Below are 57,400 nucleotides of genomic sequence, written 5' to 3' on the forward strand. Positions count from 1 at the left end.
TTTTAGTGTTTAAGGTGGTATGCGGTGACATCGGTATTGCGTTGCTCACACCTTAACAGGGCGTTAGTCGCCAGAAAAAGCTGGTAATAACAATCATGTTTCTAAGCTCAAAATTTGGCTGCTGATTGTTCGGCTCACAGGTTCATCGTCGTTGGTCCAAACTCATTTTCAGCTGTTTTAAGTCCAAAGTTTTGCAAGTGTCCTCGCGGTTGTTTTGTTCTTTGGTGCTGACATAGCAGGGCAATCGAGAGTTTGTTTTTGGTTGCAACTCCGCTCGTTGAATTTGTTGTTACAAAAGCAGATTTACTCGCTGAAATGACGTTTTCTCTGGTGTGGTAAGTTCCACGTGGTTTCAGTGACTTTGTTGAAAGTCCGCATTGTGAGATTGGCTTTCCAAAAGCGCTTTTTGGTGTTGTCAGTTCGTTTTCTGCGGCGTTGTTTGTTCCAAGTGGTTTCATTGAATAGCCGCTTTGAGACTACGCCTGACTAAAGTGCATCAAAGCACATAAAGTTTGTTGTTCGCAAAGTTTGGTTCGGCTTAAAATTGTCGCTCGGTGCCTCGCGACTAACAAACTGCTCAAGAGGGATTCGCAACGCGTGGCATTTTTACTATGCGTTGATTTTAGTGATTAAGGTGGTATGCAGCGGCATCGGTATTGCGTTGCTCACCCCTTAGCAGGGCGTTATGTGTCTTGGTCAGGATTACGTCGATCCAGTTACTTAAAATGAGATAATATCCGCTTTTAAATGAATTACAGGGAGTGTAAATGAAAAAAGTCGAGCGATTTGAGTCACTAATCAGAATCATGGATGTGGTTGTAACATGTCTAGCAGTACTATTAGTGGCAATTGGTATCTTTTCCACTGTCTTGCATGGAATTCAACTAGGTATTGGAGCTCTCGTATCTGGGATAATGCTATGGATAGCCAAATTTTTCATATGTGGCATATCATATACATTGATTCAGATAGCAAAGAACACTGCTCCAAAAGCTTCGGATGAAAACACATAACAAACTGCTCAAGAGGGATTCGCAACGCGTGGCATTTTCACTATGCATTGAATTTAGTGATTGAGGTGGTTTGCAGCGGCCTCGGTATTGCGTTGCTCACCCCTTAGCAGGGCGTTAGGCTTTTGGAGGAAACATGGATATTTCCCTTAGACGGGCGAGCGAGGCAGATATTCCTTTCTTGCTGTCATTGCGTGATAAAACGATGAGGCAGTACCTAGAAGAAGTAGGTATGCCAACTAGTGCTGAAGATTATGAAAAGCGAATACGTTTTGAGTTTCCTCATGCGCAAATCGTTGAATTGGATGGTAAGCCTATTGGGCTGTTCAAAGCCACATACACCGAAGAACTTAACTATTGGTATTTGGTTCAAATTCAGCTCTCTCCTGAGTTTCAAGGTTTGAAAATAGGCAGTAAGCTAATTCTTGACCTAATTACTAAAGCGGAAACAACGAAATCTAAGGTTGGGTTAAGCGTGATTAAAACGAATCCAGCTAAGCAACTGTATTTGAAATTGGGCTTTGAAATCGTGAAAAGCTCTGGGGCTGAGCTTTTGTTGGAACTACAAGCCTAACAAACTGTTTAAGAGTGATTCGCAACGCGTGGCATTTTTACCATGCGTTGGTTTTAGTGTTTAAGGTGGTATGCGGGAGCATCGGTATTGCGTTGCTCACCCCTTAACAGGGCGTTATGCCACCTATTTGATAATGGGATTAAAGTTAGGTAATTTAGACCATCATTTGCCGTGATCAAGCAGGAGCTATTGATGAAATTTGTGTTTGTAGACGCAGAGAATGTTGGAGTGAAAGGAGTTGAACGAGTCAAAGCTACTCTAGCTGATAAAGTCTTTGTTTTTTCCAAATCAAACGGAATTAAGCAATATTGTGAAAAAGAGCTATTTCATCACCTTTCTGATTATCCAAGTGGCCAGAACCAAGCTGATTTCTATATCATTTCGTATCTATCGCGTGTACTTTCAACGTTAGAACAGCAAGCTCTTGCTTCTGCTCACTTTGAACTATTTAGCAATGATGAAAGCTTAATTTCAGCTTTTGATTTTCAATGTAAAAAGTTGGGCGCTAAGTTCAGAATTGCTAGGACAAAAGACGAAGTTGTTGTTCCTATTGTCCCTAATGTAAAACCTAACTCTGTGTCAGCAGAACAAAAAATATATGCAGCGTTAGAGTCGCCAAAAAATCTAGATCCTAGTTTTCAAGAGCAGTTAGGTTTATCACGCCAAGTATTTACTAAAGCGGTAAATACCCTTTCTAGTAGCAACAAAATCAGACGCTCTGAGACAGATAAGAAAAAATGGGTTCAGTGTTAGCGCTAGCATAACAAAGCATTTAAGAGTGATTCGCAACGCTTGGCGTTTTCGCTTCGCTCAAGTATAGCCAAGCGTCGCTCACACCTTAATGCGGCGTTATGTTTTTAATCAACTCCAAGGATTTAGGAGGGTAAAGTGATAAGTCTATTTGAAATGGAACCTGGTTGTTTTGAGCTGTTTCGTGAAAACTTTATACGAGAATACGCTGGTTCTATCAGCTCCAATTATGGCTACTCTGAAAGGAAATCTTTTGAGTTCGCTTCCCTAGACTTCGAGATGAGACTACCCAATAAGCTTGATACTGACGGTAACTATGTCTGTTCGATTAAATTGGGGGAGCTATCTATAGGTCATCTTTGGTACATAGAGAGCGTAGAAGACTCAACCGCTTTTATTTGTGACTTCTTCATAGAGCAAAAGTATCGCAACTCAGGTTATGGCAAATTAGTAATAAAAAACCTTGAATCCCGCCTCAAACAAAGTGGTATTACAAGGTTGAAGCTCCATGTTGCAAATGGCAATAATGGTGCTTTAAGGCTGTACACTCGTCTTGGGTATGGGATCACAGGGCATAATCTATTCAAAAAGTTTGATTAGCTTGATGAACACCAAAACATAACAAACAATTTAAGAGCGATTCGGCACGCGTGGCATTTTTACTATGCGGTGGTTTTAGTGATTAAGGTGGCATGCGGGAGCGTCGGTATGGCGTGCCTCACACCTTAATTGGGCGTTAGCACTACTTGATTAAGATTAGGATTTAATTAGCAGTATGAATTATCGGGACAAAATAAATAAAGTTAAAGGCGCAATATTAAGTGCCAGTGACGATTCATCTTTGCAAGAGATTATAGATAGTGAAAAAGAGGCATTTGAGGGTATTAGGATGCTTTTCTCTACTGATGCAGCGGGTGCTGAACTTCAAGTTCCTCTTTCGCATCAGGACTTGTTCTCTGGCGTGTTTGCAAAAACTAAAGTTTTAGCATATTCAAATGAAATCGCTTCAGAAATGAAGGTTCGAGAGTCAGTAATTTGTTACCAGCGTAGAGCTTTGTTTGATACTAATTTACTGTCGGACTTGCCAAAATATTTTCGAGGTGAAGATTTTACAACAAAGTCAAAGGTAGAAAAAATACTAGACGTAGTTGAGCATGACTATTGCGGTGGGTTTGATTTTTCTTTCCCTATGCTTGAAAACTTAAGGGAATTTACGTCAGTAAATAACCCTTATCCAGTAAGCAAAGTATCGGCAGCATTTTATTTTGATGCTAAGTTACAAGGTAATATATTAGAAAGTGAATCTGAGAATATTTTTGAACCATATTTAGAGAAATCAGAAGAACTTTGGAAAGATTATCGTGCAAGTAAAGAAATGTGGCATACGATTGACCGTCGAGATTTAGTGTATGTCGTAATGCTTAAAACTTATCATTTGTGTTGGTCATCAGATAAAATTACGATTGAAGATGGTCTTCGGAAGTTAGTTGATTTTTGCTTAGATGAACTTGGTGTATTACCTTTAAAAGAACTTTATTTTGCCTGGAAAGTAATCATTGGGTTCAGTGTGGGTTATTTCACTCCTGTTTTTGATGAAAAGCTACTAAAGAAGCCTAAGAAAAAGAAATCAGTTGAACGAATTGGTGCTTTGGCATGGGATCTGTTTATCTTTAGATTTACAGAACTATTACTGACTCAAGGTAAATACAACAGTTTTTATATACCAACAATTACTACTCTAGATAGTGGATTACTAGATACTGTACATAGTTGTAAGGTAAAGGCAATGATCTCGTTTCCAGAAATAAATTTTGTTGAAACAATATTTGATGATGAGCTACATTTCCAGTACTGTCTTGACGCAGCAATGACTAACAAGCAAAAGAATACTCTTTCTGATTCCGAGCGAAATATTAAGGGTAATCAGAAATCAAGAAAAAATATATCTAAAGCAACTAATGATCTTGAAAAATTAATTAATCAATTAACGTAGTGCTAACAAGCAATTTAAGAGGGATTCACAACGCTTGGCACTTTTGCTTCTACTTCAGTTTTAGTGTTTATGGCACAATGCCTTAGGTTTGGGTGGAGGCGTTGTTCACCCCTTAATTGGGCGTTATGTGCTTTGGGAGAAAATGGACATGGATATTCCCGATAGATTCAAAAATGTAAGATACGTTTCATCCCGCATTCCAGGTTGCAAAGATGATTCCGACTTAACGCTTGGAGCTAACTGTCAGGTCTTTGCGTATAATCTGCTCAGAGACTTCGGTCTAAATCCACCTAACTACCGTTCTAGTGAACTGTGGAATGACTCAGAGTTCAGTGAGGTAGTCACTGAGTTTAAGCCGCTAGATATCATGTTGTACAACGACTCTGCTGACTCATACGGAGCACACGTTGGAGTGTACGCCGGTAATGGACTCGTCTACCATCTGTCTTTGTCCAATGGCTTACCCAAGTTTGAGCGCCATTTAGAATTACTTCAACAAAGTAAGTATCGGTTTTTTATTGGTGCCAAGCGTATAAAGCAGTTTGGTGCATAACGTAAGCACGCACATAACAAACTGTTCAAGAGGGATTCGCAACGCGTGGCATTTTTACTATGCGTTGATTTTAGTGTTTAAGGTGGTTTGCGGCGGCTTCGGTATTGCGTTACTCACCCCTTAACAGGGCGTTAGTGCGCAAAGATAAAAATTACAATTAGCAGGATTTAAAATGAGTGAAATTGCTCGTTTCATATCTGGTAAAGCTCCAGATAAATTTGGTCGCAATGTAGAGCAGTTGTTAGCTTACAACCACTTCTGGTTAGAGCATGATCATAAGTATATTCAAGTTCTTTTCCCGAACGATGAGGGTACTAAGTTCAATCAACATGCTCCTTTGGTAACTCAAGCAGATCGAGAGGCTTTTGCTAACTCAGAAGAATTGCGCATTGCTCACTTAAAAGCACTCGACCTTTTACTCGATTTTTGGGGATTGCAGCGAGATGGGTGTGAAATTACTTCATTACTGGAACTAAGTCCTGCTAATCACGTCTGGCTTAAAAGTCATGACCACAACCAACTCCGCCTGACCCGAGCAATTCGTAGTTTGTATTTACTCGGTAATGAGCAGATAGCAGCTAACTTGTGTGGCTTTCTAGTGGCTGCAGCCAGAGAAACTGGCATGGTTTCAAATAAAACGGTCGAGTATTGGCGTAACGCGCTCAGAGGTTAGGTGATCGCTGAAAAAGCGCACTAACAAACTGTTCAAGAGGGATTCGCAACGCGTGGCATTTTCACTATGCGTTGGTTTTGGTGATTAAGGTAGTTTGCAGCGGCTTTGGTATTGCGTTGCTCACCCCTTAACAGGGCGTTAACTTGCTCGTGGATTATTTAACTTAAGGAGTATTTCAATGACGGAGAAGTCAGTAGAGTTGTTTTGGAGTGCTGCCGATATTGTCAGATTACTAGAAGTGGTTGCATGGCCGATAGCAAGCATCACAATAGCAATATTGCTTCGTGGGAAAATTTCTCAAGTTTTCCAAAGCTTGTTTAATAACAGGAGTGTAACCGAAGTTTCAGCCGCTGGTTTTAGTGCTAAATTCTCTGATTCGAAACAGGCTTCAACTGCACCTGAAAACATTAAAGAAAACGCTGTAGCTCCTGCACCTGTAGGTAACGATGCCGCTGAAATTCTTGAGCGTCAAAAGCTAAACGAAACAAAGTTTAGTCGCAGTTTACTTAATAACTTAAAAAATCATAGAGAGTCACTTAAGCTAACATCTGAGCAAACCATTGAGCTGGTAGAAAAAGAGCTTTCGCTCGCACAAGCTCGTGCATACTTTGTTGATTTAAATAGGGTGCTCTATCGCTCTCAGTTCGACCTTTTCAATCAGATGAAAATCAATAATGGTTCTATGTCGGCTGCTGAAGTATTAGCTTATTTTAGCGGCATCAAAGCTGGAAATCCAAGTGTGTATTCGAACACTGATTTACATAGTTATTTAGCATACCCGATGCGGGTTGGATTAGTAGAAAAGAATCATGAAGAATACAGTCTCACTGAGTATGGCGATTCATACGTAGAATTCATGGACAAAAATACGCACTTGATTGGCGAACTGGCTCAAAATTAGTTCGCAAGTTAACAAACTGTTTAAGAGTGATTCGCAACGCGTGGCATTTTTATTATGCGTTGGTTTTAGTGTTTAAGGTGGTATGCGGCGAGATCGGTATTACGTTGCTCACACCTTAACAGGGCGTTAGTACGGGTTTGACATCAAAGGTCATAAGCTTTGGTGTTTATCTGTTTTGGCGATTCTCCTCTTTCGTGGTTTTTACTAAGTTAGAATTGTCTTTCATTGATGTGGCCATCAAAGTGCGAAGATCGAATCGTTTTCTAATTTAAAGTCGGTAAAAGTAGGGGAGTTCAGTACATTTTTCTTCTAGCCAACTTTCGTCTTTCAATTGGAATTAAGTTTTGTAGCTGCCCGTCTCACTTCAGTGTTCAAGTTCTTTTATGTTATTAAACTTTTCAATATCTTGGAGTGCATAAATATAATTGGTGCATGTACTAACAAGTTGCTTAAGAGTGATTCGTAACGCGTGGCGTTTTTACTATGCGGTGGCTTATGTGATTGAGGCGTTGTGCGGTAGCTTTCGTATTGCGTTACTCACGCCATAGAAAGGCGTTATACAAAAAGGAGAAGTACGCAAATGTTTGAACTATTAATTTTTGCTGCGTTAGGTTATCTCATATGGAAGTTCAAAGGTAATAGTTTGTCAAAGCCAAAGGCCACTCTTTGGGAAAATAAACCAAAGAGTGATGAACAGGCCGCTGTAGATATGTCATATGAGCCGAAAGTGAAAATAGAACATAAAAAGCAAAGTCACTTGGCAACTGAAAACGAGAGGAAATTGTACTTTGCCTTGCAAAAGGTTTTGCCTTCAGACTATGTAATTCACAGCCAAGTATCATTAATGGCCTTAGTGAAACCTGTTAATTTTAAACACAACTCACGAACATGGGCTAAACGAATGGATTTCGTAATCACTGATAAAGCTACAAAAGTGCTAGCAGTAATAGAGCTCGACGACTCGACGCATAACTGGAAAAAACGGCAAGAACGAGATCAATATGTCAACCAAGCGCTGGAAGGACATCATAAGCTGGTGCGTTTTAGCACAAAGCGTTTTTACGAGCCATCTGAAATTGCAAAAGTTCTAGAGCGCGAGACCGAAATCAAATGCAACGGCTTCGGGGAAGCTTTTGTATAACAAGAATGTTCAAGAGGCATTCACAACGCGTGGCTTTGTTACTGTAAGCTGGTTTTAGCGGTTAAACAGGTATGCGGTAGCATCGGTATTGCGTGCCTCCCACCTTAATAAAGCGTTACGATTCAATGGAGAAAATAAGAAAGTATGAGAAAAGGAGTTGTCTTTTTAGGCTTTTTCGTTGCTGCGACGCTGAGCGGTATTATTTCCGCGTTTTTAACCTCGAGTTTCTTGTTGAACGATCTGCTCTATTCAAAAATGCGATTTTTAGAAGTCGATAGAAATTCACAAAATGATATTACAATGCTTGTGGCGCTTGAGTTTGCTGAACTCGCAGAACAACGAGATTATGACGCTATTCTAAACAGAGCATGTGTTCAACTAGACCTTGTGTCTGGACGCCTTGATTTTTCAAAGTCCCAAGAAAGCTTAATTGTTCAAGAACGATTAAAAGAGCGGGACACAAAGGCAATAGAAACAGTTAAGAGGTTAAAGGATCTTGGTTACTGCCAACCTAAAGCATAGCAAACTGTTTAAGACTGATTCGCAACGATTGACACTCTCTATATACGTTGGGTCTAGTGTTTTAGGTTATATACGCTAGGTTGGATTTTAAGTTGCTTATCTCGTAACAGAAGGGACTGTATTATTGAAGGAACTTAATATGCTGATGACTCGAATTGCAAAGTACGCACTATTTTTGCTTAGTATTGTAATTTTTATAGCTGTTGGTTTTGAACAATTGTATTTTCGAGGCAAGCTTATAAGGGTTCATCACGGAGTGGTTCTATCTTCGTGGGATAACACCAATGCTCCTGGTAAAAGTCGAAGCATTCATATTTATAGAGCTGCTGTGGAGTTGGACAATGGTGAGGTGGTTCAGGTAATTTGCGAGTCGATGTGTATTGAGGGCAAAGTCGTGGTGGTAGAGCAGTTCAAGCCATTGTTTGGTGACTACAGTAATTACTACACTTCATTCTAAGTCTTGCGACCATTTCTAACAATACTCAAAGCAATCTGATCATGAGGGGGATTGCGGGCGTATGTCATTTTTACTCGTTGTTCACCTCTTCACGTTGTGCAAATTAGCTACGGCACTCGGAGCTATCGGATATTGGAGAAGGCACAATGATTAGACGTAATGACGTTCTTCTTTCGTTAACAATGTGAAGTTTGGTGAGTAGCGTAAGTCAATTGACATCCTATATTTATAGCAAATTACATTAAGGGGTTGTTACATTTTTTGAGCGTGACTCATATGCTTTCGGAACTGTCGATAGTTAAAGGCCAAGTTGACCACGTCCGCTAACTTGTTTCCTAAAGATCTATTCCGAACTCGTGACACCTCGCTGCGTACATTGCCTTTCCTCTTCCAAACTCTCATTTTTAAGTATTGGCAAAGTTTTGTAGTTACTCGTCTCACTTCAGTGTTCTAAATCTTTCGTGTTATCTGGTTTTTCAATATCTTGTCGGTTATAGATGTGGGTTATGTATAAGTCTGTGCGTTTTGTGGAAGTTATTTTTTTGGCAGATGGCATTTGATATCCGGTCGCTCAAGTAAATGGAGCACTGCACAGTAGTGTTGCATGGCGATACTTGCATTTTAATAAACCGCTATCATTAGAGAGGAAACTTATGAATTTGAGGTTGGGAATAGCATTAATTGCATGTGGTAGTGTTTTGAGCGGTTGTGCTTCAACTTCTTCGGATGCATATCTAGCTGAACGCGAAGATTTGATTGAAAAGATCAAGACATCTAAGGCGTGTTGTAATAGCGCTTCAGAGTTGAAGTACACATCTTTAGAGCGTGCCCCTAGCGCGCAAATATTTTACATTGATCGGACCTCTCAGATTCTGAATACCAATGGAGAGAACTCTTTAGTTTTAGCGTTGGAATTACCGGAGGAGGCTTCGCGAATCGAATTCAAAAGCTTAAAAACAACAAGCTGGGATACGACTGGTGGGCATTTTGCTCCTATCGTTCTTCAATTGGATTCTGGTTTCAACCAGGTATCCAAGCACGCATATACAGGGTACTCAACCAACAATGCGATGGTTCAATGGTCGGGTATCGGTGGCGATATCAAGTTAGAAAGCGATGCTAGATACCTTCTTTTTTATACTACTCAGCAGTTATTGGCTAAAAGGACCGCTTCTTATTGGAGTGGCTCTAGGAGCTATGAAGTTAATGTGCCAAAGGAAGTTCTTGATGCTGCGCCACTTTATGAAAAGCACACTGTTGGTTTCACGGCTAAACCAAATACTCCAGATGGAAGAATAGAAATCCATGTATGCAAAAGTGGTGATAGATCCTTTGACCAGAAGCTTAGCGATACATGCATCTGACTAAAACAAATTGTTTAAGAGCGATTTGCGACACGTGATGGTTTTACTTGAACGCGATATTACATTTCTATAAGAGGATTAAGAGCATGAACAGAGAAGTTGTTCTGGCGAGTACCTTCGCGATGTTACTAACAGCTTGTAATTCGACGACTAAAAATAATATTGTAAATTATGAGACCGAAGGCAATTTACGCACCTCTGAACCCGTTAGTTGTGTCGCTGTGAATGAGTTAACAAACAAAAGTAATCCCGTAGATCTGTTCTATGGCGTGAATTCTTGTTTGGATATGGGAGACTATGCTAAAGCAGCCGACCTTTACTTGGTCGGTATGTCCTATGGGCTTTTTGATACTAAGCGAGTGATTGATCAGTCTGCACACCAAGCAATTCCAGTTTTACGTGTAAAAATGTTGAGAAATAAGCCACAAAGTGTTGTGAGTAATTTTCAGGAAGCTCTAAATCGTGTTATTTCGGAGAGCACTCCTATTTGCGACAACCTTATTAAGTTAGGGCCTCCTCAATACATTCCAACGTATATGTTGCAGCATGGTCTTAGAGGAGACAACGCTGAAATTGGATTACATCAGGATTTTGACCCAAATAAAACGTGGAAAAATACTTTATTAACAATAGCAAAGTGTGTTTAAAGCTAATAAGGCACTTAAGAGGAAAAGATGATTATAAACATACTAAAAAGATTAGTACTTACATCTATTTTGATGGTCTTAGCTGCGTGTGGTTCCATGTCTGACTCACCGACATATGATGGAGTCTATTACCATGAAGGCGACTCGGCGCATTATCTGAGTCTGAAAGCGAATGGTAAATTTGAGTTGTTAGAAAGAGGCAATTTTATAGTGGGCTATTATAAAGTCAGAGCTAGGGTACTTCATCTCTATAAGGACAGTCGTTGCTTTTCTGAAGGGATGATTATGAACGGGTACATAATTGACCCTGACAAAACTAAATGGGTTAAATCAGAATCAGTAAATGAAAAAACATAGAAAATACCTAATAAGCAGTGATATTTTTGGAAAAGCCATGAACTACAAAATCTTATATATAACCATATCAATGCTTCTTCTTGTTGGCTGTTCAGGGGCATCAAACAGGCTTCACGATGAGCTATTTCTTTGTGGGGTTGAAGCTACAGTAGATGCTAGCGATATTCTCTATATGCTTGAAGTTCCAGATACTAACGAGGCAATAGCACACTCCGTTTCTCAATATGTATATCGAGGAGCTCAACTGGCGGCCGAATATGGCTACGACAAATTTGCTTTGGTTAATGTGCCATCCTGTTTAGAGCCCACGAATATCGGTGTCTACGTCTATGATTACGATGAAGAGTTACAGAATATTGAGGTTGTCTTAAAGCGTTCACCAGAAATTGAACTTTTAGGGATTTTCAATACAGTAGATTATCATGGTAAAAGGTATATAGATTTAAACACAGTACCTGGTGTGACATAAAAATAACAACTTATTACATAATGATTTTAAACACATAGCAATGTTATTGTACGTTAGGCTTATTGGTTAATGTCATATGTGGGGTGTTTGATGATGCTAGTTCACTCTTAATAAGGTGCTGTATAAATAAGGAGGTTTTGTGAAAAAGTGGAAGTTTTTATTCTGGGTAATGTGTTTCTTGGCAGTTCTAAACATTATTCAATTACCATTCTCCGCAGAGCTTGATATCGGATCGTTTATTGGGTCATTCATAACTGCAATTTCTCTTGTTAGCTTTTACGGCTTCAGTTATCGAGTTGCTGTCGGGAGCAAACTGTTAGCGATTGTCATCTTTGGAATTAATGCACTTTCGATGCTGGGTTTTGCGATATTTAGCGTGCTTTTTCTACTAACCTACCTAAGTGCTGGGACATTGTTCTTGTTTGTTACGGGGATGGGAATGTTATGGGTTTACATGTATCCGCTTTATGTGTATGCGTTTAAATCGGAAGATATTTGGATGCGGGAAAAAACGATATAGCAAATAATTCAACGACGATGCCATGAATGTCGTGTTTTTGATATGCATTGATTTAAAATATTAAAGTGACTTGTAGCAATAAAACTACCAGGGGCGTCTCTTAACAAGGCAATATATCTCAGGAGAAAATATGAAGATTGAGGTGCAAGAAATATCACCCAGTGAAAAGGAATTGATTCAAAGCTTGCTGCAATTTTATGAGTACGAATTCTCGATATATGAAGAAGGTGATGTTGATGAGAAAGGTTATTTCGAGATTGCGGACGTTGATGAATACTTCGAAATTAAAGAGTATACGCCATTATTAGTGCGAGTCTTGGGACAACCAGCTGGTTTTGTCATCGTTAATTCAGACCCTAGTGCTGAACAAGGGAGATTCCTCATTGAAGAGTTTTTCATAATGAAGAGGTTCCAGCAAAGAGGCGTGGGGAGTGATGTAGCAAGTCAGGTTTTTGATATGTTCGGTCAAGACTGGGTTGTTAGGGTGATAAGTGAAAACGTAAAAGGTCAATCATTCTGGAAGAAGGTAATAGGCCATTACACTGATGGGTACTTTTCTGTTGAGGTTTTCAACGATGAATCGTGGGAAGGCCCGATATATACATTTAGTAAGTCGTAATAGATAGATGACAAGTACGGAAGTTAAGTGTTTTAGTTTTAGTGCAGAAGCGTAGCACATATTTTTAAGCTCCTAGATAAACGTCATATACAAAGGGTTGGAACACAGATGAAAGGAATGAGCGGGATCTTGAACGGATTTTCTTGGGGAAGTGGTTTTTCGATAGCAATTATTGTAAGCGGGTTGATTTATACAAAGTTCATCGAGCCGTCATTGGGAGGCCTACTTGAAGACAGAAAGGTCGATGAGAAAATCGTTGAGTATTTTGCGGGGCTCAAAACTGAATATGGCTTAACACTGGAAAATGTGTTTATAGATGGGAATGATGTTCGTCTAGCAGTTGTGCAAGAAAACCGACTAGATGAGGCATTATATTCACGTGAAGTGATAGCGTCAGCTTTTGATGTTGACGGTAGCTTTATCGGTAATTGTCTGGGTAAAAATGAAATATTCGTCATGCAACCAAAAGAGACTACGTACCTTGAATTTAAATGCAAATTTTTGTCCAGTCAGGTAGAGAGAATTGAATCTTTTAAGTTGAGGGTCAAACCAATTTAAGACGCACAAGAAAAATTGATAGGTTGTGCCAGGTTAGCAGAGATAGGTTAATTATTATTGAATGTATTTTTCGTGCGATGTAATAAATGATTTAATGTAATCATGACTAACATTAAAGATTAATTTTCTCACAAGGAAATTCCCAATAGTTACCATTAATTAAACTATAACAATATGTTTGGAATGATAATGAAAGTAATTGTGTTGTTATTTTTGTGTTTTTCAGCATTTTATTCTAATGCAGAGTTGTATGTGTTCGGTCCCTACATATCAAATACATCCATCACAACGGCCGAGCTGAAAGATAGCCAGTTATATGTCAATTTTGATGGCGATTTAGATACACTTCCAAGTAATCTTCAAAACCGACTTCCATTTGTAACAGATACACGACAAAAATCGGAAGAGATCACGTTTGTTACTTCTAAAGAGGCAACAGAGGGGCTGCGTTTCGAATCAACAATTACTGAGTTTACAAACTACCGGAAACAAAATGGTGAATATATAGAAGAAGCACCACTAAAGTCTGTTGCAATTGGCGGCTTGTGGTTAGAAGGGGATATATCAGAGTCAAATAGAATGTCCAATGTGGTTGTATATAGCCCGCAAGAGGACAAAGACTTAGAGCTAGCCATGAAGAAAATATTCGAGAGTGCATATCAGAAAGCTACAATTTACAACAAGACGTTTTTTAATGACCAGCCGATCCCCTTTGAGGATACACTCGATTTTTCCTTAAATGCCAACACTAGTGTTGTTATGACCTTAAAAGGGCATCACACGCTAACTCGTATCGAAGGTGGTTTTGCGTATTTTTCTGAACAAGCACACGGTGTTCTTACTTATGATGGGAATGACTTAGCGGTTGAAGTGCTCTTAGATATCGAAGGTGAGCTTATATACAGTTTAAAAGAGCGACTTATCGTGAGTGAGAAAAAGCGCAGCACGACAACAATCTCAGAGCCCATGTACGATGGTATCTTAAATTTGGTTACCTCCGATGTTGTAAAGATTTCACGGAAAAGAACGAGTAAGTCATCTGCTCCTAACAATGCCCCTTTAGTTAGGGATTTATTTGTTGGAACTTGGACATTAAGTGAGACAGATCAGACTCTCATGAAGCAAGGTGTTAGCCTCACTTATCACCATGACGGCAGCTTAGTCGCTCGTTGGTATGAAGATAAATCATGCCAAAAAGTAGAAGAAGTTTTAACGGGAACTTGGTTTGTTAAAGATGGATACCTGATTTCAATTGGGGGTGATAACATAAAAACGGAAGATCGAATTTTAGCAATTGACCAATCAACGTATAGACTGCGTGGTGAAGATGGCAGCATTCAAAACCGCATTAAAACTAACAAGTGCATAGACTGATTGAAGTATGTTATCTCCAGCCGAACATATTAATTTATAGGGAGAAAAACGGCCCGTCAGGGGAGTTGGGCCGTTAAGAGTGTAAAGCTAATTAACGTTCAGGAGTCGTTAACAGTCTCACTGCGCTGTCTACCGCATTGTCGATACCTTGTCGGCTCTCCAACTTACCAGAACTCGCAGGGCCAAGTGCGCATGCGTAAAGAGCAAGCTGTTTATCAAATGGCAAATCCAATTGCTCATAGAGGTTTTGGCGAATCTTTGCGTGGTGTTCAGGTTCTTGGTTAGCAAGGTTGACAAGCGTGTCGTAAATAAGCGTTTTCATATAATTCCTTTTTTATTGCACGGGGTGCATATGTATTGTATTCGATTACAATCAGAAATTAAGAAGCACCAATCACAGAAAAATGGTCTGATATAAATTCGCTAAGCGAAGTAACTTCGATATGGAAGGAGCTTAAATGTTAATAAAATCAGTGGCATAAAGAAATCTCTGTGTTGGCTGTTTTGCGGATTCTATACACGTCAATGCTATGAAAAAGAGCACTAATTTTGCGAGGCGAATGGTCGTAATTCAACTCTAAAAAGCTTACTTTCTTGCAGTCTAAATGGTTCAGTGATTGTCTTTTGTTATTGACGGATGCCTTAACAAAAATAGATGAATAATGCTCAAGTTTGATTTTGAGAATTTCGTACAGTGAGAATAAAGGAGCGGTCAATCGCTCCTTTTTCTATTTGTGAAAGTACTAACCATCCAGGCGCTTAAACACATCGTTAATCAGGCGCTCTCGGTCATTTATCGCTCTGTCGAGAAAGTCTTTTGGTGCGTTCGTTTCTGGAGCGTACTTACTACTCCAAATCATCATTTCTAGAAGAATAGGCAGCATATCCTTGCCTTTTTGTGTCAGAGAATAGACCTTTTTACGCTTGTCAGAAGGGTCTACCTGTTTCTGAACTAATCCTTCTTTTTCAAGATTTTCCAAGCGACTCGACAAAATGTTTGTGGCAACTTTTTCTTCTGAGCCTTGTAGCTCGGAGAAAGAGTGCTTACCAAAAAACATCAGATCTCTCAGCACAAGCAGGCTCCATTTATCACCAACGATGTCCAGAACATTGGAAATAGGGCAGTCGGAGCGTCTAGACATGATATTCCTCGATTTAATCTTTTAAAACTGTGGTCATGATAATTCACTTGCATTTTGCAAGCAAATTATTTAACTTGCAAAATGCAAGCTAAATTAAAGCCACGAGGAAGTGGTCAGCGAGAACCGACATTGGAGTAACTTATGACTAATTCAAAAATTGAGTTTGAATCCTTTATCAAGGCTCATTGGAGTCAGGAAGACAAAGCGAATGCAGAGGCGGCGTTGACGTTTGTACAACAGATAATGAACGATCATAATTTTGACGCCATCCGAGATCGCTTCAAAGGTAAAAACTATAAACAGCACAATCGCAATATGGCAGATGGTATCGAGGGCGTTATCAAAACCATGAGTGATTTGGTGAAAAATGCACCAGAGTTTAGTTACGATGTGAAGCACGTTTTTGTCGATGAAACACACGTCATTGTGCATTCTCATGCCACGCTTAAGGCAGCGCATCGTGGTGATGATTCAAAAGGGATGAACATCATCGATACATGGAAAGTGGAAGATGGTGAATTAGTAGAACATTGGGATGCAGTTCAAGGAATCAGCATGGACATGCGACTGTATAACCTGTTTGCTGGTGGTAAGGTACGGAATACAAATGGGGTGTTTTAAAACGCTCGTATTTCCGTTTCTGAACATGGAGTGTAAAGGGTTTTGAGTTCGTGCGTTAACTCTCCATTCTGTTCATCAGAAAGCATGTTTTTAAAGGATTAAAAGAGCATTCGTATGGAGAAACATTGCGTCGTTCTTGGCGGAGGTGGTTGGATGATGGGAGAGGTCCCAAGCCAACTCGACCAATACATCTTGTCTTTGACGGGAAAAAAGAACCCCAAAATCTGTTATCTCTCAACTGCAACTGGCGATGCGGAAGTGGTCATCACCCGTTTCCACAATGCTAAGTTGAGCGAACACCTCACGCACTTTCCTCTGTTCAAGTTAGAGAAAGGATGGCGAACCAAGTTGTTCGAGCAAGATGTGATTTACGTTGGCGGTGGCAATACCCGTTCTATGTTGGCTCTCTGGAAAGAATGGGGCATCGATGACATTCTCAAAGAGTGTTACAACCGCGGCATCATACTTTGCGGGATGAGTGCTGGCGCTATTTGTTGGTTCGATTATGGGATTACCGATAGCGATCCAGAGGCTTACTCCATCATCAAAGGGATCAGCCTTTTGAAAGGATTAGCATCTGCTCACTTTGTTGAGAACGACGAAAAGCACGACCTGTTTGAGCGCTTTGCTCATAGCCATCTTGATGTGACCTGCTACGGCCTCAGTGATTATGCCGCCCTGCATTTTGTCGATGGTAATCCAAGCAAAGCCATATATAGCGATGAGAATGCTCAAATCACAATCCGAAATGACAATGATGACATTTCAAAGAGATAAACCCGGCTTAGATGCGCTTACACGACTGTGCAAAATACAGCAATAACCTCGCTCGCAGAAGAACATGGTAGAACCCGTAATGCCATAACCGCGGAGCTAAAAAAGCAAGGGCTGATAGAAGCTTAACGTTTCAATAAACAGTTTCGGAAATAAAGAAAGCCCCGTAAATAGTACGGGGCTTTACAGGGACAACCATGCGTTAAGAAGGGTCGATACCTTTGATACTTTCGACTTTCTCTTTCTTCGTTTTCTTCAAAGAGTAGACGGCGTAACCAGCAACACCCATTGCGACGAAGATAGAACAACCACGCATAAAGTTAATTAACATAGGCGCGTCGTCAGTAAAGGCGTTGATTCCCCAAAGCATTACGAGTGAGAACACAAACATAACAAGTAAGCCGTAACACGGAGCATCGATTTTACCAGGAACAACGTACCATCCATCTTGCTTGATTGGTTTATTCAGACGAGCGTACTCCGCTTGCTGGCCTTTCAGTGTGTAAAGGTGCATTTCATCTTGTTTACCCGTCAGAAGAAGGCTGGCGACATAAGCGACAACGGCATTCACAATCACGCCAATCACGCAGTACCAAGGCCACGCAATATCGGTCGCAACGGCCACATACCAAATCACCAAGAAGCTAGCGGCAACACCAATTAATAAGCCTTTTTCCGTAATGTGTTTTGAATAGAAACCAAGGACAAACATACAGAAGCTCGCACCGACAAAGTAAGAGCCTGCCTTACTCAGCACTTCCAACACAGAGCCTGTGCTGGTGGCAAACATTATCGCTGGGATGATGACCAAAATCGCCCACGCAACCGTGAAGAAGCGCGATACTTTCAAGTAGTGCTCTTCCGATTCGTTTTGTTTGTAGAAGCGCTTGTAGAAGTCAGCCACTGACACCGTCGCCATTGAGTTAAAGGCGGAATCAAGACTCGACATACTTGCCGCAAGAATGGCTGCAGCAATGATGCCCATCAAGCCTGGCATTCCATATTCACTCGCATAATGAAGAATGATGGTGTTGCCATTTTCAAACTCTTTACCGTCGTAATAAGCGTTGAACAGTACGCCCAGCAAGATAAAAACAAAGTAAATAAAGAAGGCCACGTAGCCCATCATCAACATTGCCTTTTTCGCATCGCCCATGTTTTTAGCAGCCATACAGCGTTGTACCATCATTTGGTTACCGCCATACACGGTGGTGTGGAACATCGTCATTGCGATAACGCCAGCCCATACAGTCGTTACTTGGCTTAGGTCAAAACTTGTCTGTAGGGCATCTGTCATTCCTTTCGCTTTGAGTTCTGCCATGACCTCCGTCATTGGGGCAGGCATGCCATTCCATACGGCTTCAATGATGATGAATGCGCCAATAAACAAGATCACTGCTTGAATCACATCAGTCCAAATGACGGCCGCGATACCGCCCATTACGGTGTAGATAAGAGCAATTGCAGTGACGATCATGATGCAGTACATCACGTCGATACCAGTAATGAACTCTAAAATCATTGCTGTCGCATAGAGTACGGCTGCTGAGCTCAATGCTTGTTTGATAAGGAAGATAAACGACAATGTCAGTCGTGAAGCCTTGCCGAAGCGTCGCTCTTGATACTCGTAGATAGAGGTTAAACCGTTATTGTAGAAAAACGGCATAAATACAGCCACGATGAAGAAGATCACGAGAGGGTAATTGAGGTGAATCGCGATAACCGACAGACCTTCTTTGTATGACCAAGCCGGCCCACCAAGAAACGACATGGCACTGACGTAAGTACAAACGACTGAAATACCGATAGCCCACCAAGGGATATTTTTGTCACCCAAGGCGAATTGGCTCGCAGAAGTCACTCGCTTACCAATTACCGCGCCCAGTACTAACGTTAGGGCGATGTATCCGCCAAGGATGCTCCAGTTAAGTACGCCAAACTCATGCATAATTAGGTCCTTCTAACTGTTCTTTCATTTGTGCAAATACGTCATAACCAAGTTGCAGTAGGATATGAACGATGTCGATCGCCACCCAGTTTTCCTTCAGTAAATCGCCTTCGCGTCGCCAAATATCCATAACGCGAAGTTCGATGTGTTTTCCTGTCGGAGCAAGACCGAGCCAGCCACTGTGACCAGTATGAGTACCGTGCATATGCGGCCAGCCTCCAGTGGATACGTAGTCATTTTTGGCCAAAAAATTGACCTCAATATCGACACTTCGATCAGGGAAGGCGAACACGAATGGTGCTTGGTGGTGGTTACGGAAACCTTTGATGCCGCGCGTAGTGCCAATACCTGCTGGGCCGTACCACATAAAGTCACTGTGCCAGTAGTTTTCTAAATCCATCGAGAAGAGATCTTGACCATCAAAACGACCCAAGCAAGACAACATATCTTCGACTAATTGTGCGCTCTTCTCACTTTCTTTCAGAGACACAACAGAATGTTGGATACCGTTTGACGTCGCAGGAGAAGGGACTAAGCCATCGTGGCCTAGGCTCTTTCTAAGAGGGTTGCTGCCAGCTTGATTCATCGCATCGATGAAGTCTGGAATCATGTATGATTCGGTGATTTGGTCGTTCTCCACACACACCATTTCGGTGTAACGTAAGTAGAGTGTTTTCCCTGTTGCAGGGATGCCAAACAGTGGCTGTTCAAACGTACCGATAAAGTAACCAGTAGAGTTGTACCAAGTGCGGCCTTCGTATTCGCCGTGCATCACAATCATTGGTCGGCGCTCGGCATCAGGTAAAGCATTAACAAGTGGTGAGAGGAAAGATTCGTGGGTTGCATCTGGGCCATTGAGATCGTTCACAGGGTGCGCCACGCACCATTTTACGTCAGGGTTCAAAGCTTGCAGAGCAGCCTGTTTTTGCTCTTTATCTGCGGCGTTGAAGTAGTTCTGGTAGAACTGTTCGATGATGTTGAGTGACATATTGCTTCCTTACTGTCTGTGATTTGAATGAATAGTGTTTAATCAGCCGTTAGCCTTGCTGTAGCAGGATTTGCTTCCAGATTGCGGTCTCGTCAAACAAAGTGAATTCGCGACGAAGACCCCAAGGGCCAAACTCAGCGTGGCTGATCCCCATGATGTAAACCTCTTTCCCCGAAGGCTTACCAAACATCCCATACCCTTCATGCTTACCGTGCAAAGACCATCTGATTGCAGCGCGTGGTGACATCATGTCGTCATCTCGGCCGATACGATGGTGAACGGAAAATTGAGCATTAGGAAAGGACGCGCGAAGTGCCATCCAAAAATGGTCGACTTCCGAGTGTGATAGGGCAGTTTGACCGCCAGTGTATTCGCCGATACAAGCGCGATCGTATTCTTTTGGTACGGTAGAGAACTCGGCGTTCATAAGACTTCTTAGAATCGCTTCGTAGCGTTGGCCGTATTCATTGTCATTGCCTACGCCCAAATAGGGACCTGGAATATCGGCTTTAGGTGTGAATGGAAATGGGCTCGATTCCACGCCACCCTCGAATTCGATTTGCTGGCGTGCAAATTCTTCTGATGTCATGCCTAATTGCTTCGCGATATCGGCTTGATCGCGAACCAACCATTCGTCATTGATTTGGTTATTAATAGCGTGGCAGTCCGCGATAATGCGGAAACGAAGCTTGCGGTTCGAAGCTTGTCCATAGAAGCCGTTTCCGCTGTGCGTTGCGGTAGAGATGATTCGATGAGAAGAAAGCATGCCTTGCTCCGGCGTACCAGACCAAATGATATCTTCGCCATAGAGAGTTCGATCCGGAAATTCTGCAAGCGTCGCCATCGTAGCACTGATGACCCCTTCGTTTCCTTGGACGATAGAGAGTGGAGTGCGAACAACAATGTCAGGAGAGTAGTAGTGTTCCAAGGTGTTCAAACCTCGATCTTCCCAAATCTCTTTTGTGATACCAAGAATGTAGTCGGGAAAGTCACGCCACTTTTCATCGAAGCCAACCATGGCCATAAATCACCTCCTGAGTTGAATAGTTATGTATTGGATTAAAATTGATTACGTATCCAAAATTAACTCATGTTGCAAACTTGTCAATGGATTGTTTGTGTGGTGTGTAAATAGCGTGCTGATGATCAGATTTTTAACAATTGATCGAAAAATAAACACAATAAATGTGGTGTTGTAAGAAAAGTCTGACCTTTGTTGAGTGAATTTATAGGCAAGATTAAGATGCATTTTTTGTATGAATTTCTTTCTAATACTCTGTTTTTAATAATTTAACTTGAATGGTTGTGTTTACTTTAAAGAAATGGTTAGAGCAATCAGTACTTAAGATGCTTTTTGTTATCGCTCTATGGGAACCTTCGTTATTTTTCTCTGTTTTGGTGCAAGTCTTGCCAAAATGAGACAAGAGTGAGAGTGAATTGCATACGAATGCTAAGTGCTATAAAGCGGCCACTAGCGCCTGTAAAAACAAAAAGAGCCACTAGAAAGGTACATACCTAGTGGCTGGAGAAATTATTACGGGCCTATGAGGTTTGGGGTCAGGATAAAAGCGCAGGCAGCGATAGAGAGATGGCAGGGATGAAGGTAATCAACATCAAGGCCACTATCATTGCTCCAATCCAGCCCATAATGGCTTTAGAGAGCGATTCTATTGGTACTTTGCCTACCTGACTTGCCATAAACAGGTTGGCACCCAGAGGAGGCGTAACAAAGCCAATGGCCAAGTTCACGATCATTACGATACCAAAATGAACGGGGTCCATGCCGAGTGCTGACATAATGGGTAGCAGAATTGGTGTGAGAATAACAATGGCCGCCAGCGTTTCCATGAAGGTACCGACAAGCAACAACAGAACATTGATGCAAAGCAGTATCAGCAGTTTATTTTCGGTAATCGATAGAATGAACTGAGCGATCTCGGTTGGTAGACGTTCTAGCGTCAATATACGGCCAAACGTCACGGACGCCCCCACAATGACGAGCACAGCGCCAACTAACAGTGACGATTCTAGAATGATTTTCACCACTTGCGCTGGTTTGAGTTCTTTATAAACAAACATGCCAAAGAACAAGCCATAGAGCACACCAATGGCGGCTGATTCGGTAGGCGTGAAAATGCCGGAATAGATGCCACCGAGAATGATAACGGGTAGTAGCATTGCCCAACTGGCTTCTTTTAGCGCATCAAGACGCTCTGCCCAAGTCGCTTTGCGCTCGTTACCTGTGTAGCCCCGCATTTTGGAGACAATTAGACAGTAGCCGATCAATACCATACCGACGACCAAGCCAGGAATGATGCCCGCCATGAACATCTTGGTGACCGAGACTTCAGCTGTGATCGCGTAGACGATCATCACCACAGAGGGTGGAATAATGACGCCAATCCCGCCGGAAGAGGCGATCAAGGCACCGGCAAAGCTGCGGTCGTAGCCTTTCTTCACCATAGAGGGAATCATCGTCAGGCCGATAGCGGCAACGGTGGCAGACCCTGTACCAGAGATGGAAGCGAAGAACATGCACGCCACGATGGCGACGATGCCAAGCCCACCAGTAAAGTGGCCAAAGAAGACCTCCGCCACATGCAATAATCGTTTTGAGATCCCTCCTTGGCTCATGAGGTTGCCTGCCAAGGTAAAAAGAACGACGGCGAGGAGAGGGAAGGAGTCGAGCCCTGTCACCAAGCCTTGTACTAAAAACTCGATGTTAAGGAATGGCAGGCTTAATATCGCTACCATACTGGCTGCCGCCAGAGCAATGCCGACAGGAACGCCAATGAGCAGAAGCAGGCCAAAGCTGCCAAATAAAAGTGCAGATGTCATGCGTTAAGCTCCAATAGTCGGTTAGAAGTACGATACTTGGCTTTAAGATGGCGATAGCGTTGGCGTGAAAAGCGTATCCGTTCGCTGGTATTCGAAAGAGCGCGAGTGCGTTGATAAATGCTGGTTACCAAGCGCACGCAGCTTAAGATTGCGCAAACCAAAACGGACGCATACAGGCAAGCAATAGGTATTTCCATTGCGGGAGCAATCTGACCGAGTTGCAGGCTGCGGTTGATAACCTTAAATCCAAACCAAGCGACAGTGGCACTAAAGGCAAGGTAGATAAGATCAGAGACAATTAAGCTGAATTGTGTCCAATTGCCCGGGAGTTTGTCGATGAACACACGAATGCGGATGTGTCGATCATCTCGGATACAGTAGCTGATGCTCAGGTACATCGCCCATACGAATAAATAACGAGCCAACTCTTCAGCCCACGCGATCGTTGCGTCAAATAGGCGTAGTGCGATTTGCAAGCACAGTAAAGTTGTCATCGTCGAGATCGCGATAACGATAAGGGTAGGTTCTAGGTATTTGTCTAGTAAGCGAAACCACTTCATATTCACCTCCAAAACGGAAAGCACGACCTGTTTCCAGATCGTGCAAAAGAGTGGGAGTTATAGGCGTTCTATCTCGGCAATCACGTTGTCAAACAAGTCTTCACCTGTCTTGCTACGCAGATCTTGGTACACGGCTGCATTCATTTTTTCTTTCATGATGCTGCGCACGTCATCTGGGACGATGTTAACCGTCATGCCTTTCGCTTCGAGATCTTTGATCACTTCTTGATTTTGCTTAGCGGCGAGCTCGCGCTGCTTAGCGATGGTTTCTTTGCTTACTTCACTGATCAGCGCCTGTTGTTCTGCAGGCAGTGAATCCCAAAACGATTTGTTCATGAACAGCACGTAGTTGGTGTAAATGTGGTTAGTCAAAGAGAGGTACTTCTGCGCTTCATAAAAGCGTTCGGCATAAATCGAATAGATGCCGCTTTCTTGAGCGTTAATCAGACCTTGTTGGAGCGAGGTAAATATTTCACCCCAAGAGAGAGGCGTTGGTGCGGTACCCACGGATTTCCAAGCACTGATCTGGGTTGGGTTCGACGCAGAACGAATCTTCAGCCCTTTCAAATCTTCAACGCTGTCTATCGGTTGTTTGTTATTAGTCACGCTACGAAAGCCGACCTCCATGAAGCCCAAGCCGTGAAAGCCCTTTGATTCCATTGCATTCAACAATGGTTGTCCGATCTTCTCGCTGTCGAGCGCTTTGTGTGCTTGCTCTTCGCTATCAAAAAGGTAGAACACGTCGAGCACGTTAAATTCTGGGACATAGGGAGAGAGTAAAACAGACGCTCCAAACGTCATCTGTAAGTTGCCTTGCTGCACAAGTTCCGTGGTCTCACGCACATCGCCCAGTTGTCTCGCCGGGTAGATTTCGACCTCTATCTCACCGTTTGAGCGTGCTTCCACTTCTTGTTCGAAATAGAGCATTGCTTTGTGTACCGGAGACGTTTCTTGGCTGTCGTGAGCAAGACGAATAACATTGCTTGCAAACGTATTCATGCTGCTAAGTGCGAATACCAGTGCGGTAAGCGAAGTTATGATTGCTTTCTTCATCGTTCTTCCTTGTTTATGGTATGACCTGCCATAGGCATTCGTCGGCAAGACACACTACTTGTTATGTTTTTATAAATTAATTGAGCAATTCATATCCATTTTGCATACGAATCCAAAATAAAACATTCAAGTAACAAGTCAATAACAAGGTCAGAAAATTGAAGCAGAATTGAATAATGATTGGCTAAAATTTAATCGCGCTCACAGAAAAATGCCCCGCTCGAAAGCTGGGCATTTTGTTTATTAGGAATGAATAAATATGAATTTATTAAAGGGTGCTGCTGCGTTCGATCAAGGTGCCTTGTTCGAGAAGATACTCACCCGTTGCGTCCTGATTGCCATTGATGCGGTTCATCAGATCTTCAACTGCGCGCTGAACAATTTTGTCGACGGGTTGAGCGATGGTCGTCAGATCATAACTAGGCCAAGCAGACATCGGAATGTTATCCACGCCCATCACGGAGAAGTCTTGAGGGACCTTTGCTCCGGCTTGGCGTAAACCATCCATCACACCCATGGCGAGGATGTCGTTTGCACAGAAAATCGCGTCGGGTTTACTGGTATGCGACAAGATTTCTTTCGCCGCTTCTAGGCCAGCTTCAAAACTGTATTTAGCTTGAATAAAGGTCGGGGATGGAGCGCTGAGCTCTTGCAGCTTTGAAGAGAAGCCAAGCCAGCGCTCTTCACTGGTCATTGAACCTGCATCACCACTGATGTAAGCGCATTGTTTTGCGCCTTTCTGTGTTAAATACTCGGCTGCTTGTTGGCCCGCTAATCGGTTATCAATACCAGAGCTGTTGGCATTAATGCCTTCGGCATAACGGTTGATCAGGCTTAAGTGAACGCCAAATTTTTCACATTGGGCAAACGCGCGTGAGGTCAAACGGCTGGTGGCGATAACGAGCCCGTCTACTTGATACTCAATAGCACGAGAAATGGCGAGATCGAGGTCGTCCTTGTCGATAGGACAAAGCACGACTTGTCCGCCACGCTTTTGAATTTCGACTGCCAAAGCACGAGATTGCATGTCGTACATTGGGTTTGATTCGCTATCTAGCGCAATCGCCACCAGACCCGAGCGATTCGAAATCAGGCTTCGTGCGATTGCGTTCGGTGTGTATCCGAGCTTAGCTGCGGCATCCATCACCATTTTGCGTTTCTTCTCGCTAATACTCGCGGTTGGGCTAAATGCCCGAGATACCGTCGATTGAGAGACGCCGAGCATCTTCGCGACGTCTATCGAAGTTACTTTCGCTTTAATGGTGATACTCCTTATATAAGGTCATTGGACCTTTCCATACGTGATGAGTGTATGGGCTAGGGGATTTATGTGTCTAGAGCATTACATTGATAAGGCGTAAATATCAGAGAAAACTCAAGAATTCATCACATTTCTCTCTTGTTTAAAGCCATCAATGATCATTTTGTGTTCAGACCCAACGCAAAAGAAGCTAACGCCGAGTTCACGCCATTCCCGAGCTTGTTGAGCTGTGGCGACAAACATGCCAACAGGTTTATTGGCTGCTTTGGCCGCTTCGATTACTCGCATACTTGTTTGCGCGACTTTTTCGTCATGAACGCTATCTGCCCCATAAGCGACAGTGAGATCGACTTGGCCAATAAAGAGTGCATCAATACCTTCAACATTGGCAATCGCTTCAACATTTTCGACCCCTTGAGGATCTTCAATTTGGGCAATGACAATCGTATTCGCACAGCTGTCTTTCAAGTGTTCAACCATGGGTTTAGTGGCGTATTTCGCTGCTCGACTGGAACCAGCATACCCTCGGCCACCTTCTCCGTAATGGCAGATTTTCGCCAATTGCGTCGCTTGCTCAGCAGTACAAACATGGGGAATTTGTACACCCGCCGCGCCACAGTCAAGCGCGTTCAAAATGGTTGAAGGGGCGCTGTCTTGTACTCGTACCACGCACGCGAGGTCATTCGCTCTGGCCGCCATGATGCACAGATCAAGCGAGGAACGATCGAAAGGTGCGTGCTCTGCATCCAGTGCCACAAAAGGCAACTCTGCCAGTGCCAATACTTCGATAATGTGAGGGTGAGGGGTTTTAACAAATGTACCTAATAGCGTTTCTTGATTCAGACGTTGCTTAAAATTGCTCATGATTTTCTCCTTTGCAAAGGTATGCAAAAACTAACATGGTGAAATGTAAATGATGAGTGAAAATGATGTGATCTAAAACTCATTTTTGATTAAAAAGTAAACTTCGCCAAAGTCGAAATCACTTTCTTTTGCCTGTTTAAATTAGTTAATACAATGGCTTAAAGGTGGTTTTTGTTGTTTGTTGACTTAACTTGTCAAATGTTAATTAAGTGTTTAATCTGATTTTGCATTCGTATCCAAAAGCATAAAAATAACCGTTCGTCAGCCTCAATGTTCAAGGAGAAACCCAATGGCACGCATTTTAAAAAACGGAATCACTGAAGAAGCATCAGCATCAAACGACGCAAAAGTGCGTCAGATTGTCGAAAACATTCTTGGTGATATTGAATCGAAGGGTGATAGCGCTGTACGTGAGTTGTCTGAAAAGTTTGATAACTGGTCGCCGGAGCAATTCCGCCTATCAGAAGAGCAAATCCAAGCCTGTGTGGATGCGCTTGATGAATCGACTCGACACGATATCGAGTTCGCTCAACAACAAGTTCGAAACTTTGCTCAAATTCAACGTGACTCAATGAAAGACGTCGAAGTAGAAACCATGCCTGGTGTGGTACTGGGGCATAAGAATATTCCAGTGAACAGCGTCGGTTGTTACATCCCTGGCGGTAAGTACCCATTGGTTGCATCTGCTCACATGAGTGTACTGACGGCGAAAGTAGCCGGCGTAAAACGTGTTATTGCTTGTGCGCCTCCGTTTAATGGTCAGCCAAATGTCGCGATTGTCGCTGCGATGGCAATGGCGGGTGCGGATGAAATCTACTGCTTCGGTGGTGTTCAGGCGGTAGGTTCAATGGCATTGGGTACGGAGACTATTGCACCAGTCGATATGATTGTAGGGCCGGGTAACGCATTTGTGGCAGAGGCGAAACGTCAGTTGTTTGGTCGCGTTGGTATCGATTTGTTTGCAGGCCCAACGGAAACCTTAGTCATTGCTGATGAGAAAGGCTGTGACCCAGAATTGGCAGCGGCGGACTTGCTTGGTCAGGCCGAGCACGGTTACAACTCTCCCGCTGTCTTGTTGACCAACAGCGAGACATTTGCACAAGAGACCATCAAAGAGATTGAACGTCAGTTAACTATTCTTCCAACGGCGGAAGTTGCGGGTAAAGCGTGGGCAGATTACGGACAAGTGATCGTATGTGATAGTTACGAAGAAATGGTGGAAGTGGCAGACGATATCGCTTCTGAACACGTTCAAGTGATGACGGAAGATCCTAAATATTTCCTAGATAACATGACCAACTACGGTGCCTTATTCCTAGGTCGTGAAACCAACGTTTCTTACGGCGATAAATGTATTGGTACCAACCATACACTGCCAACGAAGAAAGCGGCGCGATACACCGGTGGTCTTTGGGTAGGTAAGTTCATCAAGACTTGTACTTATCAGCGTGTAACGGAAGCTGCGTCTTTAAAAGTCGGTGAATACTGCTCTCGCTTGTGTGCACTAGAAGGCTTTGCAGGTCACAAAGAACAAGCGGATATTCGTGTACGCCGTTATAAAGGCAAAGTGGAAGAGGCGTAATATGTCGAAACTTGCCTTAGTAACAGGCGGCAGTGGCGGACTTGGTGCCGCCATTTGTCGCAAGCTAGCTGAATCTGGATATCGTGTAATTCTGACTTACAACAGTAATCAGAAAGCAGCCGACGACGTGCTTTCTTCGTTACCACGTAACGAACATTTGGCATGCAAACTGAACGTGGCAGATTCGGGTGAGATCGAGCAGCTTAAACATCAAGTCAGTGAAATGAGCGACAAGCTAGATTTGTTGGTCAATTGTGCGGGGATGACGAAGTTCGTCGCGCATGCCGATCTGCAAAGTTTGGATGACCAACTATTTGATCAAATTTTCCAAGTGAACGTCCGTGCGCCTTTTGCCATGGTTCGTGCGTTTGAGCCTTTGCTCAAGCAAGCCAATGGTTGTGTGGTGAACATTACTTCTATCGCGGCACAGACTGCGATGGGCAGTAACATTGCTTATTGCGCGAGTAAATCTGCCGCAGAAAACATGACTCGTTCTTTAGCTCGCGCTTTGTCTCCCGAGATTCGCGTTTTGGCTGTAGCGCCTGGGCTTGTCGACACCGAGTTTGTCAAAGGCTTGGACGATGCTTGGCGAAACCAACAAGAACAATCCACGCCGCTCAAGCGTTTAGCCAATGATGAAGAGGTTGCTCAAGCCGTGTACGCCGCGGCAGAGGTTCTGACCTTCTCGACAGGCAATACCATCGCGGTTGATGGCGGTCGACCTCTAGGACTGTAACTAACGCTCGGTTTGTAACTAACAATTCAAGGCTAGGTTCAAACAAGGACAACAAGGATTCCCTATGACTCTACAAACAAAAATGAATGACAATCTGGTCCGCTATATGGAGCTGATTCCGGGTACCAGTGCGTTTATCGACGCGCGTACACCTGGCAGTGATCTGAAAGATAACTTCTGCATTATTGGTGCAGGGGTGGCAGAGAGCAGCCGTCAACACGTTCATATTCGCGATACTGCGGGCTTTAACATTGGTGCAGCAGGCCAACCGCCGGGCATCAAAAACTCGTTGCACTCTCATCGTACCGCTGAGCTTTTCTTGGTTTTCAAAGGCCAATTCCGTTTTTATTGGGGGAATGATGGTGAACACGAGGCGGTGCTGTCTCATGGTGATGTCATCTCGATTCCAACCAATCTCTTCCGTGGTTTTGAGGTGGTTGGCCGCGATTACGGGTTTATGTTCTCGGTACTTGGCGGAGACGATTCAGGTGGCGGTGTTATTTGGCACCCAAACGTTATCAAAGACAGCCAAGGCCACGGCTTGTACTTGAAAGCGGATGGCACGTTGGTGGACACCATTGATGGCGATGCCGTGCCAAATGAGTCTGAGCTGATGCCACTTCTTACCAAAGAGGAGCTAGCCAAGTTCGATACTTACACCGCAGAAGAGATGATGCCGTTCGTCGCTCTGCAAAAAGATTATCATGCAATCAAAGGCGACTTCAGCGCTAGCAACGTCAAGCAATATGCGGTAACTGGTCACCCTTTATCGGGCTATGATTTCCAAGTTAAGAGTGAAGATGAAGTGAGCATTATGGCTTATGAGCTTTCTGAAGGAGGCTCGATTCCTCAACACTCTCGAGAAGAAAAACAAGTGCTGATCAATTTTGATGGTGATACTGAAGTGGTTCTCACGCATCAAGGCGAACAAGCGAATGTTGTTTTAACGCGCGGTGATGTGCTGAATGTTCCAGAAGGTGCGTCTTACTCGCTGACGAACTTGCGTGGTAATAGTTTGACGTATTGCATTCTTGGCTCTGATCAACCAAAGCCGTTGGCAGGAGCATAAGATGACGCAATCCACCTCACTCGTTTGGCTGCCCGGACTACTTTGTGATGGCACATTGTTTGAGGACATCAATCAAATGATGCCAAGTTGGGTCGCTCCGCAATGCCCGACACTGGCGTCAATGCCTTCAATGGAAGAGTTGGCGCAGAAAGTGTTGCAAGATGCACCGCAAGAGTTTGTGCTCGGTGGCTTATCGATGGGTGGGATTCTTGCTTTTGAGGTGTACCGCCAAGCGCCAGATAGAGTCAAAGGTTTGGTGCTAATGGACACTAACGCGGCGGATGAAAAGCCAGAGGTGACACAAAAGCGTGACGCGCTGGTTAGTCGAGCGTTAAGTGGCGAGTTTGAACGCATTACGCCTGATACTCTAATGACCGTGCTGATTCATCCAAGCCGTTTACAAGACAAAGCGTTAACTGAGCGTATAGAAGGCATGGCGATCAATGTGGGTTTGGAAGCGTTTGAAGCGCATGCCCAAGCCTTAGCAACTCGCCCAGATGCTCGACCTTTATTGGCGGATATTCAGGTGCCGACTTTGGTAATAACGGGTAAACAAGATCTGCTTTGTCCGATCGATAATCACTTTGAAATGGCGCGCCATATTAATGATGTTGCGTTGTACGTAATACCAGATTGCGGGCACCTCTCTTCGATGGAAGCGCCAGAAAAAGTGGCTCAGATTATCTCAAACTGGCTAGAGTTGAATCGAGCCAAATTCTAGTGTTTTACTCCGTTCTTAAATCTTTAAAGCCCTTCTAAACAAAAAGCGCCATATCGTCATGGCGCTTTCTTTTTTCTATCTCTAGATATTTTTCCTAAAACTAGGCGATAGCTGGCGTCAAACTTGGTTTGTTTCGCTCAACCACGCTGATTGAAATCGCTAGGAACAGAATGTCTTTCACAAGGAAAAAGTTCGCAATCAAGACACCGTCGGAAACTTTCCAAGTATTTGGTGTCGTAACTAGGAAGCTCAGTGTCGCGAGAAAGATAACGCTTGCAGCAATACCAGAGTAGTAAGCAACCGTTGGTTTTTTCAATCCAACCAAAAGGCCGAGTGCGACGATGATTTCGGTTAAGCCAATGATATTAGATACGGCTTGAACGGAAATGATGCCATATAGCCAAGACATGGCAGGGTGATTAACCACCAAAGGTTCAATTAATTTGGCTTCAGTTGGGGTGAATTTATAAATACCCAGCCAGATAAGAACAAGGGCAACGCCAAATACGCCAAGGTAGTAACCAAATTGTGTCGGTTTTTGGGAAACAGATGATGCATGCATAATAACTTCTCCTATAAAAGCATGTTTTCAAATGACCGACAGTTGAATTATAAAATTCTTGAATTTATGGTTATATAAAATAACTAATGTCTATATAGCAAAAAGACGAAGAATAAAAAGGATTGGCTTAGATGGAATTTATTCCTGTAGATTTATCACGTCATTTGGATTTGTGTATCGCGTTTCGAAAAGACGCTTATGAGGTCAGTTTTGGCCATCAGGATGGGTTTGATATTCAAGAAATCACTTCTTGGTTTCAATCGATCGTCAATGACAACGAAGCGGGATTCTTCCATGTCATTAAAGATGGTCAAATCATCGGGCAACTGGAGTGCCGACATCCGGTTTTGGACGATGAAGGGCTGCGATTTGGTTACATTAACCTGTTTTACTTGAAGCCAGAATTCCGCAATCAAGGGCTAGGGAAGCAGTTACAAGACTTCTTATTGAAGCGTTTTGTCGATGGTGGTTGTGCCTACGCCAGATTACGCTACATTCCAGGCAATGATGCTGGTGAACGTTTTTATCGAAAACATGGCTGGTATCCAGTGGGAGAGCCGAGTGGGCGAGGGCAACTCATGCAGATTGATTTATTGAGAGGCATTTGATGATTATCCGTGAATTTCGTGAGCAAGATGCCCCGATACTGTGGGCACTTTTCTACAACACGATCCGCAACATTAATCTTAGAGATTACACCGAGCAACAAGTGAAAGCTTGGGCGCCGGACGAATTTGATGCACAACTGTGGCTAAAGAAAATGACCGCTATCCAGCCTTTTGTGGCTGAGCTAGATGGCGTCATCGTTGGCTACAGCGATGTTCAGCCAAGTGGGTTAGTCGATCACTTTTTCTGCCATCATGAATACCAAGGGCAAGGTGTAGGACGTGCATTGATGACTCATGTAATCAAGCAAGCAGAAGCAAAAGGGCTGGACCGGATCTATTCAGAAGTGAGTATTACCGCTCGTCCTTTCTATGAGCACATGGGTTTTACTATTGTGAACGAGCAGCAAATCGAAGTCCGCGGTGCTACGTTAACCAACTATGTAATGGAAAGGCACTTAGACAAAAAGGATGTGTGATCAATAAATAATCCTCGCTCAATTAGTGAGCTTGAACACAGATACCGCATGTTTTCTGCGGTGAATAAGAGTTCATTGATCTAACACCAGAATTCCTCCTCAAAAGCGCGCGCATAATTTCTCTTCGGAGTGGCGAAAGGAAGCCAGTTAAAACAGCTCCTTACGTCAGTTATCTCACGGCAAACCATCTCAGGAAGAGAAGTAGTACTATGCGCCCTTATCTCAAATACATCATCCCAACGGTGATTCCTTTGCTCATTTTGCTGATGCCACTGTCAGCGTTTCCATTCGAAGGTATGACCATCATTCAGCAGCGCGTTATCGCGATATTTTTGCTCGCTGCACTTTGTTGGGTATTTGAACCGATCCCAATTTACGCCACCTCTGTGGTGATCATCGTGCTTGAGTTGTTGCTCGTTTCCAACAAGGGCATCATTTTCTTTCGGCTTGATGAGGGAGAGCCTCATTTTGGTGAGTTGCTGCAATACAGTGACATCATGGCGACGTTTGCCAGCCCAATCATCATGCTGTTCTTAGGCGGATTTTTCCTTGCGATGGCGGCAACCAAGTATCGATTGGATGTGAACTTAGCGCGCGTACTGCTTAAGCCGTTCGGACAAAATCCAAAATACGTCATGCTAGGCTTAATGCTGATTACGGCTATCTTCTCGATGTTCATGTCGAACACAGCAACGACGGCAATGATGTTGTCCATCTTGACGCCGGTCATCGCAGTGTTTGGCCCGAAAGATCCAGGACGCATTGCATTTGCCTTGTGTATCCCTGTCGCGGCAAATATCGGTGGTATTGGTACTCCAATTGGTACGCCACCAAACGCGATTGCGCTTAAATACCTAGTGGGTGACAACCTTATTACCTTCGGTGAATGGATGGTATTTGGCGTGCCGTTTGTCATTGTGATGATGGCACTAGCATGGTTCTTGATCGATTTTCTCTACAAAGCTGAGACGACCAAAATTGACCTCAACATCAAGAGTAAATTCTTGAAAACACCGAAAGCCATCATTGTGTACATCACGTTTGCGGGCACGATTCTGCTTTGGTTGATGGGCTCGGCGCACGGCATGAACTCTTACACGGTAGCGTTGATTCCGGTCGCGGTATTTTCACTGACGGGCATCATCAACAAAGAAGATCTTAAGAAGATTTCTTGGGATGTGCTTTGGTTGGTATCTGGCGGTATTGCGTTGGGTCTTGCACTAGACAAGACAGGTTTGGCAAAGCTGGTGGTTCACAGTATTCCATTTGATGAATTCTCGCCTTATGTGGTGCTGTTCGGTGCGGCGTTCTTATGTTTGCTGATGGCGAACTTTATGTCTCATACCGCGACAGCAAACTTGTTGATGCCAATTATGGCGGCGCTCGGCACCTCAATGGCATCGCTAACACCACTCGGTGGTGAAGTGACGTTGATTCTTGTGGTGACCTTTGCGGCATCGCTTGGTATGTCTCTGCCAATCAGTACGCCACCAAACGCGTTGGCGCACGCTACAGGCCATGTACAAAGCAATCAAATGGCGCGCGTTGGTGTCTTGTTAGGTGTGGTTGGTGTGTTGTTGAGTTTCTTGATGGTGTGGATCCTTCACACCGTAGGGCACATCGGTTAAGCCATGTACGAGAGCAAACTAGATACGCTGGTAGAGCGTTACTTCAATCATATCGAGCGTCGCATTACGGTGTCGGCAGGCTCGGTATTGATTGAGCAAGACGGCTACAACGAGCGGCTCTATTACGTATTGTCTGGCGAGCTTGCTGGTTATTTCTCTGAGGATGGCAAAAAGCAGACTCAGGTGTTTGCGGCATCGAAGGGCGCGTTTATTGGCGTGCACAGTTTCTTCTCTGGGACGTGGACCGCCTCTTCAACGGTGATTGCACAAACGGACGTAGAATTAGCGTGGATTGAGCGCAATACGCCAGCGGTAGAAGCGGGTAAGTACGGCCCTTTAACCGCGCAGTTTATGCCAGTGATGGTTAACGAGCTTTCTCGCCGTCAACGCCGAGCGATGCAAGAAGCGTTGGGCAAAGAGAAGGCATTGCAAAAACTGCATACCGCAGAGCAAATGACGACACTTGGCCAACTTGCTGCAGGCATTGCGCATGAGCTTAACAATGCCATTGGTGTGGTGAGCAGTAAGTCAGAGCGCTTGGAATCGGTGATCATGGGATTGCTTGAAGAGGTGCATCCTGAGGCGAGCCAGTTTTTTGATTTTGGATTGATGCAAGGGCAAAAAATCTCTTCAAGTGAAGCAAGAATACGAGGACGACATTTCGAGAAATATTACGGTCTGCCTAAAGATTTAGCCCGTGAGTTAGCCCGCGCTGTCCCAACAGATTACCTTAACGAGCACTGGTTAAAGCGTCCAGAAGAAGCGATTCGTTACTGGCAGATGGGGCGTGATTTGCACGACTTGCGCATTGCTTCAAAACATACCGTTGGCATCGTGAAATCAGTGAAACAGCTAGGTCGTACAGACATAGACAAAGAAGAAGGGCTCAGAGTCAACGATTCGATAAACCAAGCGCTTGCGTTGCTACAAAGCGATTTAAGACGCGTCAGTGTGCGTTTTAGTCCGGCTGATTTACCTTTGTTTGTTGGCTCACAAACCGAGCTGGTACAGATTTGGGTCAACATTTTAAAGAACGCTTGCGATGCAATGAGAGAAACGGACTCGCCAGCGATAGAGATACAAACACGCGTGAGCAAAAACAAGATCTTGGTAACCATTGCAAACAACGGTCCTGAGATTAATGAAGCGACACGCAGAAAGATTTTCCGACCAAACTTCACGACCAAGAAAGGTGGCTTGTCGTTTGGCTTAGGGCTAGGGCTGTCGATCGTGAAGCGAATTGTGGCGGGCTATAACGGTTCGATTGCAGTGAAAAGTGACAGCGAAAAAACCATATTTAGAATTAAACTACCGGTAGAGGACGAACATGGACAAGCTTAATTTAATTTGCGTTGATGACCAGCGAGAGGTGTTAAGCGCGGTTCTGCAAGACTTACAGTCGTTAAGCCAGTGGCTCAACATTGAAGATTGCGAGTCTGCCGATGAAGTACTTGAATTAATGGATGAGTTGGATGCGGAAGGCGAGATGATTGCGCTGATCATTTCTGACCACGTGATGCCGGGTAAAACCGGTGTTGAGCTGCTAACAGAGATTTCCAAAGACAGCCGATTCATCCGTACGCGCAAAGTGCTGCTTACCGGGCAGGCGACGCACACGGACACCATCAATGCGATCAACTCTGCGGGTATCGACCGTTACTTCGAAAAACCGTGGCAGGCAGAGCAATTGGTGGAGTGTGTGAGAAACTTGGTGACGAAGTACATCTTCGATACGGGCTTAGACTACACCGAATACCACGAGCACTTAGATCAGAATGTTGTGTTTGACCGTCTGAGATAACCGCTGAAAACGATAAAAACTGAGCTAGAAAACTCACTAGCTCAGTTAGATTTTGTCGTTGTTTGAGAAGCTATTGGTTTAAAAACAAATTACTGGCTTAACGTGTATCGGCTAGCACTGGCCACCGATAGGGGTTTCGAGAACCAATAACCTTGCAGGTAATCCACGCCCATTTCCGCAAAGAAATCACACATCTTCGCGTCTTCAATGCCCTCAATCACCACTTCGATATTCTGTTCACGACACATGGTGATCAAGAATTTCAAATACTCATGTGATGAGCGGTTGGTCAGGGTTTTCCACGCCATCGATTTGTCGATCTTAATTTGTGTCATTGGCAAATCAAAGAAGCAGTTTAACGAGCTGTATCCTGCACCAAAATCATCTAAGGAGAGGGCGAAACCAAGCTCTCGCAACGTATTTAATGGCGCAATGGCGGCTTGGTTATTGTCCAGAATAAAGGTCTCGGTCAGCTCAAGCACAATGGCTTGCGGCTCTATGCCGACTTCATCTGTCATTGCTTTGATTCTGCTCGGGAACTCGCTATTGAGAAGCTGTAAAACAGACACGTTCACATTCACGCGAACTTGATTTTGATAGCGTTCGCGATAGCTCTTAATGAACTGACATGCCTTCTCAAACACTTGGTAGCCAAGCTCGACAATCAAGCCTTTATTTTCCGCTACAGGGATAAACTCATCCGGGTAGATTTCACCAAACTCTTTGCTGCGCCACCGAACCAAAGATTCAAAACTCACCACTTGCAGATCGGATGCACTGACGATTGGCTGAAATTTTACGCTCAGCGTTCTTTCTTCCAGTGCATTTTTCAAACCTTGCTCAATAAAGAAATAACGGTCCACAGCATACTGCGTTTTCTGGCTGTATACCGCGATGCGATCTTTGTTCTTCTCGTTCGCGTACTGGCATGTGCGGGCTGCTTTACGCACGATTTCTTCGGCTGAATGTTCTGGGTCAACACAAGGGTATAAGCCGATGCTGATGTTGCTGCCGAGGTACTGGCCTTCTTCCACCACTGCTTCGTGATAGTTTTGCTTGATGGTCTGAGCGTAGGCTTGAAGCGCTTCCAGCGGCACATCATCAAGCACGAGGATGGCAAAGTCATCATCGTGAACCCGATAAACGGTGCAGTTAGGGGAAGGGAGGTGGCTTAAGGTTTGCAGCAATTTCTCAACCAAGCCGTCGACAAGTTCACTGCCGTATTGGTTGAGGTAAGATTTGATCTCTTCAATCTGAATGTAAAAAATCGACGCGTGAGTGCTTTGAGATTTCACCAGCTCATTAATGTTCAGCAGCAGGTGCGCGCGGTTTGCCATGCCGGACGCGTTGTCATGAAAGGCGACCTGATGGATATAGCTTTCCATCAGTTTTCGTTCAGAAATGTCTCTGTGGCTGCCAACCATGTAATGACCTTGTTCTGTTTCTTTGGTCATCGCAACGCCTTCAATCCAAACGTATTGGCCATTTGGTTTGCGCAGGCGGTAGGTTGTCGTTACACGTGTGTTGTCGGTATTGATGTGGGCGTCAACGCGTTTAGACAGGCGTTCTCTGTCTAACGGATGCACCAAATCTAGCCATCTATCGAGGTCAATACGGCCCGCATTGATACCAAACTGCTCATAGAAGCGCTGGTTGTAGAAAACCATAGTGCCAAACTCATCCATGTAGAAGAGTCCTTCACTGAACACATCGAAGATATGGATGAAGCGTTGTTCAACGATCTGCAAAAACTTGCGATCGTGCTCAGAAATGGTTTGATCAACCTTGTTGGTCAAGATACTGCCCCCGCAATCCAAATTGCTGTGGAGATAAGTATATAAGTCGGGCTAAACGCAAATGACATATTTTTGAAGTTTGTCCTTTTACACTGCAAACGAAGCTAGTCGAATCAGATTGGCAGTCTGTTGTGTTAATGAGCTTAAAAAGTTTCCGTGTAATAGAGTAATTACTAGAGTAATGCGACTAATAATCGGTATTTATAAAACTTTGGTCAACAGTAAATACTATTTGTATTAAGTAGTTATTGATTCAACACCCAAATTATCGAAATTCCTACCACTTGTGATGATTATTTGAGCTAAGTCCATAAATTAAAAGTGGTTTATTGAACGGTTAATGTCTCATATATTGACTGAATGCTCATTAATTTTAAATGATAGCGAATTCTTATAACAGTGAATGGTCATATCTCTTATAATGCGTCTGCTAAATAACAGGTGTTAAAAGTTTCGCGATATGCAGTACAAACCAGAAGACTCAATAAAGATAGCCATTGCAGATGTAAGTATCGGTATGTTCGTGACTGCAATCGAACAAAATAAGCGCGTCAACCTCGCCAATGCGGGACGTGTTTCCACTGCGCAGGGCATTCAAAAACTGCAAGCAAGTGGGGTGAAGTTCGTTTGGGTCGACCAGAAACTTTCTGCTCAAGAGTGCGTATTCAAACCTGTCGAAGAAGAACACGATGTCACTTTGGCTGCCTCTGAGGTGATGACCACGCCAAAAATTCAACGCGCGTTTCGTTCCCGCGAAGCGCAGCATAAACGTGCCAAAAAACTGATTGCGGAAGCGAAGTGTTTGGCGCAAAAACTGCTCAACCAAACCTTTGAAGGCAAGGTCATTGAAGTCAACGAGATTGAATCGTGGGCGGATGACATGATCGACAGCGTCTTTATCGACTCTGATGCGCTTCAGTGTGTGTCGGCGCTGCGCCAAAAAGACAGCTATTTGCTTGAGCACTCAGTGAACGTCGCTTGTTTGCTGGTTTCCTTCGGTAAGCATTTGGGCCTCGACAAAGACACACTCAAGCAGTTGGCGATTGGTGGCATCATTCATGATGTGGGTAAAATTAAAGTCGATGACGAGATCTTACATAAGCCAGCGCGTTTAACGCCGGAAGAATTTGAGCACATGAAGCTGCACCAAGTGTTCGCAGGAGAAATCATTCTTGGCGTAAAAGGCCTGAGTGATGTCAGCCGAGATGTGTGTTTGATGCACCATGAGAAGCTCGATGGTACCGGTTATCCATTGGGTTTGTCTGGCGATCAGATCCCAATGCACGGACGCATGAGCTGTATCGTGGATATCTACGATGCATTAACGGCAGACCGCGTCTACAAAAAGGGCATGAGTTCGGCAGAAGCATTCAAAATCTTGTTGAGTTTGACGCCATTCCATCTCGACCCAGATTTGGTGTACAAATTCATCAACTGCATTGGTGTATACCCAGTCGGTTCGATTGTTCAATTGAGCGATGGTCGAGTCGGCATTGTTTGGACATCCAGCGATTCGCAGCCGCTAAAACCAATAGTGAAGTGTTTTTACTCGCGCAAATACAAGCGTTACATCGATGTGGCGATGGTGGATTTGAAAAACAGCTCTCACTCGATAGAGAAAGCCATCGCACCTTCATCGTTAGAAGTGGACCCAAAACCTTTCTATGACTAACGTACAGTGACTGCTTATTTGATGCGATCTGCGAATGATCTTGTCGAATAAGTAATCACTTTACATGATTGCATATTCCCAGTATGTTGAATGCATAACTAAACAGCTCAAAGTAGGTTAGGGGAGAGATAAACAGAGGTTTGTTACTCTGATTTCTGACCCTGACTTCCTGCCCTGGCTTCAAAACCAGAACGCTTTTTGAGGATCTCGATTAACTTTGAGTTTGTTCAGTTGTGATAAGAATGATGTGGTGTTTTGCTCTATTGTGTTTCATGGATCGAAGCGAGAGTAAGACGGCTATTCCACGTGATTCGCTCATTCATCAGCACATTGGAAAGGAGCGCCAATGCAACTCGATACTTGGATCTATTACACCCTCGCAATACTTGTCCTGACTGCTTCTCCTGGCCCGAGTTCGCTACTTTGTTTGAGCAAAGGTGTGAGCAGCGGATTTCGCCACGCTTTTATAACGGCACTTGGTAGCTTAGTTGCGATCACTATTATTCTTACCCTGTCTTTCACCGGTCTTGGGGTTGTGATTGCTTCTTCGGAGCTGGTCTTTAACATCATCAAATGGTGTGGCGCAGCGTATCTTATCTGGCTTGGTATCCAAGCGTTGCGATCAAAACAAACCGATTTCTCACAAGCAAAACCAGAACAATCATCGTCCGATTATTTGAGTGCATTTACTAGCGGTTTTATTGTTGGTTCGAGCAACCCAAAAGCGATCGTGTTCTTCACGGCACTGTTTCCCCAGTTTATTGATCCTTCTGCATCGCTATTCACTCAATACATCATTTTTGCTAGCACGTTTGTTGTGTTCGAACTGAGTTGGTTAACCTTTTATGGCTTGTTGGGTGTGAAGACATCGGACTGGTTATTTGCACAAGGGAGAGCTAAGTTGTTCAACCGTCTGACTGGCGGCGTATTCATCAGTGCAGGTGTTGCTTTGTCGACGGCGCATCGAAGCTAAATGACAGCAGGTTAAGCTAAGTTATTAAATCTTAGGCTAAATTAGAAAAACCTTATTTCCAAAATGGAAATCGACGGTTTGTTTTTTTTCATTAGTGGCAAAGACTCTTGGCGCGTAGAATTCAACGCGTCCCTTCAAGATTGATTTGAAAGGGCGTATTCGTTGTATTTTCTCCAGGAACATCTTAGATGACTCAAAGCCTTTCTGATCTTCAGCAGCGTTTCCTTGCTATCGCGACTGATAGCAACTTGTCTCCAAAACAGAAATCAAACTTTCTTGCTTTGGAAGCCGAAGCCACTATTCCATATATGGCCGTCTCTGACGAGGTAAGCCAAGCAATGCAGCAAGGCGTCATATGTGACATGTTTGAAGGTCACGCGCCTTTTAAGCCGCGCTATGTTTTGCCAGATTACGCAAAATTTCTTTCTCAAGGTTCTGAATACTTGGAGTTAGCTCCAGCAGAAGATTTCGATGATGCGATCAACATGTTGACCATCATTTACCATCATGTGCCTTCGGTAACCAACATTCCGGTTTACCTTGGTCAACTTGATGACGTGCTAATGCCTTACGTTGGTGACCTCACTGACGAGCAAATCTACAAAAAGCTAAAACACTTCTGGATCATGCTTGATCGCACGTTGCCAGATGCGTTTATGCACGTGAATATTGGCCCGACGGACAACATCATTTGTCGTACGATTTTGAAAGTAGACGCCGAGCTAAAACAGATCGCGCCAAACTTAACCTTCATGTACGACGAAGCTGTCACACCAGACGATTTGCTAAAGCAAGCAACACAAAACATTTGTGAGTGCAGCAAGCCACATATCGCGAACTACCCAATGCACGCGAACGCGTACGAAGGTGGTCGTTTTGGTATCGTGAGCTGCTACAACTCTCTGCCATTGGCTGGTGGTTCAAACACGTTAGTGCGTATGAACCTAAAAGAAGCAGCAAACCGTGCAGATAATCGTGAAGACTTCTTCAACAACGTGCTGCCAGAATATCACGGCTTGATGGTTGAGCTGATGGACGCACGCGCTTCACATTTGCATGAAAAGTCTGAGTTCTTCAAAGGCTTCCTAACACAAGAAGGCCTGATCGAAGAATCTCGCTTTGCGCCAATGTATGGCATCTACGGCATGGCAGAAGCGGTAAATGTATTGCTAGAGAAAGAGGGCAATGCAAGCCGTTACGGCCAAGACGCAACGGCAAACGAGCTTGGTCACGCTATCTCGGCAAAACTGTCTGAATTGGTAGAAAGCACACCAGTGAAGTTTGGTCTAGAAGGCAAAGCGCTACTGCACGCACAAGGCGGTATCAGCCTAGATTTGGATGTAACGCCGGGTGTTCGTATTCCTTACGGCAACGAGCCAGATCCCGTGTCTTACGTGCAAGCAACAGCAGGCCACCACCAATACTACCGTTCTGGCATCAGCGATATTCTGACCATCGACGAAACCGTGAAATCAAACCCAGAAGCGATGTTCAACCTGTGTAAAGGTGCATTGAATGCTGGCTATCGCGAGTTCACGGCAAACGTTGCGTCAAACGACTTGGTTCGCGTAACGGGTTACATGGTGAAACTGTCTGATATCGCGAAATACGATGCAGAAGGTTCACGTACCAATACCACATTCCTAGGTGCAGAAGCGGCGAAGAACACCGGTATTTTAGAGCGTTCACCACGTGTGGTGAGCCACGAAATGTCACCGACTTACGCTAAGTAATTGGTGACGGATAAGAATAAGATGGCTAGACGATCGGAACACCTCTTGGCTAAGGTAACTCGTATCCTTCCGTTCTCTTGTGTTGATGGACCGGGAAACCGTCTAGTCATCTTTCTACAGGGTTGTAACTATCAGTGCATCAACTGCCACAACCCACACACCATCAATCACTGCAATCATTGTGGCGATTGTGTGAGTGAGTGTCCGGCTGGCGCACTGAAGTTCGACGAAAGCAACAACGTTGTTTGGCTTAAAGAGGAGTGCACCCACTGCGACCATTGTATAGAGATATGTCAGCACCAATCTAATCCAAAAATTACTGACTACTCTGTGGAGGCAATGCTCGATTTGATACGCAAACAGCGCTTTTTCATTAGCGGTGTTACTGTATCCGGTGGGGAATCTACCTTACAGCTTCCTTTCATTACTGCGCTGTTTAAAGGGATCAAACATGATCCTGAATTGCAGCATCTCACGTGTTTCATCGATAGCAATGGTTCTTTATCCATCGCAGGTTGGGAAAGAGTATTGCCGTACATGGATGGCGCGATGATTGACCTTAAATCGTGGCAAAGCGAAACGCACCATTGGTTAGTCGGGCGAGATAACCACCGTGTATTCCAAACCATTCAGTATTTAGCGCAAGCAGGCAAGTTGTACGAAGTGCGTTTGCTTCATATTCCGGGTAAAAGCGATTTAGATACGGAAGTTGCAACGGTGGGGCATTATCTGCAAGCGTTGCCAGAATCGGTCAACATTCGTTTGAATGCCTTTCAGCATCACGGTGTGACGGGTGAGGCTCTGGAGTGGGAGAAATGCTCTCAGGATGAAATGGAACGCTTCCACGCTCAATTAAGTCAATTTATCAGCAGACCAATGACCATGCCATCGGTCTACGTGTAGCGCAGTAAAGACAAACCAGTTTAGAGTTTATTCACTCTCGGTTTACGGCATCCACCGAGGGTTTCACAAGCCTTAAGCACTTGTTGTTGTAGCCATCTTAAAGCGGGATCGTTCAGACTCGCTTTATTCCACACCAAACTATACGCCACTTGTCCGTACTCAAACGGCAAAGGTCTCTCTATCAATCCCTTCGCTTGTAGCGCCATTCGTGCCCAAAGTTTCGAGCAAGTGAACAGATAATCAGAGTGGTGGCACATTACCGCTGCCGATCCAAAATCGGCCACGTGCATGGCGACGCTGCGTTTAGCGTATCGCTGAGTTAGGTTCTGCTCAAAGTAAGGCTGGGATAGGTCTTTATCGTGAATACCAATGTGTCTCGCACACAAGTAGTTCTCGACCGACAGCTCTTCTTTCACTAACGGGTTATTGCTGCCCATCAAACAGATCATTTCGTCTTCTAGAATCGTCTGCCAAACCAAGTCTTTGTTGTGCGTTGGTGGTTGGCTGATGTCGTGCGGCAGAATCATAAAATCAACTTGGCCACGGATTAGAGAATCAAAACTCATTTGTTCTTTTGCATACACGTTGAGTTGTGCGCGGCTCCCCATTTGTTGAGACAAGTCTTGCAGCATGGGTGCGAAGATCTCGAAGGTACTTTCACGCATTGCCAAAGAAAAGCGACCTTCATAATACGCCGGATTAAACGAGCCTTGGTAAAGCAAACCGTTCATGCTGGAAAGAATGCCGTGCACTGAAGGCCCGATGTTCAATGCAAACGGAGTTGGGACTAAACGAGTGCCATCGCGGTAGAAAAGGTCGTCTTTAAGAATGTCGCGCAATTGGCTGAGCGTTTTGCTCACGCTGGAAGGGGTCACGCAGAGCTGTTCCGCCGCTTGAGTCACGCTGTGTGTCGTGAGCAGCATGTGCAATACAGTAAGGTGTTTAAGGCTAATGCGTGAGAGTGTTATGTAATCCATTCGTAAGACTAGGGTCTGTTTATCTTTCGTGGTTAAATTTTGTTCGAGATAAAAGCGTTTTAATCGCGGCGAGTCGATTGAAGCCTAGTGGCTCTAAGTAAAATTGACTCAACAAAGAATAAAACGCTTTTAGCCGAACCCTTTGGGCAGCGTTTGTAGGTGCTTTCTACTGCGTTATCGGCTTATCAGGTAGAATAGCTACATATCAAAGCCTCTGTCTTGTATAAAATATCTACAAACTGCTGCAAAAATCATCACGAAAGGTCAACAGACCCTAACTCGTGTGATTTTTCTCAGTATATCAAAATATTATTGTGAAACATTTTTTTACGATTGTTGAAGCACGTAAAAAGAGGCGTTTCAATTTGAGCTCGATGCAATAGTTTGGCTCAACTCGGCACCTGATGGGTTGAACGAAGGCAATAACCTTTAGAGTACGAAAGGTGGCTGACATAAGCCTGACAAAATAAGGGATTGCGAAGGAATAGGAGAGGTGATTTACTCAGCATTCCTAAGTAACAGAGGTTTTAGAAACTTAATGGACGACCCCTTTAGTCGACTGAACAATTCATCGTATGGCTTCCAATCACCGGAGGCGTACTCATGTTAGAACTTTTCATGCAGCCAGAAGCGTGGGCTATCTTCGCTACCTTGTTTGCTCTTGAAGTAGTCTTAGGCGTTGATAACGTCGTATTCATCTCCGTTCTGTGTGAACGATTGCCACAACACCAGCGTAAACTTGCCCGAAACCTAGGTATTGGCCTAGCGGTGATGGCGCGTATTGTTTTGGTGTACTCGATCTCTTGGATCATGCAGCTTACTCAGCCATTAATCAGCTTCAGTGACTACGCGTTTACTGGTCGTGATTTGATTATGATTGCGGGTGGTGCATTCCTACTGGCGAAAAGCTTGAAAGAGTTGTGGAGTTGGTTGACCCACACTGAACACGGTCACTCGACTCATGTTCGTACTGGTCTGGCTGTGGTTCTGCTTCAGATTGTCGCGGTTGATGCTGTGTTCTCGATGGACTCGGTGATTACTGCGGTTGGCCTAACGAGCGAAGTACCAATCATGGTGGCGGCGATCATTTCGTCAGCGATTGTGATGGTGTTGACGGCGGAGAAAATCAACAACCTAGTGACGCGTTACCCGGGCTTTAAGACCCTTGCTCTACTATTCCTAGTATTGCTAGGTGGTCTGTTGATGGCAGAAGGTTTTGCTATTCACATCAACAAAGGTTACGTGTATTTCGCGATGGCGTTTGGTTTAGTGTTGGAAATGTGTCACATCCAACTTAAGAAAAAGCAACGCCCAGTGATTCAACGAATTCGTCCAATCCAACCTCGTTCTATTGCGCTTCAAACGCGTTAATCGAAACGCAAACAGTAAACCTAAATAGCCGCTCACACGAGCGGCTATTTTACGTCTGAATCTTGTTACTTAAGTGGATTTGTCGTCTCGATAAAAAACGGAATTTGTTGTTGTAGCACGGATTTCTTATATAGACCGCCCAAACCCACATGAGTGAACAAAATAGAATGAACAAATTGATCGACGCGTTATCGACGCACGGATACTACATCTGGGATGATTTTATTTCTCAAGAGGAAGTGGCTGAGCTGCGTGACTGTATTCCTGATGATTGGAAGAAAGCACGTATTGGTCGTAACGACGACGTGACTCGTATTGAAACCATTCGCAGTGACAAGATCCAATGGTTGAAACGCGACATGGGTGCACCAGTGGCGTCTTTCTTAGACAAGATGGAAGAGATCCGTTTGGAAGCGAACCGTCATTTCTTTCTAGGCTTGTTTGAGTACGAAGCGCACTTCGCGAAATACGAGAAAGGTGACTTCTACCAAAAACACCTCGATTGCTTCAAAGGCAATGAAAACCGCCGTCTAACTACGGTGTTCTACATGAACGAATCGTGGAGCGAAGAAGATGCTGGTGAGTTGGTGGTGTACGATTTGAATGATAATGAGATCGCGAAGATTCCACCGCGTTCAGGTCGTCTATTCGTGTTCTTGTCTGAGCAATTCCCCCACGAAGTATTGCCGACAAACGCGGAGCGATTCAGCATCGCAGGCTGGTTCCGTATCAACGGTGTGAAAGACAACCAGTTAGACATCGCACACTAAGCCATCTACACGCGCTTATTTACAGTGTTTAAATGCTTTCAAAACAACAAAGGGACGCCGAAGTGGTGTCCCTTTGTTTATTTATTTATTGACTTTGTTTGGCACTAAACTTCCGTGGAGAGCTGATAGCACTCTTGCATGTCGACAGATAAAACCTGATAAACATCGGAGCACAGTTTGCCTGTTTCAACCTGTTCATCCATGATGTCGGCAATCTCTTGCTGCGTCATGCGGCCTCGATATGGGCGATCTTGAGAAAGCGCTTGAAAGACATCGACGACGGCAATGATACGAGAAGGCACATCCAACGCTTCCGCCGTTTTATGATAAGGGTAACCTGAACCATCTAAACGTTCATGATGGTTGGAAGCCCATTCAGCGATCTTGGCATTGGGAAACACCTTGTGCAGAGCAAGTTCAGTATCAATCGTATGGCGCTTGATGCGTGTGTATTCTTGCTTGTCTAACGGGCCTTCTTTGTGAAGGATCTCATCAGGGGTTTTGAGCTTGCCAATATCATGAACCAGTCCCGCAATAAAAATCATCTCTTGCTCGTGTTCATCCAATCCCATTTTCTTCGCTAAGTAACGAGACAGTTCCGCCACTTTTTGAGAATGCTGATAAGTAAAAGGACTCTTGGCATCTACAATACGCGCTAAGAACAAACCTAAGCTGTTCATGTCTTCGATGGTAAGTTGTTTCTGCAGCCAATCAATGTTCTCAAACTGAAGCCCAATGGTTTCGATGTGTTCAGATTCCATCGCAAACCAAAATGCATCCGTCATGATCAGCTTAACCATGGCATCGCACATGTGTGGGTTAAACAGTGTGCCTGCGTTAGCCATCACACACTCAGCAATCAATTCTTCGTGCAAAGTAACCAAGTCGCTATGACAGTTGGAAACGTAATGCGCGCGCATAAAATCGAGACGATCAGAAAGATAGAGCAGAGCAGCGACGTCTTTTTCAAATGCTGGAATATCGATGTGTTCGAGCTCGATCCAATGAGTGTGGTGATAAAGTATCGGGGTTGCAAATTGGGTGAGTAATCGACACTGCTTAAGTGTGTGGTAGCCACGAATGCAGTGCGCTTTGGCGTCTTGAGGGACGAGCTGTTCGAGTAGCATCATGTGCTCGCGGGTTTCTGAGACGCCACAGTCGTGAACCATGCCTGCAAAGTAACAGAACTCTGCTTCTTTAATGTCCCAACCAAGAGTGAGTGCACATTGATACGCGATGTACGCGACTCGATGACTGTGGTGCGTATCATCAACACCTACATAATCTAACGCGCGTGCCACCCAGATGAGGGCCTGTTTTAGATCGACTTCAAATCCCGAGGCAGATTGGGAGTAGGAAGATTGCTTCATTGTTAATACCGACGTTTCTACTGCCTATGCGTTGATTATTATGTTGTTTTTAGGTGAATGCGGCAGCGAACTGGAACCTAAAAACACGTGCATAAGGCTTAGTTATAGTTATGCCGAGAATGATACTGGTTGTCGCACGTAAATTTCATCCGTAGCTCGGAACTATCGATCATTTATTTGAACTACGTATTGATTTGGAAAGAATTTTCTCACTTCGATTGACATCTTTTGAAAACCCCTTAAATAGTGATGTAAAGTATTCTCATTATCATGTTTGTAGTAAAAGGTAAGTTATGAAAAGAGTCGTAGTGTGGGGCGCAAGCAGCGGTCTTGGTTTGGCTATTGCAAAGTATTTTGCAGAGAAAGGTGCTGAAGTTGTCGGTGTGGCGAGAAATCCAGACAAAAGCCCAGAATTAAAGGCGATTTGTCAGTCAACGTTTGCATGTGATGCCACGATTGCTGAAGAGGTTGATCGCGTTGTTGAGCAACTCAGTCAAGAAGACATCATCATCAGCACGATGGGCAGTTTCCGTGCAGATTTTCCGGTAGATTACCTTGGTCATCGTCACCTTATCGATGCAGCCTGTAAAGCATCACTCAAGCGTTTTGTTTTGGTGACGTCACTTGGTTGTGGTGATAGCTGGAAATACCTTTCTGACCGTTCTAAAGCGGGTTTTGGCGGTGTTGTGCGTGAGAAGTCATTGGCGGAAGCATGGCTACAAACCAGTGACTTGGATTACACCATCATTCGACCTGGTGGCTTGAAAGATGGCGAAGTGACAGGTAATGGTGTGTTGCTGGAACCTAAAGAAGTGCATGGTTTGGTATACCGTCAAGAAGTGGCTCGTTTACTGTTTGAGATGCTGGAAAATGGTCAAGGAAGCGGTGAGATCTTCCATTGTATCGACCCAGAGCTGGCTTACTAAGCTCACACGATAAACTGAATAATCCGCAGGGGCAGAGCTTAGGCGCTGTCCCTGCTTTCGTTTAGAGTTTCGATGTTTTCATTATCAAGAGTGCTAACGGAAAGATGGATCTGTGACCTTACCAGTTCGAGCTGAAGAAAAAAGCATCTAGAATGAATACTCAAAAACAAAAGGACTTTGTATGTTGAAACATCTGCTTTATCGCGGTTACACCAATGGACTGAAGGTGGCCGCTTACGTTCTTCCTCTGCCAAAACCAACGTTATTTTCAGGCCCCGGTAGCATTCATGATCTCACGGAAGCTATCGCCGATCTCGGATTCAAAAAGTTGCTCCTCGTCACCGACGAAGGGCTAGTAAAAATAGGAATGGCAGAGCAAGTAGCAGAAAGTGCCAGAACGAGAGGTTTGGACGTCGCACTTTATGCAGAGGTAAAACCTGACCCTACTTATGATCAAGTTGAACGAGGATTAAATGTCTACCTAGAATCCGGTTGTGATGCGATTTTGGCGCTTGGCGGTGGTTCTGCAATGGATTGTGCCAAAGTGATTGCGGCCAGAGTGACCAACAAGAAATCCATCAAGAGATTGGCCGGCTTGTTTCGCGTGTGGAAAACACCAGCGCCATTGTTTGTGATTCCTACAACGTCAGGCACCGGTTCTGAAGTTACCGTCGCGGCGGTCGTTTCTGAGCCAGATACTCACCATAAAACTCCTCTAATGGACCCGAAGTTAGTCCCTTTAATGGCAGCGCTAGATGCCAATCTACTCGTCGGTTTGCCTGCAAAGATAACGGCTGACACCGGTATAGATGCTGTGACTCATGCGATTGAAGCCTACATATCCCGCAACGCGACGACGGAAACCAAAGCGTATTCCGTTGCTGCTATTAAACTCATATTCCAATATCTCCCTCGTGCCGTAGAAGAGGGCAGCGATGTTCAAGCTAGGCAAAAAATGGCGATGGCGTCTTACTATGCAGGCCTTGCCTTTACCAAAGCGAGTCTTGGTTATGTACACGCGTTCGCGCATAACCTAGGTGCCAAGTACGGTTTACCTCATGGAATGGCAAATGGTCTTGCTTTGCTGCCCGTGCTCCGGTTCTCTTTCTCTGAGATTGAGCCACAACTGGCTGCACTAAGCGAAGCGTTAATCGATGTACAAAGTGAAGCTATGCCAAATGCACAAGCGTTCCTTGAGAGATTGGAAGGGCTGTACAACGAGATTGGCATCGAACAAACGTCATCTCTGTTGAAAACCTCTGACACTGACGAGTTGGTGACTTTGATACTTAAAGAAGCGCATTGGAACTATCCTGTGCCTAAGTTCATGAATGAAGAAGACTGCGCCCAATTGCTTGCGGAAATCAGAGTTTAACCATTGCTGTATAAAATATTTTACACACATGGATTTTTATCCTTACACTTTGCTTGATCTTATTAGAAAGATCCTACAGAATCGTCATCATTCCAAATATGGTGTTAGGTTTGGTGTGCTGTAGCCCGATCTGATGCTGATAAATCTTATTAAGCTGTAAAGATAAATATACAATGAGTCGATCTAAAGTGTTTGGTAGTACCTTGATTATCGCAGGGACTACGATTGGTGCTGGTATGCTGGCGCTTCCTCTTGCGTCTGCAGGTATTGGTTTCTCAACCTCTCTTATTATCATGTTGGGATTGTGGGCATTAATGGCGTTTACGGCGCTATTGATGCTTGAGCTTCACCAATATGCGGACAGCAGTGCAACCCTTCATACTTTGGCGAAGCAAATCCTTGGTCAAAAGGGCAAGTGGGTGGCGAGCTTTGCGATGCTGTTCTTGTTCTACTCATTGTGTGCCGCTTACATTGCTGGTGGTGGTGCTCAGTTTGGTGACCGTCTAACAGAGTGGTTTGGGTTGGATATTTCAGGCTCGACTTCTACCATCATCTTTACTCTTATTGTCACTATGGTTGTGACGGTTGGTACAGGAACGGTAGACAAGGTTAACCGCGTGCTGTTTGGCCTTAAGATGGTGACGATGATTGCAGTATTGTCATTCCTAGCGCCAAACGTGACCGAATCTTACTTGCTGAGCATGCCAATTGAACAAGGCCTTATCGTTGCAGCAATTCCAGTCATCTTCACCTCTTTTGGTTTTCACGGCAGTATTCCTGCGATTGTGAACTACCTAGATGGCGACACTTCGTCTCTACGTAAAGCCATCATCGTTGGCTCTACGATTCCTTTGGTTATTTACATCTTCTGGCAAATCGTGACGCTTGGTGTTGTGAGCCAAGATACACTGATTGAAAACGGCGGTTTAAGTGCGCTTATCGGTCAATTATCTCAAACGGTTCACCAATCAAACCTTGGTAGTGTCGTGGGTGTTTTTGCTGACCTTGCCCTTTTGACGTCTTTCCTTGGTGTGAGCTTGGGTCTGTTTGAATTCTTGGGCGACACCATCAAAGGCGACAGTGAAAAACCAAACCGTCTGGTTGCTGCTGTAATTACTTTTACACCGCCATTAGGTTTTGCATTGTTCTACCCACAAGGCTTTATCATGGCTCTGGGTTACGCAGCGATTGCTCTGGCTATTCTTGCTATCTTCTTACCATTGGTGATGGTGGTGAAAGTGCGTCGCTCCGATGAGTTTACAGGGGAATACCGCGTGGCAGGTGGTCAGGGAGCACTATTAGTAACGGGCATTGCAGGTACAGGTATTGTGATGGCGCAGCTACTCATTACTCTGGGCGTGCTTCCTGCGCTGGGTTAATCACCAAGCTGATAGATAACGAGCAACTCATCATGTATTGAAAAGTCAGTGTACGAAAGTGCGCTGGTTTTTTTGATCTGGATTAAATTACCGTAGAATATTCGGTGAAAAGATTGGCGAAAATCTGTTTTTATTTCGTACACTTAAGTTGTGGTATGTCGATAATTTAGGTGGAGAAAAGCCGCTCTAATCACATCAAATACGCTGACTTTCATGAGCCTTTTCTTCTGGTTTCTCTACTTGGTGTGGAGGTGAAGTATGGCGCACCGGAGCTTTTACCCGTTTGCAAGACCGCTCAATGAGCAAATGCAAACACTGAAGAATAGGATGCAGGCACATTTACCGTGTGTCGATAGGGTGTCTTTTGCAAAATACCACCCAAAACAAGGCATGCTAAAATCCTTTGCTGAGAGTGAGTTCGACACTTGGTGTTTGGCTCATCATGAAGCGCCACTTCGTAAACTTCATAATTTAAGCATTGCTGCTGACAATGCCATTCCTCGTCTTGTTAACGATCTCTACGACATTAACCACTGTCCGCGCATTCAAACCTTATTGAAAGAAGGTTATCACTCATCTGTTGCGATCCCTTGTTACGATCGTCAAACCTTTACTGGCTTCGTCTTTCTCAATTCGATTCAGCCTAATGCGTTCAGTGCAGAAGCTTTGAATGGGTTAAAGCCTTACTTTGAAATGGTGCAGTTTGCGGTGGAGTCCGAAGACCATGTTGTTAACGCTATCGAGCTGTTAGCGGAAAGAATGCAGTGCTTGATGCCAGGTTATTCACCAGAGGTTTACTCGCACAGCAAACGAATGGGCATGTACGCGCAATTGATTGCCACCCAACTTGCTGATACATACCAATTCAGTGATGAGGTTGTGGAGCAAATCGGCATGTTCACTCGTTATCATGCTCTAAGCGACATTAAGCTTCCGGCAGATATCGTGTGCAATCGTCGCTGTGTGAATGCAGAACAAGAAGCACTGTTAACGGAGCACATCGAGCAATGTGTGGAATCAGCAGATAACATTGTTGCAAGAATCGGCAATCCGGTTCATCCGAGTGTCACTTTGTTCCAACAAATCATTTCTTACCAACATGAAAACCTAGATGGCTCTGGTTATCCGCATGGGCTTGAGCATTCAGGTATTCCAATCGCTGCGCAAATAGCAGCCGTCGCCAATGTGTTTGATGTCATGACCACCCATCATCCATATCGTCAAGCGTGGTCAATTCCGTATGCCTTGTTAGAACTAGAGAAACGTGTGTATCAAGGCTTGTTATCCCGAGAGTGCGTGAATGCCTTGCGCGAACATCAAGGTTATCTAAAACAGATCATTCATAAGTACCCAGAGCACTACGCTGGTATGGGTTTAATGTGAGAGTAGAGGAGCAAACCGTGAAGGGAATCAAAATATTGACTAGGAGGTCAGAATAAATAATACTGTATATGTATACAGTAACTCGTTTGGAGGTGAAGTATGTTGTGGGAAACCCTAGAAAGAGTAAACCGCTTACGCCAACAAGCACTTGCGAATGCTGAATTCGTAGAGTCTGCAAAGGAACATGAAGAAGCTTTGCAAGACCAAGAGTATCATTACCAACCAAGAAAGCGTTCAGCCAAGGACAAACAAGGTAAGAAGTCACTGGCCGACATCTATAAAGAAGTAGAGTTTGGCGCTGACGCTCGTCATTAACTGGTTCAACAATGCTGCGACTCTCATCCTACTTTTCTCACCGTCGCAGCTCGTCCGTCAGCGAGCGCTGTACAATTGCAACGCTCGCTGCGTTATAACAATCCTGATTTAATCTCTTCGTGACAATGTCACTATTAACGTATCGAAAGCATAAAAAAATCCCCCGAACAGTCGGGGGATTTTTTAGAAATCTGCTTTGCGTACGTAATGGGGGTTTTTGTACTTTTTCTCGGGACCAAAAGTAGACACCACCAATTTATTCCACAACGCTTTATCAAACTCGCCTTTAGGAATCGAAGGGTAGAGGGTTTCTTCCTCTTCTCTTGCAAAGTTCATGTACTGCTTTTTCTTGATTTGATTGTACTTCATAGCAATTTGATTGTGCTTTCTTACCCATTCAAGTTTGTACTCACGCAGGACTTTTTCACCTTTCTCTGCATCCATACGAGACAAGAAAAGGCGCTTGTACGACACTTTTCTATCCAGCATGGTACGCATGACGGTTTGAATGTACTTACCGTGATGAGTAATGGTGATGTCATTCTCATCAATAGGCGTGATGCACCAGCTCTTTGGCAAAAAGCTTGGTTTCTTAAATTGCTTATTACGCTCCATCAGCACCTGATGAAGAACTAAATCAGATGTGCCGCGGAAAGTCTTTTGCCACTTAGCGATTCGAATTTGTAACGAACCTGGCAAGCGATAGATGTTAGTAAACTTATCTTGGTCCATGGACTTCAGTCAAGAAATTAATATGCAATAGAAAACAGTCCGACATGAGCTTTGAGCGAAACGAAAAACACTTTAGCGGGGATAGCTCGTGTCGATAATTAACGCGATTTTACAACGACCTCGCGGATAATAGCGAGGGGTTATGTCAATAATAGGTAAGAAATAAAGAAATTGTTTAGATTATGAATGGAACTTTCGTATAAGGAAAGCCCGCAGCATAGCTAACGGGCTTCAAGGCAGTGGTGGCGTATTATGCAGACTGTTTAAACAGCTTCCTCGAATTGCTTGTCGTCTTCCTCTTCGATTTGCTGAATATGGCGATTGGCTTGCTGAAGTTGATACATCTGTGCATATCGGCCATTTTGTTTTAGCAGTGCTCTGTGTGTACCACTCTCAACTAAATCTCCGTGATGAAGAACGATGATTTGGTCTGCATCCAAAATCGTCGATAGGCGGTGAGCTATTACAACAAGCGTCATATCTTGACGAAGCACTTCAAGGCTTTTTTGAATTAACGCTTCTGTACCTGAGTCGATGTTTGCCGTGGCCTCATCCAAAATCAGAATCTTAGGCTTAGCGACAAGTACACGTGCGAGCGCAAGCAATTGTTTTTGACCTGCCGAAAGGTTCGTTTCACCTTGACCAAGTTGCGTATCTAACCCGTTCGGGTAACGACGAATCTGTTCAACAAGGCCGACTTTTTCTAGCGCATCCCAAATCTGTTCATCTTCGACCGTTCTGCCCAAAGAGATGTTCTCACGGACGCTAGCAGGGAGAATATGTGGGTCTTGTTGTACCATCGCAACGTCTTTACGCAGCACGTCTTTGCCTAAAGATTTTAATGGACGCCCGTCAATCCGCAGTTCACCTATTTCGGTTGGATAGAACCCCATGAGCAAAGAAGCGAGTGTGCTTTTACCGCTACCGGTGTGGCCAACAAGCGCAATGAAGTCTTGATGCGACGCTTTCAGTGAAATGTCCTTCAATACGTCTTGTTTGCCATCGTAGCTGAAAGTCAGGTTGTTAAGCTCAATCGCACCTGTTTGCAGTGGCTTATGGTCATCGCCGTAAGTTTGCTCTTTCGCATCGATCAACTCGAATACACGCTCACTCGATACCAATGCTTGCTGAAGCAATGCCAACTGCTGTGTCATCTCAATCAAAGGCTCGGTCACGCGCGCTAGATAACTGATGAAAGCGTACAGAACACCCACGCCAATCAGCTCGACACCATTAAAGCCAAAGATAGCAACAAGAGAGAGTAGGGCAAGGCCTGCGAGCAAATCCATCAGAGGGCGCAATAGGTAGCCATTCAAGCGAATCACTTTCTTCGAGGCAACCAGATGGTCGTCAGTGAGGCCGTTAAACTGTTTGTTGAAGCGCTCTTCTTGCAGCATTAACTGCACCACACTCATGCCTTGAATGGATTCGCTTAAATTGGCGTTAATGTCTGTCAGTAGGTCACGCATGTTTCGATAGCTTTCTGTACTGAGCTTTTTGAACAAGTACATAAAGCCGATCACGATTGGCAACAGCACCAACACGACGATAGTCAGCTTCCAGCTCATGTAAAACATGACGCCCAACATCACTAAGATCATTACTGCGTTTTTCACCACTGTGGCGATCAGTAACTCATAAAATTGTTGCAGCGATTCCGTATCGTTGGTGATACGAGAAACTAACTTACCCGCAGGAGTGTAATCAAATGCCGATAAAGGCTGCTTGATCACGCCAGAGAAAACCTGTTTACGAATCGTTTTGATGGTGTTGGTTGCCACAATACTAAATTGCAATGATTGGAAGTATTGAAACACCGCTGAGATAAGCTGCAAGGCAATGTAACCTGCGGCGAGTGAGATCAATATGTCACGCGAGTAATCACCTTTCGCGATGTGTTCATCAATAAAATACTGAATCAGCCAAGGTCCGCCAGCACTGGCTAACGCCGCGATAAACAGTAGCGCCAAGCCTTTTAGCATAGGTTTTGGCTGCGACAATGGGTAAGACATTAACCGTTTAAACGTTGTCGATTGTTTCATGATTAGTCCTCCATTGCCTGTTCTAGTTTCTGGTACTGGTACATTTCCGCATACCAACCCTGACGTTCCAGAAGTGCCCCATGCTGGCCACGCTCTGCTATGTGCCCGTGATTCAACACCACAATCTCTTCTGCTGCTTCTAGAGCAGTGAGGCGGTGGGCAATAACAATCAATGATTGCTCTCGATAGTAAGTCTCTAAGTTCTTCAGAATCTGGTGCTCGGTACGTCCATCAACAGCGGATAGGGCATCGTCCAAGACCAACACTTGGGCATTAAGCAGCATGGCGCGTGCAATGGCGATACGTTGTTTCTGACCTCCAGAGAGGGTGATGCCTTTTTCACCCACTTCTGTTTGGTAGCCTTCAGGAAACTTCTCAATATCGTCGTGGATACAAGCCAGTTTCGCCGCTCGATAAACGTCTTCTTTTGATGCGTTAGGGTTGCCCAGAGCGATATTGTCGAAGATAGATTTAGAGAACAAAAACGGGCTTTGGTTAACAACAGCAAAACGGTCTCGCCACTCTGGCAGGACAGCGTCCTTGATTTTGATATCACCAAACTGAATCGTACCGTTATCCATGTCATGTTGACGAAGCAGTAAGGTTAGTAAGGTTGATTTACCACTGCCAACTGGACCTGCAATGCCAAGCATTTTTCCTGGCTCAAGGGTGATGTGAACATCAGTTAGTGCTGGTGGCAGATCTTTAGACCAGTGGAACTCGTCAATTTTGATCTGCAAAGGCAAAGGTTGAGTGCCTAATGGTGTTTCACCACTGACGATCTCTGGCTTTTCATCGAAGATTTCTTGCAGACGGTTCCACGCAGCAGAGCCTCTTTCCAAGATGTTAAATAGGAATGCGAATGCCAGCATAGGCCAGATCATTAGACCCAAATACATAGTAAATGCGGTCAAGTCCCCGAGAGTGATATCACCTTGGTCAACTAAGTAGGCACCAGACGCCACGCTCAAAAAGAAAGACATACCAATAGTCAGCTGAATAGCTGGATCAAAGCGCGCATCGACACGGGCAACGGCAATGTTCTTCTCGCCTGTATCATCCACAACCTCTTCAAAACGTTGCTGCTCTTGGTTTTCTAACCCGAAAGCACGCAGCATACGTACGCCATTTAGTGACTCTTGAGTCATGTCTGACATCGTAGAAAAGGCTTCTTGTGCGATTTTGAATCGTTTATGCAGAATACGAACGATGAAGAAGATGATGATGGCAAGAAACGGCATCGGCAATAATGCCATTACAGTCAGCTTCCAACTAATTTGCGTCACCATGATGATCAGTACCGCGATGCCAGTGATCAGAGAATCGGCAGCAGTTAACACACCTTCACCTGCGGTCATAACAATGTTGCGAACATCGTTCGTACCACGAGCCATCAGGTCGCCAGTTTTGTATCGTTCAAAGAATCGAGGGGGCTGAGTAGAGATATGACGATAAAGGCGATTACGCAAAATGGTGCCTAGTTCCCAACTCGCGCCAAATAACCAGATCCGCCACAGTATTCGACAGCCATATATCGCAAAAAACAGCACAATAAGGCCCAATAACCACATCACTAAGGTACTGGTTTCGAGGGTATTATCGACCACACCATCGACAATAATACCGACCGCTTTGGGAGGAACAAGCTGAAGGGCGGAAATGACGGCAAATAGCAGGATAGACCCCACATATTGTTTCCATTTTAGTTGGAAATACCAACGCAGCTGCCAGAATATTCTCATTTCGCCTCCTGCTTAAATTATTGAATTTGTTATGGAACCATTATTGAGCGAATTGATGAGTTTACAAGCATAATTTTTGAGCGAAATGAAAAACAACACAATGTGTCGATTTTATAGAGGCTCGATGAATAGCCGCCTTATGTATTGCTGAAAGGGGAGGATGTAACAAGATATTGTGAAATTAATGTTAATTGCAGTTTTGAGGGGTTCCGTCTCAAACAGAAAGG

General features: G+C 44.2%; 57 protein-coding genes. 39 read left to right on the forward strand and 18 right to left on the reverse strand.

The features are described from left to right. Positions 1 to 134 precede the first annotated feature (134 nt). Positions 135 to 458, reverse strand: coding sequence for a hypothetical protein (locus tag VCHENC03_RS27175; RefSeq protein ID WP_025769024.1), 324 nt, complete (start codon positions 456 to 458; stop codon positions 135 to 137). Positions 459 to 1,146: 688 nt separating this feature from the next. On the opposite strand from VCHENC03_RS27175, the gene VCHENC03_RS0125200 reads away from it, so the two are divergent. The 17 genes from VCHENC03_RS0125200 (at position 1,147) to VCHENC03_RS24250 (ending at position 14,482) form a co-directional block, all read left to right on the forward strand. Then, complete coding sequence (locus tag VCHENC03_RS0125200; protein WP_032801950.1) at positions 1,147 to 1,584, forward strand: GNAT family N-acetyltransferase; 438 nt, start codon at positions 1,147 to 1,149, stop codon at positions 1,582 to 1,584. A 192-nt stretch (positions 1,585 to 1,776) separates the two neighbouring features. After that, the gene (locus VCHENC03_RS24290) at positions 1,777 to 2,337 is read left to right on the forward strand and encodes a hypothetical protein (protein WP_009704205.1); all 561 of its coding nucleotides are present in this window, start codon (positions 1,777 to 1,779) and stop codon (positions 2,335 to 2,337) included. 135 nt (positions 2,338 to 2,472) lie between these two features. After that, positions 2,473 to 2,934 carry a GNAT family N-acetyltransferase gene (locus tag VCHENC03_RS24285; protein ID WP_009704206.1) on the forward strand — a complete coding sequence of 154 codons (462 nt, stop codon included), beginning with the start codon at positions 2,473 to 2,475 and terminating at the stop codon, positions 2,932 to 2,934. A 175-nt stretch (positions 2,935 to 3,109) separates the two neighbouring features. After that, a complete protein-coding gene (locus tag VCHENC03_RS24280; protein WP_009704207.1) occupies positions 3,110 to 4,327 on the forward strand; it encodes a hypothetical protein in 1,218 nt (405 codons plus the stop codon). 148 nt (positions 4,328 to 4,475) lie between these two features. Beyond that, entirely contained in the window at positions 4,476 to 4,880 is a 405-nt protein-coding gene (locus tag VCHENC03_RS0125205; protein ID WP_232310304.1) for a hydrolase, read from the forward strand. 172 nt (positions 4,881 to 5,052) lie between these two features. After that, positions 5,053 to 5,553 carry an opioid growth factor receptor-related protein gene (locus VCHENC03_RS24275; protein ID WP_009704209.1) on the forward strand — a complete coding sequence of 167 codons (501 nt, stop codon included), beginning with the start codon at positions 5,053 to 5,055 and terminating at the stop codon, positions 5,551 to 5,553. A 178-nt stretch (positions 5,554 to 5,731) separates the two neighbouring features. Further along, complete coding sequence (locus VCHENC03_RS24270) at positions 5,732 to 6,454, forward strand: hypothetical protein (protein ID WP_009704210.1); 723 nt, start codon at positions 5,732 to 5,734, stop codon at positions 6,452 to 6,454. Positions 6,455 to 7,034: 580 nt separating this feature from the next. Beyond that, entirely contained in the window at positions 7,035 to 7,595 is a 561-nt protein-coding gene (locus VCHENC03_RS24265) for a DUF2726 domain-containing protein (RefSeq protein WP_009704212.1), read from the forward strand. Positions 7,596 to 7,739: 144 nt separating this feature from the next. After that, positions 7,740 to 8,117 (forward strand): hypothetical protein, encoded by a 378-nt coding sequence (locus VCHENC03_RS0125210; protein ID WP_032801952.1) that lies wholly within the window; start codon positions 7,740 to 7,742, stop codon positions 8,115 to 8,117. Positions 8,118 to 8,256: 139 nt separating this feature from the next. Beyond that, on the forward strand, positions 8,257 to 8,574 hold the full coding sequence (locus VCHENC03_RS0125215; protein WP_032801953.1) for a hypothetical protein: 318 nt from the start codon (positions 8,257 to 8,259) through the stop codon (positions 8,572 to 8,574). Between the two features lie 653 nt (positions 8,575 to 9,227). Continuing rightward, positions 9,228 to 9,938, forward strand: coding sequence for a maltose operon periplasmic family protein (locus tag VCHENC03_RS24260; protein ID WP_009704215.1), 711 nt, complete (start codon positions 9,228 to 9,230; stop codon positions 9,936 to 9,938). Between the two features lie 86 nt (positions 9,939 to 10,024). Beyond that, positions 10,025 to 10,585 (forward strand): hypothetical protein, encoded by a 561-nt coding sequence (locus VCHENC03_RS26360; protein WP_050554355.1) that lies wholly within the window; start codon positions 10,025 to 10,027, stop codon positions 10,583 to 10,585. 343 nt (positions 10,586 to 10,928) lie between these two features. After that, positions 10,929 to 11,411 carry a hypothetical protein gene (locus VCHENC03_RS0125230; RefSeq protein ID WP_032801955.1) on the forward strand — a complete coding sequence of 161 codons (483 nt, stop codon included), beginning with the start codon at positions 10,929 to 10,931 and terminating at the stop codon, positions 11,409 to 11,411. A gap of 139 nt (positions 11,412 to 11,550) precedes the next feature. Then, positions 11,551 to 11,931 carry a hypothetical protein gene (locus tag VCHENC03_RS0125235; RefSeq protein WP_032801956.1) on the forward strand — a complete coding sequence of 127 codons (381 nt, stop codon included), beginning with the start codon at positions 11,551 to 11,553 and terminating at the stop codon, positions 11,929 to 11,931. Positions 11,932 to 12,061: 130 nt separating this feature from the next. Beyond that, entirely contained in the window at positions 12,062 to 12,550 is a 489-nt protein-coding gene (locus VCHENC03_RS24255; protein WP_009704216.1) for a GNAT family N-acetyltransferase, read from the forward strand. Positions 12,551 to 12,658: 108 nt separating this feature from the next. Continuing rightward, positions 12,659 to 13,108 (forward strand): hypothetical protein, encoded by a 450-nt coding sequence (locus VCHENC03_RS0125240; protein WP_032801957.1) that lies wholly within the window; start codon positions 12,659 to 12,661, stop codon positions 13,106 to 13,108. A 189-nt stretch (positions 13,109 to 13,297) separates the two neighbouring features. Continuing rightward, on the forward strand, positions 13,298 to 14,482 hold the full coding sequence (locus tag VCHENC03_RS24250; protein WP_009704217.1) for a hypothetical protein: 1,185 nt from the start codon (positions 13,298 to 13,300) through the stop codon (positions 14,480 to 14,482). A 91-nt stretch (positions 14,483 to 14,573) separates the two neighbouring features. Here the strand turns inward: VCHENC03_RS24250 and VCHENC03_RS24245 are convergent, their stop codons facing one another. Beyond that, positions 14,574 to 14,804, reverse strand: coding sequence for a PAS factor family protein (locus tag VCHENC03_RS24245; RefSeq protein WP_005442035.1), 231 nt, complete (start codon positions 14,802 to 14,804; stop codon positions 14,574 to 14,576). A 421-nt stretch (positions 14,805 to 15,225) separates the two neighbouring features. Further along, a complete protein-coding gene (locus VCHENC03_RS24240) occupies positions 15,226 to 15,624 on the reverse strand; it encodes a winged helix-turn-helix transcriptional regulator (protein WP_080641587.1) in 399 nt (132 codons plus the stop codon). A 141-nt stretch (positions 15,625 to 15,765) separates the two neighbouring features. Between VCHENC03_RS24240 and VCHENC03_RS24235 the strand changes: the two genes are divergently transcribed. Then, positions 15,766 to 16,245, forward strand: coding sequence for a nuclear transport factor 2 family protein (locus VCHENC03_RS24235; RefSeq protein ID WP_009704219.1), 480 nt, complete (start codon positions 15,766 to 15,768; stop codon positions 16,243 to 16,245). A gap of 114 nt (positions 16,246 to 16,359) precedes the next feature. Next, entirely contained in the window at positions 16,360 to 17,022 is a 663-nt protein-coding gene (locus VCHENC03_RS24230) for a peptidase E (RefSeq protein WP_032801959.1), read from the forward strand. 199 nt (positions 17,023 to 17,221) lie between these two features. Here VCHENC03_RS24230 and VCHENC03_RS24225 read toward each other — a convergent pair whose 3' ends face one another. The 8 genes from VCHENC03_RS24225 to VCHENC03_RS24190 form a co-directional block, all read right to left on the reverse strand. Then, positions 17,222 to 18,967 (reverse strand): sodium:solute symporter family transporter, encoded by a 1,746-nt coding sequence (locus VCHENC03_RS24225; protein ID WP_009704221.1) that lies wholly within the window; start codon positions 18,965 to 18,967, stop codon positions 17,222 to 17,224. Then, complete coding sequence (locus VCHENC03_RS24220) at positions 18,960 to 19,955, reverse strand: nuclear transport factor 2 family protein (RefSeq protein WP_009704222.1); 996 nt, start codon at positions 19,953 to 19,955, stop codon at positions 18,960 to 18,962. The genes VCHENC03_RS24225 and VCHENC03_RS24220 overlap by 8 nt, the downstream gene beginning before the upstream one ends. A 49-nt stretch (positions 19,956 to 20,004) precedes the next feature. Next, a complete protein-coding gene (locus tag VCHENC03_RS24215; RefSeq protein ID WP_032801960.1) occupies positions 20,005 to 20,979 on the reverse strand; it encodes a nuclear transport factor 2 family protein in 975 nt (324 codons plus the stop codon). Positions 20,980 to 21,512: 533 nt separating this feature from the next. After that, entirely contained in the window at positions 21,513 to 22,793 is a 1,281-nt protein-coding gene (locus VCHENC03_RS24210) for a TRAP transporter large permease (protein ID WP_009704225.1), read from the reverse strand. Next, positions 22,790 to 23,353 (reverse strand): TRAP transporter small permease, encoded by a 564-nt coding sequence (locus VCHENC03_RS24205; RefSeq protein WP_009704226.1) that lies wholly within the window; start codon positions 23,351 to 23,353, stop codon positions 22,790 to 22,792. Before VCHENC03_RS24205 ends, VCHENC03_RS24210 begins: the two co-directional genes overlap by 4 nt. Positions 23,354 to 23,410: 57 nt before the next feature. Then, positions 23,411 to 24,406: a TRAP transporter substrate-binding protein gene (locus VCHENC03_RS24200; protein ID WP_009704227.1), complete on the reverse strand. Its 996-nt coding sequence runs from the start codon at positions 24,404 to 24,406 to the stop codon at positions 23,411 to 23,413. A 268-nt stretch (positions 24,407 to 24,674) separates the two neighbouring features. After that, positions 24,675 to 25,631 (reverse strand): LacI family DNA-binding transcriptional regulator, encoded by a 957-nt coding sequence (locus tag VCHENC03_RS24195; protein ID WP_032801961.1) that lies wholly within the window; start codon positions 25,629 to 25,631, stop codon positions 24,675 to 24,677. 150 nt (positions 25,632 to 25,781) lie between these two features. Then, on the reverse strand, positions 25,782 to 26,531 hold the full coding sequence (locus VCHENC03_RS24190) for an HpcH/HpaI aldolase family protein (RefSeq protein WP_009704229.1): 750 nt from the start codon (positions 26,529 to 26,531) through the stop codon (positions 25,782 to 25,784). Positions 26,532 to 26,820: 289 nt separating this feature from the next. Between VCHENC03_RS24190 and hisD the strand changes: the two genes are divergently transcribed. The 4 genes from hisD (at position 26,821) to VCHENC03_RS24170 (ending at position 30,639) form a co-directional block, all read left to right on the forward strand. Continuing rightward, positions 26,821 to 28,113 (forward strand): histidinol dehydrogenase, encoded by a 1,293-nt coding sequence (hisD, locus tag VCHENC03_RS24185; protein WP_009704230.1) that lies wholly within the window; start codon positions 26,821 to 26,823, stop codon positions 28,111 to 28,113. Position 28,114: 1 nt separating this feature from the next. Then, the gene (locus tag VCHENC03_RS24180; protein WP_009704231.1) at positions 28,115 to 28,849 is read left to right on the forward strand and encodes an SDR family NAD(P)-dependent oxidoreductase; all 735 of its coding nucleotides are present in this window, start codon (positions 28,115 to 28,117) and stop codon (positions 28,847 to 28,849) included. A gap of 64 nt (positions 28,850 to 28,913) precedes the next feature. Beyond that, positions 28,914 to 29,918, forward strand: a complete 1,005-nt coding sequence (locus VCHENC03_RS24175) for a cupin (protein WP_032801962.1) — start codon at positions 28,914 to 28,916, stop codon at positions 29,916 to 29,918. Position 29,919: 1 nt separating this feature from the next. Next, a complete protein-coding gene (locus VCHENC03_RS24170) occupies positions 29,920 to 30,639 on the forward strand; it encodes an alpha/beta fold hydrolase (RefSeq protein ID WP_009704233.1) in 720 nt (239 codons plus the stop codon). Positions 30,640 to 30,739: 100 nt separating this feature from the next. Here the strand turns inward: VCHENC03_RS24170 and VCHENC03_RS24165 are convergent, their stop codons facing one another. Next, a complete protein-coding gene (locus tag VCHENC03_RS24165; protein ID WP_009704234.1) occupies positions 30,740 to 31,201 on the reverse strand; it encodes a DUF417 family protein in 462 nt (153 codons plus the stop codon). 131 nt (positions 31,202 to 31,332) lie between these two features. On the opposite strand from VCHENC03_RS24165, the gene VCHENC03_RS24160 reads away from it, so the two are divergent. The 5 genes from VCHENC03_RS24160 (at position 31,333) to VCHENC03_RS24140 (ending at position 35,714) form a co-directional block, all read left to right on the forward strand. Continuing rightward, positions 31,333 to 31,809, forward strand: a complete 477-nt coding sequence (locus VCHENC03_RS24160) for a GNAT family N-acetyltransferase (RefSeq protein ID WP_009704235.1) — start codon at positions 31,333 to 31,335, stop codon at positions 31,807 to 31,809. Next, complete coding sequence (locus VCHENC03_RS24155) at positions 31,806 to 32,285, forward strand: GNAT family N-acetyltransferase (protein ID WP_198158271.1); 480 nt, start codon at positions 31,806 to 31,808, stop codon at positions 32,283 to 32,285. The genes VCHENC03_RS24160 and VCHENC03_RS24155 overlap by 4 nt, the downstream gene beginning before the upstream one ends. Positions 32,286 to 32,494: 209 nt before the next feature. Further along, positions 32,495 to 33,913 (forward strand): SLC13 family permease, encoded by a 1,419-nt coding sequence (locus VCHENC03_RS24150; protein ID WP_009704237.1) that lies wholly within the window; start codon positions 32,495 to 32,497, stop codon positions 33,911 to 33,913. 3 nt (positions 33,914 to 33,916) lie between these two features. Continuing rightward, positions 33,917 to 35,254 (forward strand): ATP-binding protein, encoded by a 1,338-nt coding sequence (locus tag VCHENC03_RS24145; protein WP_009704238.1) that lies wholly within the window; start codon positions 33,917 to 33,919, stop codon positions 35,252 to 35,254. Continuing rightward, entirely contained in the window at positions 35,241 to 35,714 is a 474-nt protein-coding gene (locus VCHENC03_RS24140; protein WP_009704239.1) for a response regulator, read from the forward strand. Before VCHENC03_RS24145 ends, VCHENC03_RS24140 begins: the two co-directional genes overlap by 14 nt. Positions 35,715 to 35,803: 89 nt before the next feature. Here the strand turns inward: VCHENC03_RS24140 and VCHENC03_RS24135 are convergent, their stop codons facing one another. Next, positions 35,804 to 37,510 carry a putative bifunctional diguanylate cyclase/phosphodiesterase gene (locus tag VCHENC03_RS24135; protein ID WP_009704240.1) on the reverse strand — a complete coding sequence of 569 codons (1,707 nt, stop codon included), beginning with the start codon at positions 37,508 to 37,510 and terminating at the stop codon, positions 35,804 to 35,806. 460 nt (positions 37,511 to 37,970) lie between these two features. On the opposite strand from VCHENC03_RS24135, the gene VCHENC03_RS24130 reads away from it, so the two are divergent. The 4 genes from VCHENC03_RS24130 to VCHENC03_RS0125245 all read left to right on the forward strand — a co-directional run bounded on the left by VCHENC03_RS24130 (position 37,971) and on the right by VCHENC03_RS0125245 (position 42,791). After that, entirely contained in the window at positions 37,971 to 39,182 is a 1,212-nt protein-coding gene (locus tag VCHENC03_RS24130; protein ID WP_005442074.1) for an HD-GYP domain-containing protein, read from the forward strand. Between the two features lie 346 nt (positions 39,183 to 39,528). Next, positions 39,529 to 40,155, forward strand: a complete 627-nt coding sequence (locus VCHENC03_RS24125; protein WP_009704241.1) for a LysE family translocator — start codon at positions 39,529 to 39,531, stop codon at positions 40,153 to 40,155. A 188-nt stretch (positions 40,156 to 40,343) separates the two neighbouring features. Beyond that, positions 40,344 to 41,888: a YjjI family glycine radical enzyme gene (locus VCHENC03_RS24120; RefSeq protein ID WP_009704242.1), complete on the forward strand. Its 1,545-nt coding sequence runs from the start codon at positions 40,344 to 40,346 to the stop codon at positions 41,886 to 41,888. 21 nt (positions 41,889 to 41,909) lie between these two features. Then, on the forward strand, positions 41,910 to 42,791 hold the full coding sequence (locus VCHENC03_RS0125245; RefSeq protein ID WP_032801963.1) for a YjjW family glycine radical enzyme activase: 882 nt from the start codon (positions 41,910 to 41,912) through the stop codon (positions 42,789 to 42,791). A 20-nt stretch (positions 42,792 to 42,811) separates the two neighbouring features. Here VCHENC03_RS0125245 and VCHENC03_RS24115 read toward each other — a convergent pair whose 3' ends face one another. Beyond that, positions 42,812 to 43,768, reverse strand: coding sequence for a LysR family transcriptional regulator (locus tag VCHENC03_RS24115; protein WP_005442091.1), 957 nt, complete (start codon positions 43,766 to 43,768; stop codon positions 42,812 to 42,814). 603 nt (positions 43,769 to 44,371) lie between these two features. Here VCHENC03_RS24115 and VCHENC03_RS24110 point away from each other — a divergent pair. Continuing rightward, entirely contained in the window at positions 44,372 to 45,139 is a 768-nt protein-coding gene (locus VCHENC03_RS24110) for a TerC family protein (protein WP_009704246.1), read from the forward strand. Between the two features lie 167 nt (positions 45,140 to 45,306). Then, positions 45,307 to 45,909, forward strand: coding sequence for a 2OG-Fe(II) oxygenase (locus VCHENC03_RS24105; RefSeq protein WP_005433965.1), 603 nt, complete (start codon positions 45,307 to 45,309; stop codon positions 45,907 to 45,909). A 104-nt stretch (positions 45,910 to 46,013) separates the two neighbouring features. Here the strand turns inward: VCHENC03_RS24105 and VCHENC03_RS24100 are convergent, their stop codons facing one another. Continuing rightward, entirely contained in the window at positions 46,014 to 47,279 is a 1,266-nt protein-coding gene (locus VCHENC03_RS24100) for an HD-GYP domain-containing protein (RefSeq protein WP_032801964.1), read from the reverse strand. A gap of 293 nt (positions 47,280 to 47,572) precedes the next feature. Between VCHENC03_RS24100 and VCHENC03_RS24095 the strand changes: the two genes are divergently transcribed. The 5 genes from VCHENC03_RS24095 (at position 47,573) to VCHENC03_RS24075 (ending at position 52,657) form a co-directional block, all read left to right on the forward strand. After that, complete coding sequence (locus VCHENC03_RS24095; RefSeq protein WP_032801965.1) at positions 47,573 to 48,205, forward strand: SDR family oxidoreductase; 633 nt, start codon at positions 47,573 to 47,575, stop codon at positions 48,203 to 48,205. 181 nt (positions 48,206 to 48,386) lie between these two features. Next, positions 48,387 to 49,580 (forward strand): iron-containing alcohol dehydrogenase, encoded by a 1,194-nt coding sequence (locus VCHENC03_RS24090; protein ID WP_009704249.1) that lies wholly within the window; start codon positions 48,387 to 48,389, stop codon positions 49,578 to 49,580. Between the two features lie 173 nt (positions 49,581 to 49,753). After that, positions 49,754 to 50,959 carry an aromatic amino acid transport family protein gene (locus VCHENC03_RS24085; protein WP_009704250.1) on the forward strand — a complete coding sequence of 402 codons (1,206 nt, stop codon included), beginning with the start codon at positions 49,754 to 49,756 and terminating at the stop codon, positions 50,957 to 50,959. A 258-nt stretch (positions 50,960 to 51,217) separates the two neighbouring features. Continuing rightward, entirely contained in the window at positions 51,218 to 52,342 is a 1,125-nt protein-coding gene (locus VCHENC03_RS24080) for an HD-GYP domain-containing protein (RefSeq protein WP_009704252.1), read from the forward strand. Positions 52,343 to 52,441: 99 nt separating this feature from the next. Then, positions 52,442 to 52,657 carry a hypothetical protein gene (locus VCHENC03_RS24075; RefSeq protein ID WP_005442113.1) on the forward strand — a complete coding sequence of 72 codons (216 nt, stop codon included), beginning with the start codon at positions 52,442 to 52,444 and terminating at the stop codon, positions 52,655 to 52,657. Positions 52,658 to 52,840: 183 nt separating this feature from the next. On the opposite strand, the gene VCHENC03_RS24070 is transcribed toward VCHENC03_RS24075, so the two are convergent. From VCHENC03_RS24070 to VCHENC03_RS24060, 3 genes are all read right to left on the reverse strand, one after another. Then, positions 52,841 to 53,389 (reverse strand): MSHA operon transcriptional regulator, encoded by a 549-nt coding sequence (locus tag VCHENC03_RS24070; RefSeq protein WP_009704253.1) that lies wholly within the window; start codon positions 53,387 to 53,389, stop codon positions 52,841 to 52,843. A 263-nt stretch (positions 53,390 to 53,652) separates the two neighbouring features. Then, entirely contained in the window at positions 53,653 to 55,431 is a 1,779-nt protein-coding gene (locus tag VCHENC03_RS24065; RefSeq protein ID WP_009704254.1) for an ABC transporter transmembrane domain-containing protein, read from the reverse strand. A 2-nt stretch (positions 55,432 to 55,433) separates the two neighbouring features. After that, positions 55,434 to 57,173 (reverse strand): ABC transporter transmembrane domain-containing protein, encoded by a 1,740-nt coding sequence (locus VCHENC03_RS24060; RefSeq protein ID WP_032801966.1) that lies wholly within the window; start codon positions 57,171 to 57,173, stop codon positions 55,434 to 55,436. Positions 57,174 to 57,400: the final 227 nt, after the last annotated feature.

Source organism: Vibrio sp. HENC-03 (genome assembly GCF_000305755.2).
In the GTDB taxonomy this organism is placed as follows: domain Bacteria; phylum Pseudomonadota; class Gammaproteobacteria; order Enterobacterales; family Vibrionaceae; genus Vibrio; species Vibrio owensii.

Bases quoted from the DNA above. Each gene is read 5' to 3' on its own strand.
- VCHENC03_RS24260 (WP_009704215.1), top strand. From the start codon at position 9,228: ATGAATTTGAGGTTGGGAATAGCATTAATTGCATGTGGTAGTGTTTTG.
- VCHENC03_RS24100 (WP_032801964.1), bottom strand. From the start codon at position 47,279: ATGAAGCAATCTTCCTACTCCCAATCTGCCTCGGGATTTGAAGTCGAT.
- VCHENC03_RS26360 (WP_050554355.1), top strand. From the start codon at position 10,025: ATGAACAGAGAAGTTGTTCTGGCGAGTACCTTCGCGATGTTACTAACA.
- VCHENC03_RS24175 (WP_032801962.1), top strand. From the start codon at position 28,914: ATGACTCTACAAACAAAAATGAATGACAATCTGGTCCGCTATATGGAG.
- VCHENC03_RS24095 (WP_032801965.1), top strand. From the start codon at position 47,573: ATGAAAAGAGTCGTAGTGTGGGGCGCAAGCAGCGGTCTTGGTTTGGCT.
- VCHENC03_RS0125245 (WP_032801963.1), top strand. From the start codon at position 41,910: ATGGCTAGACGATCGGAACACCTCTTGGCTAAGGTAACTCGTATCCTT.
- VCHENC03_RS24290 (WP_009704205.1), top strand. From the start codon at position 1,777: ATGAAATTTGTGTTTGTAGACGCAGAGAATGTTGGAGTGAAAGGAGTT.
- VCHENC03_RS0125230 (WP_032801955.1), top strand. From the start codon at position 10,929: ATGAAAAAACATAGAAAATACCTAATAAGCAGTGATATTTTTGGAAAA.
- VCHENC03_RS24110 (WP_009704246.1), top strand. From the start codon at position 44,372: ATGTTAGAACTTTTCATGCAGCCAGAAGCGTGGGCTATCTTCGCTACC.
- VCHENC03_RS24165 (WP_009704234.1), bottom strand. From the start codon at position 31,201: ATGCATGCATCATCTGTTTCCCAAAAACCGACACAATTTGGTTACTAC.
- VCHENC03_RS24105 (WP_005433965.1), top strand. From the start codon at position 45,307: ATGAACAAATTGATCGACGCGTTATCGACGCACGGATACTACATCTGG.
- VCHENC03_RS0125200 (WP_032801950.1), top strand. From the start codon at position 1,147: ATGGATATTTCCCTTAGACGGGCGAGCGAGGCAGATATTCCTTTCTTG.
- VCHENC03_RS27175 (WP_025769024.1), bottom strand. From the start codon at position 458: ATGAAACCACTTGGAACAAACAACGCCGCAGAAAACGAACTGACAACA.
- VCHENC03_RS24275 (WP_009704209.1), top strand. From the start codon at position 5,053: ATGAGTGAAATTGCTCGTTTCATATCTGGTAAAGCTCCAGATAAATTT.
- VCHENC03_RS24190 (WP_009704229.1), bottom strand. From the start codon at position 26,531: ATGAGCAATTTTAAGCAACGTCTGAATCAAGAAACGCTATTAGGTACA.
- VCHENC03_RS24220 (WP_009704222.1), bottom strand. From the start codon at position 19,955: ATGTCACTCAACATCATCGAACAGTTCTACCAGAACTACTTCAACGCC.
- VCHENC03_RS24115 (WP_005442091.1), bottom strand. From the start codon at position 43,768: ATGGATTACATAACACTCTCACGCATTAGCCTTAAACACCTTACTGTA.
- VCHENC03_RS24210 (WP_009704225.1), bottom strand. From the start codon at position 22,793: ATGACATCTGCACTTTTATTTGGCAGCTTTGGCCTGCTTCTGCTCATT.
- VCHENC03_RS24240 (WP_080641587.1), bottom strand. From the start codon at position 15,624: ATGTCTAGACGCTCCGACTGCCCTATTTCCAATGTTCTGGACATCGTT.
- VCHENC03_RS0125205 (WP_232310304.1), top strand. From the start codon at position 4,476: ATGGATATTCCCGATAGATTCAAAAATGTAAGATACGTTTCATCCCGC.
- VCHENC03_RS24245 (WP_005442035.1), bottom strand. From the start codon at position 14,804: ATGAAAACGCTTATTTACGACACGCTTGTCAACCTTGCTAACCAAGAA.
- VCHENC03_RS24250 (WP_009704217.1), top strand. From the start codon at position 13,298: ATGAAAGTAATTGTGTTGTTATTTTTGTGTTTTTCAGCATTTTATTCT.
- VCHENC03_RS24140 (WP_009704239.1), top strand. From the start codon at position 35,241: ATGGACAAGCTTAATTTAATTTGCGTTGATGACCAGCGAGAGGTGTTA.
- VCHENC03_RS24200 (WP_009704227.1), bottom strand. From the start codon at position 24,406: ATGAAGAAAGCAATCATAACTTCGCTTACCGCACTGGTATTCGCACTT.
- VCHENC03_RS24215 (WP_032801960.1), bottom strand. From the start codon at position 20,979: ATGGCCATGGTTGGCTTCGATGAAAAGTGGCGTGACTTTCCCGACTAC.
- VCHENC03_RS24060 (WP_032801966.1), bottom strand. From the start codon at position 57,173: ATGAGAATATTCTGGCAGCTGCGTTGGTATTTCCAACTAAAATGGAAA.
- VCHENC03_RS24235 (WP_009704219.1), top strand. From the start codon at position 15,766: ATGACTAATTCAAAAATTGAGTTTGAATCCTTTATCAAGGCTCATTGG.
- VCHENC03_RS24070 (WP_009704253.1), bottom strand. From the start codon at position 53,389: ATGGACCAAGATAAGTTTACTAACATCTATCGCTTGCCAGGTTCGTTA.
- VCHENC03_RS24150 (WP_009704237.1), top strand. From the start codon at position 32,495: ATGCGCCCTTATCTCAAATACATCATCCCAACGGTGATTCCTTTGCTC.
- VCHENC03_RS24230 (WP_032801959.1), top strand. From the start codon at position 16,360: ATGGAGAAACATTGCGTCGTTCTTGGCGGAGGTGGTTGGATGATGGGA.
- VCHENC03_RS24090 (WP_009704249.1), top strand. From the start codon at position 48,387: ATGTTGAAACATCTGCTTTATCGCGGTTACACCAATGGACTGAAGGTG.
- VCHENC03_RS24170 (WP_009704233.1), top strand. From the start codon at position 29,920: ATGACGCAATCCACCTCACTCGTTTGGCTGCCCGGACTACTTTGTGAT.
- VCHENC03_RS24130 (WP_005442074.1), top strand. From the start codon at position 37,971: ATGCAGTACAAACCAGAAGACTCAATAAAGATAGCCATTGCAGATGTA.
- VCHENC03_RS0125210 (WP_032801952.1), top strand. From the start codon at position 7,740: ATGAGAAAAGGAGTTGTCTTTTTAGGCTTTTTCGTTGCTGCGACGCTG.
- VCHENC03_RS0125215 (WP_032801953.1), top strand. From the start codon at position 8,257: ATGCTGATGACTCGAATTGCAAAGTACGCACTATTTTTGCTTAGTATT.
- VCHENC03_RS24270 (WP_009704210.1), top strand. From the start codon at position 5,732: ATGACGGAGAAGTCAGTAGAGTTGTTTTGGAGTGCTGCCGATATTGTC.
- VCHENC03_RS24180 (WP_009704231.1), top strand. From the start codon at position 28,115: ATGTCGAAACTTGCCTTAGTAACAGGCGGCAGTGGCGGACTTGGTGCC.
- VCHENC03_RS24085 (WP_009704250.1), top strand. From the start codon at position 49,754: ATGAGTCGATCTAAAGTGTTTGGTAGTACCTTGATTATCGCAGGGACT.
- VCHENC03_RS24080 (WP_009704252.1), top strand. From the start codon at position 51,218: ATGGCGCACCGGAGCTTTTACCCGTTTGCAAGACCGCTCAATGAGCAA.
- VCHENC03_RS24225 (WP_009704221.1), bottom strand. From the start codon at position 18,967: ATGCATGAGTTTGGCGTACTTAACTGGAGCATCCTTGGCGGATACATC.
- VCHENC03_RS24075 (WP_005442113.1), top strand. From the start codon at position 52,442: ATGTTGTGGGAAACCCTAGAAAGAGTAAACCGCTTACGCCAACAAGCA.
- VCHENC03_RS24265 (WP_009704212.1), top strand. From the start codon at position 7,035: ATGTTTGAACTATTAATTTTTGCTGCGTTAGGTTATCTCATATGGAAG.
- VCHENC03_RS24125 (WP_009704241.1), top strand. From the start codon at position 39,529: ATGCAACTCGATACTTGGATCTATTACACCCTCGCAATACTTGTCCTG.
- VCHENC03_RS24120 (WP_009704242.1), top strand. From the start codon at position 40,344: ATGACTCAAAGCCTTTCTGATCTTCAGCAGCGTTTCCTTGCTATCGCG.
- VCHENC03_RS24255 (WP_009704216.1), top strand. From the start codon at position 12,062: ATGAAGATTGAGGTGCAAGAAATATCACCCAGTGAAAAGGAATTGATT.
- hisD (WP_009704230.1), top strand. From the start codon at position 26,821: ATGGCACGCATTTTAAAAAACGGAATCACTGAAGAAGCATCAGCATCA.
- VCHENC03_RS24280 (WP_009704207.1), top strand. From the start codon at position 3,110: ATGAATTATCGGGACAAAATAAATAAAGTTAAAGGCGCAATATTAAGT.
- VCHENC03_RS24205 (WP_009704226.1), bottom strand. From the start codon at position 23,353: ATGAAGTGGTTTCGCTTACTAGACAAATACCTAGAACCTACCCTTATC.
- VCHENC03_RS0125240 (WP_032801957.1), top strand. From the start codon at position 12,659: ATGAAAGGAATGAGCGGGATCTTGAACGGATTTTCTTGGGGAAGTGGT.
- VCHENC03_RS24065 (WP_009704254.1), bottom strand. From the start codon at position 55,431: ATGAAACAATCGACAACGTTTAAACGGTTAATGTCTTACCCATTGTCG.
- VCHENC03_RS24195 (WP_032801961.1), bottom strand. From the start codon at position 25,631: ATGCTCGGCGTCTCTCAATCGACGGTATCTCGGGCATTTAGCCCAACC.
- VCHENC03_RS24160 (WP_009704235.1), top strand. From the start codon at position 31,333: ATGGAATTTATTCCTGTAGATTTATCACGTCATTTGGATTTGTGTATC.
- VCHENC03_RS24145 (WP_009704238.1), top strand. From the start codon at position 33,917: ATGTACGAGAGCAAACTAGATACGCTGGTAGAGCGTTACTTCAATCAT.